We start from the raw sequence: 57,671 nt of genomic DNA, 5'->3' as shown, positions 1-57,671 counted from the left end.
GCATGCAAGAATTGCTGGGCATTCTTTGCGACACGCAGGGTGTGTGTGGCGACAATTCGTACCCGAGTTTGCTCTAGTTGGCTAAAGCGTTGGCTAAATTCTGTTAAGCAATTGATGCCACGGGTGATGGCCGCTTCATCCAATATGCCATCAGCATTCAGCCCCTTAGCCAATTGGACTTGGCGTTTCTCTTTGTGTAGCACTTGAATGCTACCATCTTGTTCTCGGGCAATGACTAAATGAAAGCTATTGGACCCCATATCTATCGCGACAAAATGTACCGAACTGTCTTGCTGTGACACTATGACTTAAGCCTTTTGTTGTAATGATTCAATATGCCAACCTTCGCTGTGGGTGACGTTATTGGCAAATCGTTGTGCTTGCTTAATTTCATATTGTGTTAAATATTGATGAATAGCAATTTGACTGCGTACTTTTTTCTTATTACCACGAGACTTATACGGGTTAGATTGTGCTTGATTGACGATACGAGACTTAGTGTTATCACTAAATTGGATTTGCATGAGATCCATAATCATCTTTTTCAGTGCCGCACTATAGATAGGGGTACAAACTTCAACTCGTTCGTCCAAATTGCGTGTCATCCAGTCTGAAGAGCCCATAAACAACTTGTTTTGTCCGGCAGCGCTGAACAGCATGATGCGTGAATGCTCTAAGAAGCGATCAACAATACTGTAGACTTCAATGTTGTCGCTGATACCGGCAATTTGCGGCACTAAGGTACACATTCCCCGGATCATCAGCTTTATCTTTACGCCCGCTTGTGAGGCCTGATAAAGCTTGTTGACCATAATGTCATCAACTAAGTTGTTTAGTTTTAAGGTGATGCCAGACTTCTCACCACGGCTGGCCGCGTCGATTTCATCATCTATGAGTTGCAACCATTGCTGCCTTGAGTTGAAAGGCGACACAATGAGGTGGTTAAACTGGTCACGTTGGTAGGGGCGTTTTAATAACTCAAATACATGTTGCACTTCTGCAGCGATGGCTTGATCGGCAGTAAACAGCGATAAGTCAGTATAAAAACGGGCGGTGCCCTCATTGAAGTTACCGGTACCAATGTGGGCATATAGCTGAGTTGAACCTTGTTCTTCACGAGCGATCAGGCACAGTTTAGAGTGAACTTTAAGGCTTGGGATACCATGATGCACTTTAACCCCCGCTTCGGCTAAACGCTTGGTCCAATCGATATTAGATTGTTCATCGAAACGAGCGCGCAGTTCAATTACTGCGGTCACTCGCTTGCCATTTTTCACCGCGTCAATCAGTGACTGCATAATGTGACTGTTTTTTGCCACTCGATACAGGTTGATCTTAATGCTGGTGACGGCTGGATCGTAGGCAGCCTGACGCACAAGCTCTGTAAAGTGAGAGAACTTATGATAGGGGTAGTTTAATACAATATCGCCGTGCTTTATGGCATCAAAGCTATTGTTAAAAGCGCTGAATTGCTCGCTGTTAAGTGCAGGCAGTTTTTCATTAACTAGTTTTTTTCGGCCAGCCGTTGGAAAATCCATGAAGTCGCGGAAGCTGTGGTAGCGCCCACCTGGTATTAAACACTCTGTTGAGCTGATATGCAGATTTTTCTTAAGCATTTTCAGCATATGATTAGGCATGTTTCGATCGAAAACCAACCTAACAGGCTGTGCTTGTAAACGCTTGCGGATAGCATTGGTCATCTGTTCTAGCTGCGTTTTTTCAAGCTCATCGGTAATGTCGAAGTCTGCGTCTCGGGTCATCTTCATCGAGTAGACTTCACTGCGGTCATAGTCGAAGAAGGGTTCAAACAGTTCATCGAGACAATGCCGAATGATATTGTCCACCAGAATAAAATGCCTCACTTTGCTGGCTTTTTCATGGGGGAGCTCAATGAACCTAGGGATGCCTGCATCGGGGATTTTGACAAACGCGTAGCGAATTTTTTCACCTGAGTACAATGCTGCACAAAGGTAAGTTGAGTCATCATTAATATGATTCACTAGCTCGCTTTGTTTAGTCAAAATCAGTGGTGCGATATGACGAACAAGACGGTCTTTAAAGTACTTTTTAAGCCAAGCGTGATGGAACTCGCTCAATTGGGTTTCATTAATGAGATAGATATTGGCGCGAACCAGATCTTTCATTAACGCATGGTAGGTTGCATCGAATCGCTCTTGTAGTGCCAGCACTTTGTCTTGGATACTATGCATTAAAGCCTGACTGCGACTTGGTGTATCGGCATAAGCGGTTAGTAGTATCTCCCGTCTGACAGCGGCTACGCGCACCTTGAAAAACTCATCCATATTACTGGAGAAAATCCCAAGAAACCTGACACGCTCAATCAGTGGCACATTGGTATCGCAAGCTTCTTGCAATACGCGTTCGTTAAATGAAAGCCATGACAACTCTTTATCGATGAGCAGATCGGAATTAATCGCAGACACAGGAAATCCTAGTTCTAATTACAAATACTGTTAGGTAGTCGGGGGTCAGCCTCATTGCGAGAAAACTGCTGACGGTGCCGAGGTCTACAACTAGTTTATTGAATTTATATGACAGTTTTATTTAACTTAGTGATGAACTGTCATTTACGAGACCGACATCAAATTTGTAGGTCAATCACCTCTACCTTGTAATTTAAGTGGGTTGCACATGCTGTGACACCGATATTTTTGATCAAGCCGCGCGCGTTAAGCGTAGCTTTTTACCGGCTTAAGCCCCTACACTATGCTGAGCGATTGATAAGGGACGAATTGCAATATGAATGTTGAACATTTAAAGCTTTTTATCAGAGTGGCTGCCACGCAAAACATTAGTATGGCGGGTAAGGAGTTAGGCTTATCGGCGGCGGTGGCCAGTGCGCATATTAATAAGCTTGAGCAAACATTAGGGATTCGGCTCATCCATCGTACTACCCGGCAAGTGTCTTTGACCGAAGAGGGGCAAGACTTCTTACCCCATGCAGAAGAGGTTATTGCCAGTGTTGAAGCTGCGCGTGCATCGGTTGGCGCTGGCAGCTTGGTACCGCAAGGGACATTAAGAGTTAGTGCGCCGGCTTCTTTCGGGCGGATGTACATTATGCCGCTATTGAGTCAGTTTTTAACGCAACATAGCAAGATTAAAGTGGACTTGCGGCTAAGTGATACGATTGTTGATTTGGTCGAGGGTGGATTTGACATTGCAATTAGAGATGCCTCGCTTAACGATTCCAGTTTGGTTGCACGAAAGCTTGCTAAAGATGAGCGAATTATTTGTGCTTCACCCAGTTATATCGAGCGTTTTGGGATACCGCTATCACCGCAACAACTTAGCTTGCACAATTGCATTACTTTAGCGGGGATGGACAATTGGCGTTTCAATCTTGGTAGCAGTGAAACAAGCGTGAAAGTGCAGAGCAATCTACGTACCGATAATGGCGAAGCCCTGCGCGATGCTTGTTTGCAAGGCGTTGGTATTGCCATGAATTCGAGATGGAGTGTCTATCGTCATCTTCAGCGCGGTGATTTGGTTGAAGTATTGCAAGATACGCCGTTTATTTCTAGCAGTGCGATTTGGGCGGTTTATCCTAGCTCAAGATTGCTTGCGCCTAAAGTACGCGCCTTCATTGATTTTTTAGCAACAGAGTTTGGTGATACACCTAGCTGGGAGCGGTAGTGAGCAAAACCATTGACCAGCAAGGTGGTTTCAGTGCTGGTCAATGTTATCTAATTTAGGCTGCTTGCAGTCGTTGGTAAAGCGAGTCTTTTAGCACCGCGCGATCGTGTTTGAGCTTGTGCATCGCTTCATCGTCAATGGGATTACTGTTTAACTCCAATTCGCGGATTTCTTTATCCAATGCGTTGTATTGTTTGGTATCTGCTGCAAATTGACTGTCAGTCTGCATTTGGCTAGCAATCTTGTCTGAAAATTCAGGAAATTCATGAAGTAATGAATGGTCTTCACCTAACATAGTGGCTCCTTTACTCAGTGTAGATGGAAACGGGCTACGCCGTGGTCTATTTAACCTAGAACATCGCGGGTAGGGCGTCAAATTGAGATAATTAAAAGCTATTGCTTATTTTTAGCCGTTAAGTGAATGATGACTAAACGGCTATCGATCTGTTTACCATGCAAAGGTTTGAATAACATTTTGTCCCATTGTGGGATGATGTTGTTCAGCCATTGCCAGCTTAGATAAAAAATGCTGGCGATTGTGAGGTAACATACCGCGCATCGGTGACAAGTTATTACCGTGGTCGCCCCAATAGTAGCAATCAAAGTCGGCCAAGTTCTCCAGCAAGTAACGCTCTTCGTTGACAATATCCTGTGGCGAGGGCATGACAAACTCACCCCGTTGGACTTGTTTTTCAAGTTCTGTGCCCGGTTGTATTGCCAGAGCCATTGGTGCGATTTCTTCAGGTTGCAGTATATTCACCAAGTCAGTGGTTGCCTTAATGTGTTCCATGGAGCGAAATTTCCCCCCTAGGCCAAAGATGAAAGATGCTAACACTTTGATGCCTGCAGCCTTAGCCATTGCCATTCCTTCAATGGCATGGGCGGCTGTCATTTGTTTATTGATCTGTTTTAGCACTTGGTCATCGCCCGATTCTAAGCCGGTATAAATCATAGTTAAGCCCGCAGCATGCATCGCTTTAAGTTGCTCAACACTCTTACGTCGTAAATCATTGAAACCTGCATACATGGCAATATTGCGGATTTCTGGAAATGTGCTGGCAATTTTATTGAGTACTTGCAATAACAATTCACTGCGCATGGCCATTACATTGCCATCGATGAGGAAAATAGATTCCACTTTAGGGTAGGTGGCTCTGGCCGTGTCTATATCAGCGAAGATCGCGTCGAGTGGGCGAACACTAAAGCGCTTGTCGCTAAACATATTACAAAAGGTGCATTGGTTATTGCTGCAGCCCAATGTGGTTTGAATCAGAACACTCTCGGCTTCAGGCCAAGGACGATAAACTTTACCTTGATAACGCATATGACACTCAGGTTGGTGGATAGTGGTAATGAGTTTATCAGTGTTGTTTTGTGTTGATAATTTAGGTTTGCATGGAATTAGAATATAGATTTTGTTGATAATCTAAGATGAAACTGCTCTCTAGTCGTACAGATACCAAACAGAACCGTGCCGTGAATTGATTGTCACGGCGTGGCCAAAAAATCAATTGATAGCGGCGAGATTTTGCAGTGCATTTTCGATGGTTTCGACCACATGTTTGGTTTTGTTAGTATCATTCACATCAGCGTGTGGTTGGCGAAACTGCCCAGCATCATTGTCAAAGTATTTGCCACTGGCATCGGCGAACTCTGCTGATAAGGCTGCTCTGACTAAAATATCTGCACCAATACTGAGATCGCCACCGCTTACGCCATAAGCCTGTTTGACCATTTTACTGCCAAGCATAGAAGCTGGATTTACAGCGATGATAGCAGGCGCATTAGTGCCTAATGTCTGTGCTAATTGCCGTGACCACATGGTGATAGCCAGTTTGCTTTGAGCGTAGACGGCGCTGTCTGATAGCGGACTTGGCGAGGTTAAGCTGTCGATGTCAAAATTGGCTTGGGCCGCGGAAGATAAGTTAACCACTCGGCCATCGCTTGGCATGATAGGGAGTAGTAACTTGGTGAGTAAATAGGGAGCAAGTGTATTGACCGCAAAGCGAATGTCGAAGCCGTCTATTGATACCGTGTTTTGCGTGACGTAAATACCAGCGTTATTGATCACCACATCTATATGTTCATGGGCTGAGCAAACCGATTCTGCCAAGGCTTTCACATCTGCCATCTGCGATAGATCAGCAACATATGTTTCTAACTGCAAGTCGCTATTAATGCTCGCGAGCTGGGCGGCCACTTTGGCTAGTTTGTCACTACTACGCCCATGTAAAAGTACGTTATGGCCCAGAGCTAATAAAGCTTTTGCCGTTTCTAAGCCAATGCCGTCGGTGGCGCCGGTAAGCAATATAGTTTTGTGCATAAAGCAGATTTCCTTGTTCACTGAGTGGGGCTATCAATAAGGCTAAACTGAGTTTTAGTTCATGTATTGAGTTTAGCACTGCAATCGCAACGGTATAACAAATCAATCACTACAATCAGTTTATTGATTATGTTGATAATCTTAAGATTCGTATTGGCATTATTAAGATCTCAGACTGCAATTGCCGACCCCACTAGTCAGTTATGTTTTGTTTGGCAATCGCGCCCGCCTGAGCGAGGGCGGTTAATTGCTCATGGGTTTTAGCGCGCAGTAAGTCGCGCAATAGGCGCATAGCCGGTGTGATAGATTGTTTACTAGGGCAAACTAGCCACAGTTCGGTAGGAGTTGCGGGGTAATCATTCATCAAGGTCATCACCTTGCCGCTAAGAATATCGTCCGCCATATCTAAACTGGATTTCAACGCTATGCCTTTACTGGCAAGACACCAGCGCCTGACCAGATCGCCATCATTTGAGGCCCGATCGGCAGGCATTTTTATCAAAAACTTCTGCTCGCCCTGGGTAAACTGCCACTCGTTATAGAGCACATCATACAATTGATAAAGTAGCCCATTGTGGTTAAGTAATTCATCTGGATGATGGGGCGTGCCGTAATCTGTTAAATACTGGGGCGTCGCGCATAAAACCCGCGGCACATTAGCTATCTTAAAACCATACAAGCTTGCATCGTTTGGCGAGCCATAGCGCAGCGCCATATCAACAGCATCACGGTAAAAATCAATATTACTGTCGCTTATGCTGCAGCGCAGATTCAAATCTGGGTATTGTGTCATAAACTCATCAAGCCAGAGCCTCGCGCTGTTTCGGCCCAAGTCTGAAGGCATGGCGATGCGTAGATCACCATCAATCACTGCCATATCAGCTTTCATATTTTGCTTTGCCTGGTCAAGCATGATGATGGCTTGTTGGCACTGAGGGAGATAGCGCTCACCTGCAGCTGAGAGCTTGAGTTGTCTGGTGGTGCGGATGAACAGCTCGGCACCAAGGCTTTTTTCTACGCGCTTGACAGCGGCACTGGCTGTGGCTGTGCGCATATCCAAATGGGTCGCTGCAGCGGTAATACTGCGAAACTCAGCAACTTTGACGATAATATACAGATCTTGCAGTAACATAATGAGCTCGGTGCAAAGTGATTAACTTGTGTTTATAGCTGTCACGAACAAGATTATCAATTAACATTGTCAAAAATTATTTGATAATGTTTCCTAGTTTATGCTGTTTATCACCACGTTCTGCTTGTCTACTATTAAGGGGTCACTCACCGATATGTTTAAGGAAACCCCATGAGCCAACTGACTATTGTTGCCAATATTATTGCTAAAGAAGCGCACATCGAACTGGTTAAAGCTGAACTGCTTAAATTGATAGATACCACGCGCAAAGAGCCCGGCTGCATTAATTATGACTTACACCAAGATAACCAGAATCCAGCACATTTTGTGTTTTACGAGAACTGGCAAAGTCGTGAGCTGTGGCAAACTCATATGGGCAACACGCACCTACAACAATATATGGCCGCGACCGAAGGCGCAGTAGCCAGTTTTGTATTGAATGAAATGACCGTTATCGGATAAGTCTGAGACTTAATACAGATAAAGAGCCCGCGGGGCTCTTTTTGCATGTCTGTATGGTTATACTATGGGTGTTGCTGGCAGTAGAGATAAATATGGACACAGCTATCCCGGATATTCGCTTTAATGATTCTATTTTACCTGAAGTGGGTTTTGAAGTTATTGAACTGCATAGCTTGTATCAGCGCGCTGCAACCAACAAGTCACTATGCGTCGATCGTCCGCACCGGGTACATTTTCATAACCTGATTTTATTTACCGGCAACGAGGGTGAACATTTTATCGACTTTAACCGTTTTCAAGTTGGCAAGGGCTGTGTCGTTCTAGTCAATAGAGGCCAAATTCACGCTTTTGATATGCAAAATCAGCCCGCGGGAAAGTTGATCATATTTACCGACGCGTACTTAGAAAGAGTCGCAACGGCAATCGATATTCGAATATTCAGCCCTATCGCGATGTTGACGAGTTACCTTTCCCAGTTCCAATTATCTAGTGCGCAGGCCAGTACTTTACTGGGAGTTATTGATCTTATTGCTAACGAATATCAGCTTAAAGTTGCCAATAACAATTATCTACAAGTTCTTTTTGCCGCGTTATTGACTAAAGTTGGTGAAGCTAAACCGACCATTTATCATCAACAGATTAACGGTAACCAGATAAAGCACTATGAGCAATTTATAAAGCTGTTGAGTGAAAAGTATAAGGAAACAAGGGATGCCAATGTATATGCCAAGTGGGTAGGAACAACCTACAAAACATTGAATCAGATTTGTAAGGCGATCACTCAGCAAACGGCTAAGCAGGTCATCGATAGTTTTATTATTTTAGAAGCTAAACGACGACTATCAATTGATAGTATTCAAATTCAACAGTTGGCAGAATTGCTTGGATTTGATGAAGCGACTAACTTCGTGAAATTCTTTAAGAAGCACACATCTCTAACACCGACTCAGTTCAAAAAAATCTACAAGGTTCGACATTAACCATTTCTATGCCTTGATTGACCTAGGCTGTTCATACTGTTTTCACTACTATTTCAGGGTAATCACCTACAGGGATAACCCATGAGAAAGTTTATTTTAACCAACAGTATTTGGTTGCTGGCACTAAGCATCTTAGTTGCATGCAGCCACACTCAACAGAATAAGGAACCCACTATGGAACTGACGAATAAAGCTAAAGCTATCGCTTTACTCAATGCTATCGAAACAGGTGACCAACAAGCGATTAACTACGTTAATCCAAACAAATATGTACAGCATAATCTAGCAGTAGCAGATGGCATTACTGGATTTGCTGAGGTATTACAATCTTTACCGAAAGATTCAGCTAAGGTTCGCGTAGTAAGGGCTTTTGCTGATGGTGATTTTGTATTTACCCACACTGAATACAATTTCTTTGGGCCCAAAATAGGGTTTGACCTGTTTCGATTTGAAAATGGTTTGATTGTCGAGCATTGGGATAACCTTATTGAAATTGCGGCGAGTCCAAATCCGAGTGGACATAGCCAAATAGATGGCCCAACCTCAGTAGTGGATGTTGAAAAAACGATAGAGAATAAAGCATTAGTCGCTGATTTTGTTGATGCTATTTTGGTTAAAGGCCAATATGACAAACTCGCGCAGTATTTCGATGGCGATAATTACATTCAGCACAACCCTATGATAGCAGATGGGTTATCAGGATTATCACAGGCGCTGGCGTCAATGGCTGAGCAAGGGATCACGATGCAATACACTACCAATCATAAAGTTCTAGGCGAAGGCAATTTTGTGTTGGCAATTAGTGAAGGCTCATTTGGCGGTGAGGCGACCAGTTACTATGATTTATTTCGTATACAAGACGGTAAGATCGCAGAGCATTGGGATGTGATGGAAACACTCGCTAAGCGGCCTGAATGGAGGAACAGTAACGGCAAATTCGGCGGTCTATAATCTTTAATGGCGCCTAAGATGTTAGGCGCCATTAAACTGCCTCTGTACTGTTTTGTTATTGTGGTTTCGGACAGGTCATACCGAGGAGGAAGCTGATTTTGAGACTGATATGGCGCACAACCTTGGGAGCTAAGTATCTGCCTGTGTTAGCCCTAGCCGGTAAGAGTATTTACCCCTCTACCTTTGTACGATTGGTTCATCACTTGATATAGTTTAGCTTTAAGGCATGCGCAACAAAAGCTGTGGTGGATGTGATGAGTAATTTACTGCTAAACCGCTGGCAAAGTATTGATTGGAGCTAGAGTGCGAGTCAGTGGCTTGGACTACTGCTGTTGGCTATTTGGCTTTGGCTGGCATGGCCAAAAGAAGAGTTGTTACAGCTCAAGCGTGATAAAGCACTGCAAAGCCGCCTGTTTCTCAGCACCTTGGCAATTAACGGTTTATGGCTACTTAATGCCAGTATCACAGCCGGTATTCATGTGCATTTTCTTGGCATTGTCACCTTTATGCTGATGTTCGGTTGGCGGTTGGCTACACTCGCGATTTTGCTGCCGGTACTGTTCTTTTGCCTGTTTGTCATGCAAACCCCGTTTGCTGTGGGTTGGTATGGGTTGCTGGGTTATGCACTACCGATTTTTGTCGCTTATCTTATTTACTGCAAAGTTTACCAGGCACTGCCGCATCATGTTTTTGTCTATATTTTTGGTGCGTTCATTAATGCGGGCTTGTCGATCGTGATACATATCTTGATGTGGTCTAGTTGGTTGTGGCTTAGCGGAGCTTATAGTTGGCAATACCTTATCGATAACTATCTGCTATTAATGCCCTTGCTGGGCTTTCCCGAAGCATTGCTTAGCGGCATGGCGATAACGTTTATGGTGGTCTATCGACCCCATTGGCTGTTCGATTATTCAGACAAACAGTATTTTTGATACCAAGCTATTGCCAACCGACACGCCAAACTTGCGGATTAGTTAAGTCACGCCAGTGAATGTCATATTGGTTTTGGTTGTATACCGCTTCAATCAGGCACCGGATCACATTGCCTTGCTCGTCAAATTCAACCTCTACAACGCAGAAATGCTTTTCTTTATTCACCGGCTTCACAGCGGTCCACTTGCTGTGTAGCAGTTTTTTAGGAGATATTTTGTTCATGGTAATGTTACGTATTGAAATGAATTTGCGATCAATGTGATCTGTAATGGATATTTTTACTGCCAAGGTGTGCGCAATGCCCATTTTACAGGATTTGAATGTGGCCGAGTTCAAGTTTTAGTGATAGCTTGAGGCGTCGGTAACGATTGTTGCCGAAACAAAACAATAGTGTTGTTACTCTATATTTAACGACCAATGATTGCAGCTGTGAACAGAAGCTAGCGTGGTCTGCTAGCGAACGGTTATTGTAAATGGTTGGTGGTTTATCTGGGAAGCTGACAAAGTATTAGTCATTTATAGCGGTTTAAGCAAAATAAATCGCGCCAAGTGATATAACATTTTGTTACTTGACCTGCATAGGTAACTCAAAGACACTCAATCGTTACCTCGTTCGCTAAAACGTATGGATGATCATAAAAATGCTTATTTTCTTTATCTGTCTTGGATTATTGATCCTAGCTTATAAGTTCTACAGCCCATTTGTAGAGCGTCAAGCTGGTATTGATCCCAACGCGAAAACCCCACAAAAACGATTTGATGATGGCGTCGATTATGTCGAAGTTCATCCTGTCAAAGCTTATCTAATTCAATTTCTTAACGTCGCTGGTGTTGGCCCTATCTTTGGTCCAATCCTTGGGGCGCTGTATGGTCCAATTGCGCTAGTTTGGATTGTACTGGGTAATATCATTGGTGGTGCAGTGCACGACTACTTCTCAGGTGTATTAAGCATCAAAGAAGACGGTAAGAGCCTGCCAGAAATTGCCGGTCACTACTTTAATATTTACTTTAAAGGTGTGATGCTGATTTTTACTGCCATGCTATTGTTCTTCGTTGGTGTGGTGTTCATTATGAGCCCGGCTGGACTGCTAAGTAACCTAGATTATTTTGAGAACACCATCTTTGCCAATAATGTTTTCTGGGTGTTGGTCATTTTAGGCTATTACTTCTTAGCGACTTTATTGCCAATTGATAAAATCATTACCAAGTTATACCCACTATTTGGCTTGTTGATGATTGTGATGACAACATCAATTGCAGTGGCATTATTGATTAGTGCGCCACAACTGCCGGAAATGGGCGACATTTTTGCCTATTTTGACCACAGTCATTATAACAGTGATCTATTAGCGCCTAACCCGGATGGATTACCTGTGTGGCCGCTGCTATTTATTACCATTACCTGTGGTGCGATTAGTGGTTTCCATTCAACGCAAGCGCCCATCATGGCGCGCTGTTTAACCAACGAGAAATATGTTCGTCCGGTTTACTATGGCGCGATGATGTCTGAAGGTATTGTGGCATGTGTATGGGCTACAGCGGGTATTGCTGCATTCCCTGGTGGTTATGCAGAGCTCAAGAGTATTCTTGATGCTGGTGGTCCGGGTCTGGTTGTTAATCAGGTTGCGACCACTTACTTAGGCGTTGCTGGTGGTATTATGGCGATTATTGCCGTGGCTATTTTCCCAATTACCTCAGGTGATACGGCTTTCCGTTCGCTGCGTCTCACCATTATTGATGCGTTCAAAATCCCACAAAGCGTTCGCAACCGTTTGTTAGTGGCTGCGCCAATTCTAGTGATTGCGTACTTCATGACTAAGATTGATTTCTCATTAATCTGGCGTTATTTCGCATTCTCAAACATGCTGCTGTCTACAAGCGTACTTTGGTTAGCGACTAAGTATTTGTTTGACAGAGGCACCTTCCACTGGATTGTGAGCTTACCTGCCATTGTCGGTACCTGTGTGACGGTCTCTTACATTATGACCGCGGGTATTGGTTTAGGCTTACCGCAATCTATGAGTCAGCCTGTCGGCATTGCAACCGGTGTTGTGTGTCTAGTCGGACTGATTATCGCCCATAACAAGCGTAAGGTTGCTCAGCAAGCATAGGTTTGTTGTATTTGATAAAAAGGACATCCATTGATGTCCTTTTTTTATGCCTCATCGCGGTGATTTTTAACCGCTTTTAACGGCATTTAAACTCCACGCTGGCAAGGGCTAAAGCTAACGGCTGATATAGCGTAGAAAGCTATACAATAGGGCTGCAGCCATTGCTGCTAATGCCAAATGGGCAATAACGGTTTGATAGGCCAGTGTGTACCAGCTGTTATTGAGTGGGCTGAAAAACCGGTAGATGAAACTGGTAAAATGGTGCAATAGCGAAAACACCAGAAGATTACTGGTAAAAAAAGCCGCTACGGCAATCAGTTTAAATGAATTCATATCCGCGCCCTCATGTTGAAATTGAGGCTATTATGCGGATAAATACCGAATACACTTAGTTAGTATCTATTCGATATTAATATGGTTAATTTAAGGTTTAGCAGTCGATATCGTGATTGAGCACAGCCTCGCGCCGCTCGCCTTAGCCGGTAAAGTTGTAGGCTTCTCCAGGTTTTCATCTTCTTTGTCGCTAAGGGCTGCGCTGGGCTGATAGTTACGGAAATCGAAAACGTAGCCAAAAAAAAATGAAGCCATAGGGCTTCATTTTTTCATCACATGGCAGAGGGTTACTCGCCTTGTTCTACACCTGCTCGATTAATCAAGAACTGTGTCAGTAGCGGCACAGGACGGCCGGTTGAACCTTTCTTCGCACCGCTGTTCCAAGCCGTACCAGCCACATCGAGATGTGCCCAGTTGTACTTTTTAGCGAAACGTGAAAGGAAACATGCAGCAGTAATTGATCCCGCTGGACGACCACCTAAGTTAGTCATGTCAGCAAATGGGCTTTCAAGATGCTCTTGATACTCATCCCACAAAGGCATACGCCATGCGCGGTCACCACTTTGCTCACCAGCGTTTAATAACTCGTGTGCTAATGGGTTGTGAGAAGAGAACAAGCCTGAAGCATGTTTACCCAGTGCAATCACACAAGCACCGGTAAGTGTTGCAGTATCAACCACAAGTTCTGGATCAAATCGCTCAACATAAGTTAGCGCATCACATAGTACTAAACGGCCTTCAGCATCAGTATTCAGTACTTCAACAGTTTGACCTGACATTGTGGTAAGAATATCACCTGGACGGTAAGCATTGCTTGAAGGCATGTTCTCACAGCCAGCTAGCACGCCCACAACATTGATAGGCAGCTTCATTTCGCACAAGGCTTTCATGGTACCAATCACACCAGCTGCACCACCCATGTCATACTTCATCTCATCCATGCCTTCGCCGGGTTTCAATGAAATACCACCTGAATCAAACGTCAGACCTTTACCAACTAAAACAATGGGTTTCTCAGTACTGTCAATTGCGCCTTTATATTCCATAATAGTCATAATAGATTCATTATCACTACCACGGCCTACGGCAAGGTATGAGTTCATACCAAGTTTAGCCATCTGCTCTTCACCCACCGTTGAAACGGTCAGTTCGTCACTGGTTTCTGCAATTTGACGCGCTTGAGAAGCAAGATAAGCTGGATTACAGATATTGGGTGGCATGTTGGCAACATCGCGGCATAAATGCATGCCCGCTGAAACAGCGTTACCATGCTCAATCGCGCGCTCGCCAACAGTAAGTTCGCGGCGTGTTGGTACGTTAAAGACCAACTTGCGCAGTGGTCGACGTGTTTCGCCTTTATGGGTTTTTAAGGCATCAAAGCTATACAAACTGCTTTGTGTTGTTTCTACTGCTTCACGTACTTTCCAGTATGTGTCACGACCTTTAACATGTAACTCAGTTAAGAAGCACACTGCTTCCATAGAACCGGTTTCATTTAAGGTGTTAATGGTCTTGGTAATAATCTGCTTGTATTGACGTTCATCGAGCTCGCGCTCTTTACCACAGCCAACAAGAAGAACGCGCTCACTGAGGACGTTAGGTACATGATGCAACAATAGCATCTGTCCAGGTTTACCCTCTAAATCCCCGCGGCGTAGTAAGTTGCTGATATAGCCTTCACTGATCTTATCCAGCTGCTCAGCAATACCAGAGAGGCGTCTAGGTTCATAGACACCAACGACAATACAGGCCGAACGTTGCTTTTCCGGGCTGCCGCTCTTTACGCTAAACTCCATGAGCTCTCCTAGATTCTTAAAGACAAATTTTATTATTTATTAGATAATGTCTGCTTGTGCCCAAAAAGGGGCCTAAATTTGGTACACCATAGTGTAATTTTTTCAGGTGTTTTTTTGCCATTTTTAGTTATAGGCTGGTTACAAAACTACCAAAAGTAGACAGTCTACATGAAAGTTGGGCTGATACCAGCATAAATGTAAGTTTTAGATACCGGATCCAACCTGTGATTGTATTTAGATACCTGATTCGAGAAGTTTTTAAGGCACAAATAGCCGTGCTTTTAGTCTTGTTAGCTATTTTTATTAGCCAACATTTTGTGCGAGTACTCGCAGACGCCTCTGACGGCGAGTTTCCAGCTTCATTGGTGATGACCCTGCTGGGGTTAAATTTGCCTTACCTTGCGGTACTCGTCGTACCTTTAAGCCTATTTCTAGGCATTTTGATGGCCCATGGTCGCATGTATGCCGAAAGTGAAATGGTGGTATTTCATGGTGTTGGGGTGAGCGAGTGGTACATCACCCGAGTGACATTACTGTTGGCCATCGTCAATATGCTGTTTACCGGCTACTTATCGCTGTTTGTGGCACCTTGGGCGGAAGAAAAGCAGAACCAAGTACTCGAACATGCCCAATCGGAAGCCGGTCTTGCGGCGCTGACTCAAGGGCGATTCCAGACCAGTCCTAATGGTCGAGCCGTATTATTTGTTGAACGTATTGGCCGTGATAATCACCTTGATAAAGTGTTTGTCGCGCAACTGCCAGATCCTGAAGATGAATCTGGCGAGGTGAATATTGTCATGTCAAAGGGCGGCAGTGTCGTTGAAGATGACACTGGCGGTCAGCGCTTAAAATTGACCGACGGCACCCAGTATCAAGGCAAGCCACAGCAGTTAGATTTTCAAATCGTCGAGTTTGGTGGCTACCAAATGCAGATTAAAGATCAGCAGGTCGATGAGCGCAGCCGTAAAATGTCAGCACTGCCCTTAAGCCAGCTGATGGCAACAGAAGGGCCTGAAGCGACGGCTGAGTTTCATTGGCGCCTAGCGATTCCGCTGGCGATTCCGTTTATGACCTTGATAGCCGTGCCAATGGCGCGGGTCAACGTGCGTCAGGGCAAGTTTGCCAAAATGTTCCCGGCTATACTGCTCTATCTTGGCTATTTTGGTTTAATGGTTGCCGGACGAAAGGCACTAGAAGATGAAGTGATTCCGGCCTATTTAGGTATGTGGTGGATCCATGCTTCGGCACTATTTCTTGGTGTTTTGTTGTTGGGTAAAGAACGCCCAACCGGGGCTAAGTTAACCGGGCTGTTTAAGCGTAAGAAGGCCTGCGCATGAGAATATTAGACTTCTATATTGCCCGAACCCTGATTAGCACCTCTGCGCTGTGTTTGCTGATCCTCACCGGCCTATCGGGCATTATTAAATGGGTTGATCAATTGCGGGTAGTGGGCCGCGGTACCTATTCATTGATGGATGCCGGCATTTACGTACTTTTCCTTATTCCGCGTGATATTGAAATGTTCTTCCCAATGGCGGTGCTATTAGGCGCGTTGATTGGCATGGGGATGTTGGCATCGAATTCAGAGTTGGTGGTAATGCAATCGGCTGGATTGTCTCGACTACAAATTACTATGTCGGCGATGAAAACGGCTATCCCATTAATGTTGATGGTGATGTTGCTGGGTGAGTATGGTGCTCCAGTGGCTGAAAGACACGCAAATGAACTGCGGGCGGTAAAAACTTCCGGTGGTAGCTTGTTTAAGTCTAACCGTGGTATTTGGGCACGCGATGGTGATCTGTTTGTGCATATTACCGAAGTGGAGAATATTAATACCCTGCACCAAGTTACCCTGTATGAATTTGATGACAACCTAAGCTTAGTCAGCACTGTCCATGCAGAGCGCGGGGTGTATGCCAACGATCATTGGCGTCTGCTGAATGTACGCCATACCCAGCTGGTCAACGACCGTATCTCGCTTACTGAGCAGACCATTTATCGTTGGGAGTCAACTTTAACACCGGATAAACTCAGTGTTGTGTCAGTGAAGCCCGAAGCTTTATCGATACAAGGTTTGTTAGGTTATTTGGACTATTTGGCCTTGAACAACCAAGATGCAGGGCGCTACGAATTGGCGCTTTGGCGCAAGATTATGCAGCCTGTGACAGTCGCTGTGATGATGTTAGTGGCATTGTCATTTGTATTCGGTCCGCTGCGAACGGTGACCATGGGGGCTAGGGTGCTACTGGGCGTGGTGGCCGGCTTTAGCTTTTATATCTGTAATGAAATCTTTGGGCCGATGACCTTAGTTTATGGTTTGCCACCAATGGTGGGGGCGATGATGCCGCCGATGATTTTCAGTGCTGCAGCCATCTATTATATTCGGCGCTGATGTTGCCATGGTTAAGGTACAATTGATAAAGTGATGGCGGGCATAAGCCCGCCATTTTTATTATTCCGTTATGCTAAAGTCACCTTGCATAATGGCCCAATGGCCAGGGAAGGAGCAGAAAAACTTATAGCTGCTACCAGCTGTCATACCTTGGGTACTAAAGCTGATGCTAGTGCTGCCACCACCACCGATAATTTCTGTATGTGCAATCACTCGGCTATCGTCAGGTTTGACGTAATGGTTAGCGGCGCCGGCAGCCATCCCATCGTTTGCCACTGCTTGCATATCAGCCGCTTGAGTCAGCACCCAATTATGGCCCATCGCGGTTTTGGGTAACTTACCGTCATGGATCAATGTTAGTGTGACATCGGTACAGCTGGCCGGCACACTGAGGGTTTTGGCGCTAAATTGCATAGCATCATTTGCTGTTAAGCTAATGTCGCATTCATTGGCGTAGGCGTGGCCACTGTAAAGTAGACTCACTAGGCTTAAGTTGATGATGCGTTTAATCCACTGCGATAGTTTGTTGTTGAGTTTTGATGACATTTTCTGCCCCTTATTGTTGTTGCTGGCGTGTAAGCCAAGATCACAGGCAGCATAGGGGAAACTTTATTAAATGAAAATCATTCTCAATTGTAAATGTTGGGAATTTACAATTGCAGAGGGAGCGTTAACGATGAATTCTGTCGTCGTTCCAGCTGATAATATTAGGGGGTAGGCAGTATAAGCTGGCTTAGTTGCGGCTATAGTGGCAGCGGCCGTGCGTTTCACTGTTTCTAGCATGGCCTCTATTATTAATTTAATGGCTCCTAGTGGCGGCTTTATCAAGCCGATGACTGGCCAAGCATTGCGCTAGGTTTATCAGGTTTAGGTGATCAAGCTAAACCCAATGAGTTAATCAATGCTCAGTGAACGGCGACTAATGACTAGTGACTTTGATTCGCTCCACATTGGCGGCAGGCTCATGCATAACAAAGTCGAGCTGTACTTTACTCGCTTTGGCACCATTAGCTGACTTTTCATAGACCCACTGCTCAAGTGCATCGATGGCTGATTGGTCAAACACGCCTTGAGGAGACGATTTAATCACGGCGACATTATCGACTTTACCTTGGGCACTAATATCGAACTGAAGTTGCACATAACCGTTGAGGTTGCTATTGACCGCTTCAACCGGGTACTTAGGCTCGATACGCACGACAGGGTAAATGACATCTTGTTTAGTGGCCTGCTTGTCGCCTAGATTGCCCGCTAGAGCTTGTTGATTAATAGCAATACTGCTAAGCCCCATCAGTACGGTTAGGCTAAGTATCGCAAGTGGGTTATTTCCATGTACTTTTTTCATCTGTAATATCCTCTCTTTTAAGATGTTTTTATCTCCATAGTGGGTGTGTAACATGCTAGATGGCGCATGTTGCGAGTAGGCCAATAACGCGCGGCTATAGGCAATCTTTTGGCTATGATCCATATCACCTGTTATGTAGGCATCACAGGCTAATTCTTGATCATGGCGAAAACGTTGGTGAGCTAACCACATCAAAGGATTGAACCAAAATATGGCACTAATGATAAAGGCAATCGGGTTAGCAATGTGGTCGCCACGACGATAGTGATAAATCTCGTGTGCCAGTATCGCTTGTTGCTGTTCATGGCTCAGGGTTAGGAAGTCGACTGGGACAAGAATACGTGGCTTGAAAATACCCACTAACATCGGCGAGTGAATACCGCTAACTTGTGCCACATCGATAGGCGAGCTGGGAATATCCAATCGTTGGGCATAAAGCGATAGTGATAGGGCTTGGTGGTGCTGGTAAACCATTTTCGCCAATAAATAGCCGACTCCCAATAGGTACAGATAGGGCAAGTAAAGGTGAGACCATAAACTGCTTGATAGCGCGAGGGTTTCACTGGCAAATACTCGGTAGTACTGCATGGTAAGTGGTTGCTCAGCTAGGCCTATATTGGGTAGGTAGCTTTGCAGCCCTGAACATAACAGCAGCATGGGAATGATAGCCCATAGAAAATAGGTGTAGTGCGCGCCCAATCGAGCGAGTAATGGTTTGTGACACAGTAAAAGTATCAGCGCCGCCAAGGTGGTAATAACAGTCTGTTCCATCAGCCAGTTAGCCATTACTTTTGCTCCTTTTCCCATTGCTCGATAACCGATTTTAACTCGGCGATATCTTTTTCATTGAGCTCATTATGTTTGGCAAAACCAGCAATTAACGGAGATAAATTGCCGCCAAACACGCGCTCAATAAAAGTTTTACTCTGCTTAATTTGGTATTCATTTTGATTAATGAGGGGCTGGTATAAGTAGGCACGCCCCTGCTTTTCGAAACCTATAGCCTGCTTTTTGACTAAACGATTGAGTAGCGTTTTAACCGTTTTTTCATGCATTTGTTGCGCAGCAAGTGCGTTGACAATTTCACTGGCATTGAGCGGAGAGTGGTGCCAAAGCACATTTAGCACAGCCAATTCACTATTACTTATTTCTTGCATTTTCAGCCTTCGATTACAGTTGTAATTTGAACATAAGATTACATTTGTAATTTTTAAATGCAACCGGTTTGTTGAAAATTATTTAACAACTTGTGCGCACGGCTTGGCGGATATGTAGTAAACTAGCCAGCAACCCCCTCGTAGTAACCGATTAATGGATCTAAACAACAGGGCGCTCGTTTTTAGTACAAATGGCGGAGCTATTTGTTAGTGAGTAAGTTTAAAAACTTGTGTACAAACAAGGAAGAAAGATATGAACTTGGGTGTTAAGTCCGTAGTTAACCTAGCCGTTTTATTTGCCCTTTCAAACGCGGCAGCAATCTCAATTGCGCAAGCGGAACCCGCCACAACAGCACAAGATAGCCCCCGTGTACATGAGCTTGCGGTCTTTGAGCATCCGCTGAGTTTTCATTTTCCACACAATTGGCGATTAGCTTATAGTGAGCATCGCGGTGACATGTTTTCCGCTGAATTTGTGCCTAACGATGAATTCTTAAATAAGTGGTCGTCGCTATATTGTGTGCAGAGTTTTAAAAATAAAGCCAATTCAATCAATGCTGAAGCTTTTCTCGATACTTTTGCCGACAATTATCGACACAGCTGCCAAGGAGAGGTGAACTACAACAAAATAGGCAGCCAAGTTATTAACGGCCAACCCGCATTTAGTGCCTTACTTTCCTGTAGCAAAATGCCGTTAAATCACAGTACAGATGGTAGCTTTGGTCAGCAGAGCCTCAGTGAAATAGGCCACTTTACTGTCGTTCAAGGACAACAACATCTCTATTTGATGCACCATAGTGCCAGAGGGGTCGGTAGCGTGTCGGTAGATATTGCTAAGGCGATTCAAGCGCCCGATAAAGCGATTACTGGCGGCACTGTGTTTAAGTAATTGTTATATGTAAGTTGAATGAGCAATAGACTTTTATACGTATAGACATCTATAATTGCGCCCGCAATTAGTGCCTAGCAACAAGCATGCAATCATTAGGCGAACTAATTGAGCAACAAGTTAATGATTTAAGTCAATCTTTCGTGGTGCTTTCGCTTCAGACATTTGCAGCAAAGATAATCGGGAAGCCAGTGAGAATCTGGCACTGCCCCCGCAACGGTAAAGTAACCCTTAGTTGTTTTTACTAAGGTGTCACCTAAGTCCGGAGACCGGCCCTAAAGATGATTTTGAGATTTCGGCGGGCAGATCTCAGAATGCGATGTTAAGTAGCAAGAGTAAGGCGATCTGTTAGCACTTGATTCGTGACAATTTTTGCCCCGTTTTCCTTTCAGGAGTTAAAGGTAAAATGGGTACTAAACCAACTAAAATAGCCGTGTTGTTAACCGGCATCTTGGCATCTTCTGCCAGTATTTCAATGTCTACGTTTGCGGCTGAGGCCGAGTCTGCCACTATTGATGAGACGATTACCGTCATTGGTCGTAGTGAAAATAGCCCGATGAATATCGCCGCCAACGTGAATGTTATTGACGCTGCAGCCATTGAAATGAGCGGTGCGACCTCCTTGACTGAAGTATTGCGTGGTCAAAGTGGCATTCAAATCTCAGATTCAAATTCAGGTGCAGTATTTTCTATGCGTGGCTTCAGTGCTAGCCAAGCTGCGAACAACACCTTGATTTTGGTTGATGGTCGTCGCTTGAATAATATTGATATTGCAGCGCCAAGCATTAATGCTATTCCGTTGCATCAGATAGAGCGCGTTGAGCTGCTATCAGGCAGTGCGGGCGTACTTTACGGTGACCAAGCTGTTGGTGGTGTGATTAACATTATCACCAAAACCCCAAATGCGACCGGGGGGCACACTGCAACTGTCTGGCGGTAGTTTTAATACTTATGAAGCCAAAGCTGACGTTGCAGGTGCGATTAATGACACTTGGCGATACTACGCCGCTGCCAGTTACAACCAAGGTGACAATTACCGCGAACATAATGCCAATGAGACTTCATCGATTTTAGGCCGTTTGCAGTATCAAGGCGATAACGATGATTTCTTTGTTGAAACCAGTTACTACGATAACGATCGTGAATTAGCGGGTTCATTGACATTAGATCAAATTGAAGATGATCCTCGTCAGGCTAATCCATTTAACAAAGACGATTATCAACATGAAATGACCACCGCCGTTCGCTCTGGTTACCATTACCAGATCAGCGATGCGTGGAAGCTTGGCTTGGACGCCAATTACACAGACACCAAAGTGACGTCAGTTAGCTGGGGTAGCCCAGGTAAAAACAATCGCTCTATGTTAGAAGTATTGCCCAAAGCCGTGGCGACTTACGAAACGGCAAAAGGCGATCTGAATATTGTGACTGGTATTGATTTAAGCCGTGGTGAATCAGAGTTCAGCTGGGGACGCAGCAATGTGCAGAAAGTTGCCAGCGCCTATGCGCAAGCGACTGTGCCGTTAACCACCAGTGTCAGTTATGTTGTCGGTGGTCGTTATGCGGAAGTGAGCGATGAGCTTGTTGATGGTGCGGTCTACCCTCAGGGAGTCGATTTAGACCAAGACGCTCATGCGTTTGAGCTTGGCTTAAACTATCGCCCGAGTAGCAATCACCGTCTGTATATTCGTGCCGATGACAACTTCCGTTTTGCCAAAGTGGATGAGCAAGCTTACACCTCACCAGGTGTGATTGGATTGAAACCGCAAACAGGTCGTTCGTACGAAGCGGGTTGGGACTGGACTCCTGAGCAACATACCGTGCGTATCAGCGCTTATCAGCTCGACTTAGAAGATGAAATTGTGTTCGACCCAAGTGCAGAAACCCCTGATGGTGGCAGCTTTCCTGGGGCTAACGTCAATGCTGACGCTTCATCTCGTTTAGGTGCTAGCATCGATTGGGATTGGCAGCTTACTAGCCAGATTTTGTTAGGCATTGAATACAACTATATTGATGCTGAATTCACAGAAGGTGTGAATAAAGGCAATAAATTGTCTTGGGTGGCTGAGCATTCTGGTCGTGGCTTCTTTAGCATAGATGCAAACGAAAATTGGCAGGTATTTACTGAACTTGTGTACACCGGTGAGCGCTTTATTGAAGGGGATAACGGCAATGTCGATCCTAAGCTAGATGCTTATTACCTGACCAATATTGCCATTAACTACACCAAGAATGATTGGTTAGCGAGCTTACGCGTAGATAACTTGTTTGATGAGCAATATGTCAGTGCAGGGTACTACAGCAGCTGGGGTAACGGCTATTATGCTGGAACAGGCCGTGCTTTGCGTCTAACGGCGAGCTACCGCTTCTAGGTTAAGTAAAAGCGAGTCAAACATATGAAGCCAGGCCTTGTGCCTGGCTTTTTTTTGCGTCATGGTGAGCGCAAGCGCAAATAAATGAGATAGGATCATGGGATTAGCTCTGCACCATTGGGTTAAATTGGCTGTAGCCAGTTTATTGATACTGCTGTTGTCTGCCTGCTCTGGGCCCAAGTTGACCCCATTGGCATCAGATAGCGTGATTTTAGCTTTTGGTGACAGCTTAACCTTTGGCAAAGGCGCAGCAGATGGGCAGGACTACCCAAGTCAGTTGGCCTTATTGACTGGCCGCAAGGTAGTCAATGCCGGCATTTCAGGGGAAACAACCGCGGAGGGCTTAGCCCGTTTTGAGTCAGTGTTAAATCAAAGTGCGCCTGAATTGATTATTTTGCTAGAAGGGGGCAACGATATCTTGCGTAATCAAGATTTAGCGGCCACGGAAAATAATCTACAATCTATGATTAGCATAGCGCAAAGTCGCGCAATTGATGTGGTGTTGGTGGCAGTGCCCAGTAAGCAATTATTTTTAAGCCCTGCTTCATTTTACCGCCAACTTGCCGATATTAATAACTTAGTACTGCTAGAAGATACCTTGTCTGATTTGCTAAAGAATCCAGCAATGAAGTCTGACACTGTCCATCTAAATGCCGCAGGTTATCGAGTGTTAGCTGAGCAAGTTTATCAGCAGCTACAGCAAGCGGGAGCATTGTAGTATATACGGTGAAGAACTGGACGCTATTTTTAAGCAAATCAACGGCTAAGAATAATTGAAACATCGTTGGCTAAAAGCGGTAAAGTGTGACCTAAATACATCACGCTTGTGTATTGAGGTAGATAATTCGTATTAATCTACCTATTTGACTGAATTCAGCTTGACCCTGATAGGGTTTTTGTGGGTAAATTCGCTGATAACAAATGGTTTCAACCATATAGAATAAAGCAGGTTTAGAACTTCTCATGACAGATCTTGAGCATCAGGTTTTCACTCAAGTACGTGCAATTATCAGTAATGAAGAGCAAGTTATTGGTCGTCGCGGCATTTTAGTGCCATTGAAAAAAGCCATTATTGCCGATGGCGATATTCGTAACGTAATTGATATTGTTTCGTCTGACCCCGCCTTAGCAGCGCATATGCTGTGGCGTAGTAACTCTGCGGCAAACGCCTCGAGTGTAAACCGAACCAAAAATCGATCTTTAAAAGATGCCTTGGTGCGTTTGGGCCAAGTGAACATCTATCGCTATGCATTCACTTTCTACCTTAAAGAGCGCCTGGATGAGCTACCACAGCCATACAAGAAGCTGATTCAAGGTTATTGGGCACTTACCGAAGCGATCGCTGTCGACGCTGTAGATAGCTTACACTCGATGGATGGAGTCGATATCAACCCAGATGAAGTGCAAACTTTGGCGTTGTTTAGTGTCTTTGGTGAAATCATTGCACTGACGGCTTTTGCTTACCTTAACGCGGAAGTGGAAGAGTCATTCCCATTGAGCATCATCAAGTCGATTATCGATAACCAAAAGCAAACGCTAACATTAGAAGCGTTTGAATCGCTAGGCTTAGATGATGAGCTGCGTGATGAGTTTATGGTGGCCCATAATCTTCGTCAGACACGCAACCCTAATTCACCCGGTTTAGTGTTGCGTCGTGTCTTATCGATGCGCAAGCAGCTGCTTAATCCGCTATAAAGTGTAAAACTCAAGCCCAGCAAAAAGCCTGCAGCAATGCAGGCTTTTTTGTGACTCGCTGGTTTCATTTTCTCAGCCCAGTGTGATGCGCTTGAGTTAAGCGCTCATGTACAGGGCTAAGCTCCACCTTGTTGGTCTAATCAAATTCGCATTGAATCTGAATCGTTTTAATGTCAGTGGATTGCAACTTGGCGGATAGGGCTTGGCCTTGCTGTTCACATTCGGCCATAGAAGCAAACTGCTTGTTAACTTCTGTTTCTGCGATAGTTTGGCTGCCGCCAAGCATTATACCAATCAGTATAAACATTTAGTCACTCAGCGAGAGTTTAGCGGTTCTGAGGTAAGGCAACGAGTGAAGAGCATAGTTGTTCTACGGTTAAGCTCGTTAACACAGCATCAGGACTGCTAAAACTCGCCATTCTGGCGCGTTTTTGGCTACCTACTTCTGCGTTGAATAACCTCACAAGGGAGCAACCATTGTTTCAGTTATTCGCCTTGAATTAGTTTGCCAAAAGCGCGCTGAGTAGATCAAATTCTTATACTGATTGGTATTAGCCCTAAAATGATGGTGAGTTCGTACATCGTGCTTCCTCATAATGATTTAGTGTTGCGCCTTTGCAAGCGGTCTTATTGACTAACCTGTCGGCCACATAGTGGGTGTTAGTGGTCGCTATTGTAGGGAGGAATAGCGGTGAGATTTACCATATTGCGCCAAGTTGCATTGCAGGGCCGCAGTGCTAAAACCTTCGCCACGTCTGCGCTACTATTGTTTCAATGCTTGGTGTTTCGATGCTTGGTGTTTCGATGCTTGGTGTTTCGATAATAGAGGTTTTGATATTAGAGGTTTCGATACTAGGAGTTTGATACCGGGTGTATTGATAACAGGCGCGCTTCTAGGCTTCGTTATCGATGTGATTAGCGTTAAATATCCAGCGTAGAAAGTAGCCTAAGCCTATTTCTGTGCGAATGTATTCGGCCCAAAACCCACCAAAGCCGAGACCGATGACTGCGCCAATGGTGGTGGCAAATAATGAGAACTGACTAATTTCAATACTAAGGAGGGCACCTGTGAGGGCGCAAACTATGGTGGGGGATAGGATCAGCAGTAACCAAAATGCGCTTTGGATACACCCTGTGATAAACGACATTTAGCCATCCTTGAGAAGCAAGCTGTTCGAAATTTATTCTATATTTAGCTTTGGTTTAAGTAAATAAAACAAAGTGATAACCACGTATATATCGTTTACCTGCCGACTTGTAGTGTAGTCAGCTAAATTGGCTTTCAATTAGAGTGAATTGGTCGGGCATAGTCATCAGCAAAAAGTAGATTGCCTGCTAATGACCTAAACCCTACCAAGGTATCAATTGAGTTTATGCTGCTTAGCGATGCCCTCTTTGGCGACTAAGCTGAGCCATTGCATAGCAAGCTTTGCGTGATGGCTATTACTGCGATAGGCACCAAATAGCGGACGTTTGAGCCCATCAGGGCCTAACTTAACTGCCTTAAGTGATAAGCCGTGTGCTTCGTTGCTGGACCAGCTTGGCAGAGCAGCTATGCCATCGTTGCAGGCAATACGCTGCAATAGCATTAAGGTTAACTCGCAGGTGATCTGCTTACCGAGCTGTTGACCGGCTGGCTCCATAAAGTGGCGCTGAATATCAAGTCGAGATAGAGGCATGGGGTAGCTTAATATTGTTTCACCTTGCAGTTGCTGCGGCGTGACATATTCCAAGCTAGCAAAGGGGTGATCGGCTGCGACAATTAACTTAACTTCAAAATCGAATAAGTGCTGATAGGCCAGCTCGCTGCCTGGTACCGGATCAGATGTCAGCACCACATCAAGGGTGCCTTGCTCTAGTGCATTGAGCGAGTCGAACAAATGTCGGCTAGACAAATCTAAATTGACATGGGGGTTCAGCTGCCTGAAAGACTCCATTACCGGCATCAACCAACGAAAACAGCTATGGCATTCTATGCCAATTGCCAGATTATTAAGCTCATCTTCCAGGCCATTGCGCAGATCGCTTTCAGTCTCAATGACTTTTGGCAGTATCTCTTCGGCCAAATTGAGTAGGCGTGCGCCCTCTTGGGTAAAAGACAGTGGTTTGCTTTTGCGCACAAAGATACTGGAATTAATACGGGTTTCCAGTTCTTTGATCTGGTGGGACAGGGCAGACTGAGTCACGAAGCGTTTTTTTGCAGCGCCAGCGAGACTGCCACTTTCTTTGAGGGCAACTAATGTTCTTAGGTGTCGAAGCTCAATCATAATTTATATTTCCATCTCTACATGAATATCATTCACGTTGGCGTTGAAATCCATTCCGATGCGAGGCTGTGGCCTTGCACAATCCACCTGTAGGCGCGAAAATGCCAATGGTAGTAGCAGAAAGGGCTAACGCTTGCTATGTCGTTTACACTGAATTCTGCTCATATTAAAACAAAGTTGTATACAATATGCAAATTGTTTGGTTGCTCACTGCTTTAATTGGCTGATATTGGTTGTCAGCACCAGCTGGGTTATCCCGAATCCGCTGATTAGGTTTGGGTCTATCTGGGCTAAGGTTTCTCTGGGCTCTGGTTTTTCTGAGCAGTGGTTTCTCTGAGCTATGGATTATTGCGATAGCTCACATTTTGATGGTTTGTTTAGTTTGGGGTGAACTAAATCGTCAATCTTCCGGTCTTATGGGGTAACGTGTAAATTACTTATGCTGCGCCACTTTGCAGCACTCGCTATTGAGAACACATAACGCCTTGATTAAACCCATGTCAGCTCATAAGCCCAACTCTGTTACGGCCAGTTTATTTGTGCTGCTCACGCTATTGTGTTTGATGCAAAATAGCGGCATTAATCTTTTGGTTAAAGCTGCGCAGCAAAGTGTCTTGCTGGCAGCCGTCTATGTACCGGTATCTGACACCTTATTGTCTGATCCTGCGCTTAGCAGCGATGTCAGCAGTTGTGAGTTGTCTGAGAAATCTGTGCGGGTGTGCAGTGAAAATGCCAGTGTGGTGGCGATCCTTTGGGTGCTGTTGCTATTGCCCTTATTGCGTTTAACTCGTAATAGCTATTCGCAAATCATATCAAATGTGGTGCGAGCCCCGCCCAGGCGCGTGCACCTGACCTTATGCCGTTTTCAAGAATAAATCATCACTGTGTTGTGATTCAAAAACCTAAGTTGTACCACAAATCGTAGGCAGTATTGGTTGTTAGCTGCCAGTTATCCTGAGTCGTACTCGGAGACAGTAATGAGATATTTTATTGCACTATGGATGATGGTTGTTGCCATTTTACCCCAAAGTGTTTTGGCCCAGTCTACAGGCTGGTTGACCAACCCTAATCACCCGCCAGTGACAGCGAGACTAATGTTAACTGGCGAGATTGATCGCCAGAATAACCGTGTTCCAGCCGTGCTTGAAGTCGAGCTAGCAGACGACTGGAAAACCTATTGGCGTAGCCCCGGTGAAGGTGGGATCGCGCCTAAAATTACCTGGTCAGATTCCACTAATATTACCGATACAGACTGGCAGTGGCCGGTACCAGAAGCATTTTCATTGTTAGGTTTAGAGACCTTTGGCTATCGCGGCCAAGTGGCTTTTCCACTGATGCTGAGTCTCGATGATATTAATGCCAATACTCACCTTGATGCCAAGCTCACCTTATCTTCGTGCACCACAGTATGTGTGCTGACCGACTATGACATCGACATGGACTTTGTTGCTGAGCAACTCAATGCCGATGCCGAGGCGATGTATAGCTTTAATAAGGCGCAAGTCAGCGTGCCGCAAGTTCAGGCTGACGGCAGCGATGCAACCAGCCTTATATGGGATGGTGCCCAGCAAATACTGCAGGTGCGCACTCAAGACAATGGCTGGCGTAATCCGACGGTGATTGTCGATGGTGAACCTGATACAACCTTTAAGTTACGCAATATCTCACAATTTGTAGATGAACAAGGGCAGGGCTGGCTGCAGGCACAGTTTGATGCTAGCAATTGGCTAGGGGAAGTTAACCTTAGCGACATCAAGCTTAATGTCACGGTATTTGATCAGCAGCAAGCGCTTGAATACCAAGTTAGTACGCAATCTGGTGTCGTGCAACAAAGCAGCGCAAGCCATGGGCTATTGACCATGTTGTTCTTTGCCCTAATCGGCGGGCTAATATTAAATGTGATGCCATGTGTGTTGCCGGTTCTGGGGATGAAACTCAGTAGTGTAATTAGCGCACCATCATTAGAGCAGGGGCAGATCAGACGTCAGTTTGTGGCTTCAGCGCTGGGGATATTAGTGTCATTTTGGCTGCTAGCAGGATTCATTATGATCCTCAAAGTCAGTGGTCAGGCGATTGGCTGGGGTGTGCAGTTCCAAAATCCCTATTTTATTGGCTTCATGATTGCCGTCACTGCCGTGTTTGCCTTTAACATGTTGGGGGTATTTGAGATTAATTTACCCTCCAGTGTGCAAACAAAATTAGCCAGCACCGGTGGCAACGATACCCAAGGTCATTTCCTGCAGGGCATGTTTGCCACCCTACTGGCAACCCCATGCAGCGCGCCGTTTTTAGGCACGGCTGTGGCGTTTGCTTTTGGCGCCGATATGCTGACGTTATGGCTGATTTTTACCGCTTTAGCCTTAGGGATGGCACTTCCTTGGTTGGTGATTGCGGCTTTGCCACAATTGGCAGGCTATTTTCCGAAACCAGGTGCATGGATGAACCGAGTTAAGTTGGCTTTTTCTGGCATGCTACTGCTAACCAGTTTGTGGCTTATCAGTCTGCTCGCCAGTTTTGTTCCAGCACTGTATTTGTGGATTGCAGCCCTGCTATTGGCCTTGATGTTTGTGGTCATGGTAGGCAGAAAACTGGGCTTGCCGGCTGCGGTTGCTAGCGTCAGCATCGCACTTGCTATGGTGAGTGTCGCCGCCTTTATGACCAGTGATCGCTGGGCACAAACCTTACCGACCGATCTTGATTGGGTCGCGCTCGATGAGCAAATGATTGCTGAGCAAGTCGCACAAGGGAATACCGTGTTTGTGGATGTGACGGCCGATTGGTGTATTACCTGTAAAGCCAATAAGGTGGGAGTGATTTTACAAGACCCAGTTTACAGTCAGCTCAAGCAAGAGGATATCATCACTATGGTGGGCGATTGGACTCGGCCGTCTGAGCATATTACCGGTTACTTACAGAGCCATAATCGGTTCGGGGTACCGTTTAATATTGTCTATGGTCCGGCTGCACCGCAAGGGATCCCACTGCCAGTCATCTTGTCTAGCGATCAAGTTTTGGCTGCGATAGCACAAGCTTCAGCAGCGCAATAAACCAGTACATTTCACACATGGCATGCTGCGCATGCCATGTTGTCAATTTTTTTGGCAACCTGAATGTCTGGTCAATTGTCATCAACTCAAAGACTTTGGGTTGCCCTGTCGCGCGTGTTTTACGCGCAGATAAGGTATTTTTATGAACAACAACTCAATCGTTAGCCAATACATCGCCAAAACCTATGCTTTTCTCGCCACCGCTTGGCGGTCAAAACGTTTGTTGGGCGGCGTATTGTTAGTGGGCGTCAGTGGCAGTGCTTTGCTGTTACAGGGCCTCACGGCGCCAACAGCAAAGGCTGAAGACCAAGCGCTAACCGAGGCGCAGCAGCAATCGGTGCAGACTATTGTCAAGCAGATGCTAATAGAAGACCCTGATTTACTAAAACAAGCGATAATCGCCTTGCAACAACGTGAAAGCCAAACGGCACAAGCCGCGCAGCAGCAGGCCTTAGCGGCGAAAACTCAGGCACTATTTGAGTCTGAATTAGACCCGTGGAAAGGCGCGCAAAACCCAAGCGTGACGATTGCTTACTTTACCGACTTTAATTGTCCTTACTGTAAAAAGTTGGAACCAGAGTTAGATCGGTTAATGGCGACTTACCCTGAACTAAAAGTGGTGGTCAAAATGGTGCCATTGCAAGGCGAGGGCTCAGAACAAGCAGTGGATTTAGCGCAGTCCGTTTGGCTAAATGAACCAAGCAAGTATTTGGCAGTGAAAGATACCTTGATGGCGAGCCCACGACGTCTTGATAGTGACTCTATTGCCAAGGTCGCAAACTTGACAAAAACCACGCCTTGGCTCAATCACACCGACCCTAAAGTGGATGATATTGTCGATGCAAACCTTAACTTGATGCGTGAACTTGGCATTGGCGGCACACCGGCAATCATTATGGGTAATAAAATCATTCCCGGACTGGTCAGTTATGATGTGCTAAAACAGCATTTAGATGATTATATTGAGGCCAGCAGTTAATGACATCGACAAGCAAAGCTAAACAAACATGGCTACAACGCATTGTCGCTTGGGTACGGCAGCTATTGGTGTTTTTGTTTTTGGCGCTTATCATCACGACGACGGTGGATTGGTGGCGCGCCAAAGATATTGCGCGCACCAATTTACCGCCAATAACAGCCACGAGTATTCAGGGGCAGCATATCGACGTTAATGCCCTTAGTTTCCAGCAGCCCGTTTTGGTGTATTTTTGGGGAACATGGTGCCCTGTCTGCAGCTTTGTCAGCCCCGCAGTCAATGTGATGGCAGATAATTATGCCGTGGTGTCTGTGGCGATGGCTTCGGGAGAAGATGCCAAACTCAATGCCTACTTGCAGCACCATGGGTATGAGTTTGCCACCATTAACGACAGTCAGAACCAGATTGCCCGCCAATGGTCAGTGCAACTGACCCCCACGGTGATGGTGATAAAGGAAGGTGAGATAAAGCATTTTACCAGTGGCTTTACCAGTTTACCGGGCATGTGGTGGCGTATGTTAGTCAGTAGTTAGGTTATCAATCAGTCGGTATAAGCTATTATGCCGACTGATTAGTTTGCTTGACTGTAACGTGATTGCCTTGCTTGGCGTAGACTCAATTTGCGGGTTAATGCTCTGCAATATTACTGGTAAGGGTAATGCGATATTCAGGGTCAATAGTCAGGGTTAACTTGCTGCCTAACTGGCCAAAGGCGTCATCAACATTGTGATACGTGAGTTGTCCTTGGGCGACTTTATCGCCATTTTCAGCCACCAATTCGTAGGTAATGGTGCCCGCACTTTGCTGGGGTTTAACGTAGATAGTCTGGCGACTATTGGCATGCACTGGCGAGAAGGTCAGGCTATTACTCGGCAGGGTAAAGTTTATCTGCTGATAGTTGCGATCGGATAAATTGTTCACTAACACTTGTGGCGCCATAAAGTGATAACCAACTCCGGCTATCATCAAGATGACACAAAACCATAAACCTAATTTCTTTTTCATAAATCCAAACAGTTAACTAACCTACAGGATTCGACTCGCCAATCAGCGTTTAGTTCCGCGAAGGTAAAAAGCAAACCGATACAGCGGTGCCTTGCTGACTCTGGACTGATAGCAGCCAGTTTTGGTGTTCACATAAGCGCTTAACGATAGATAATCCAAAACCGTAGCCAGTACTTTGGCTGCCCTTGACTGCCGGCTCGGTCACCTTTGCCGATATGTCATCGGCAATGCCCGGTCCCGTATCGGCAATGGTTAAGGTGTTGGCATTAAAGCTCACAGATACTTGGCCACGCTCGGTATATTGAAACGCATTGCTAAGTAAGTTATCTAGCAACACTTTTATCATCCCCGGCTGACTTATAATACTGACGTCACAGTGGTCATCCACCTCGATTTCAATGTGCTTATCTGTGAGTAAATATTGGTGGTCGATAATGGCTTGCTCGATTAGTGGCAGCAGTTTAACAGCTTGTTTTTCTGCGAGGGAATGTTCGTGACGCGCCAACACCAGTAGGGTGGTAACTGTCTGTTCCATTTGATTTGCCGCTTCACCAATGCGTTTAATAATCGCCTCACTGTTATCGGTATTGGGCGATTGCTGGTACAACTCAACGGCATTTTTTATTATCGCAACCGGTGTACGCAGCTCATGGCTAACATCTCGGGTAAAGCACTTCTCCCTTTCCATCGCCAGGTTTATTTGTGACATTGTTTGCTCTAAGGTCCGCGCCAGAATGCCAATCTCATTGCGGGGGTATTGATGGGCAAACTTTTGTGGTAACTGCTCTGGCGCCACGCCATCGACTAAATTTGCCAGTTGCTTTAACGGCTTGGCTGTCTTGCGCCCAAGCAACCATGCGATAAGGCAGGCGATAAGGGTCAGTAGTACGCCGCCCCAAGCAAGAAACTGGATTACCCCTTCGCGCACTGGCCTCACCAGTAAGCTATCACTCACTTCTGATAATAAGTACACATTGTCATAGTCGTTAAAGCGATATAGATGATAATGCCGTCCTTGCTGACCATAGAATTCGCGCCTATTGGGCTCATCGATAGATTGTTGGCGCATATCGGCTGGGAAACTGTGCCTGTCGAAATGCAGTGTCATATTCGCTGACCGAGGCGCTGGCCATTGCGCAGTTTGCAGATAACCTTGGCGCAAATAGTCTGCCTCTTGCTGTACCTCGCGTTCGATAAATCTATCTTCTAAGGTGTATAACAATGTGAAGCTCATCAAGCCGTATATCACCGCCATAAACAGACTGAACAAGCAAAATTGCGCCATAATGCGCCGGCTTAAACTGTGAAACTTAGGCTGCTTATTGCTCATGGTTGATATCCAAAGTGAAGCCAACACCGTGTACGGTTTTGAGCAGCGGCTGGTCGAAAGGTTTATCGAGCACACTGCGAAGTTGGTATATATGGGAGCGCATCGCATCAGATTCTGTCGGTTCATCGCCCCACAGTTTCTGTGACAGTGCCGAGCGGCTGACAACCTGCGGGTAAGCTTGAGCAAGCTCCAGTAAAATGCGAAAACCCATGGCATGCAGGGCTAAGGGTTTACCGTCTCGGCTGGCAACTTGTGCTTTTCTATCGACAGTCAGTGGCCCAATGGTTAAGCAATCTTGAGTTTGCAGCAGGTGACGACGGGACAGTGCTAAACAACGGACTTCGAGCTCTTGCAGCGAAAAGGGTTTAGTGAGGTAGTCGTCGGCACCGGCACTAAAACCGCTAACTTTATCGTCGATACTGTCGCGGGCGGTCAGCATCAATACCGGTATGTGGCGGCTCGATTGCTGCCGTAATTGGCTGCACACTGCCAGTCCATCCATTACCGGTAAATTCAAGTCGAGAATGATCAGGTCATAGTATTGCGATAGCGCCAGCTCAAGTCCATGTTGTCCTTGTGCAGCGTAATCAAATATATGGCCTTTTTGTTCCATATACTCGCCAATGTTGCGGGCAACACTGGACTGATCTTCTACTAACAGAATCTTAAGTGATGTGACGTGGCTTACCATAGCAGTATGTTTAATCCTTAATATATTCAGCCCTTAGCCAGTTTACTTTGGAGCAATACTGGCTAACAACCTAGCTCCACCAGTATGGCAGAGCTAAGGGCGCAACCTAGTAGTTAGTTTTTAACATATCTAACGCCGGTTGGTAATCGGGTTTGGCACTCAATAATTGAGTGAGTGTGGCTTTAGCTTCTTGCTCAAGACCGAGTTTATGTTGAGTCTTCGCTATTTGCATATCAAGCACTGGATTGTTTAGGGCTTGCTGCGCAGCGCGCATTAGCGTCAGTGCATGCTGCTGTTGCTGGGGTTGTTCAGCTACTTTGTTGTAGTAAAAGCCATACATGCCTACTAAAGGAAGTTGCTCAGGCATTGCAGCTACTTGGGCTAGTGCTTCATCGTTACCAGCAAGGTATTGAGCAATCAATGTCATAGTGACATCTTCATCGTATTGCTCAGATTCGACTGGCGTCAGACCTAATTGCTTCACCAGTTCAGTGGCGACAGCGACGGTCGATGTGGGGTTTTGTCCAGTGATTAACTGACCATCAACCGCGACATGACTTAGCATCAGCGGGCTAGACTGAAACTTTCCGCCCCGTTGTTGCAGCTTATCTTCTAGCATGAACTCAAAATCATTGACCCACTTTTTACCAAATAGGCGCTCTTCTTGGTTAGTAAAACCGTTAATGGCTTTGTCAGCCACTAAATAGCGACCATTATCGAGCTTAACATTCACTAATGCTGCAGGCCCATGGCATACCGCGGCTACGCCACCTTGCTGTTGATATATCTCTTTAATTAATTGCTGTAGTGCGGCATCTTTTGGCAAATCGAACATGGCGCCTTTGCCACCGACAATGAAAATCCCCTGATAGTCTTTAGCGTTAACATCGCCGGTCGCTATTGTATTGTCCAGTTTGGCCATCGCGCCTTTGTCGGCCAATACTGCGGCATTGTAGGGCTTTTGTGGGTCATACTCATCGGCAACCACCTTGCCGCCCTGTGGACTGGCGATATCGATACTGATGTAATTATCGCTAAAGATCTGGTACGCCTTTGAAAATTCGTCAAATTCATAGCCTGGGGTAAGTTTGCCCTGCTCTTGACCATAACCACTGAGCACCATCAGTACTCGTTTGGTATCGCTGCCGGCATCGACTTGAGGTGCGAAGAACATCATCGCCAGTAATATACTGACCAGTTTAATTATCTGCTGTAGTTGATTCATAACCTTCTCCTTGTAAGTTGTATCCAGTGTGCCGCTATCAATGTGAAACAGATGTGAAACGCGGCGTTGATGTGATGTCTTAATGAGCTTGTTGATACAAGCTGCGGACATCACGGCGCAAACTATGGCGACTGGCGATCAATCCTAAGGCTGTGACGCTAACGGCAATCACAGTTACCGTGGATAACAGCCAAACCCAATCGGGTTGATAGCTAAGAGAAAACTGCGACTGGTAGATGAGCTGCCCAGCGATGCTAGTGCCCGCAATCGCCCCAAAGGCGGCAATGGATGCGGTGACCAACCACTCAATCACGTTAAGTTGCTGGCAGGTGGCGCGACTGAAGCCGAAACTGATGATTAGACTGTTTTTAACCCCTTCTTTGCCCTGCAAAGCACTGATTGAGGCCAGAATGACGATGATTGCTAATAGGATAATCATCGCAGTAAAACCGCTAATGACTTTGGTTATCATCGCCAGTGTGGTGTCAAAACGCCGGGTCATCTCCTGCAGGGATACCATTCTTAAACTTGGGTGTTGTTGCCACAGTTGCGGCAGTTGTGACCAGTGTTGAGGCTGTAGCTCCAAGCTCGCCATGGCGTAGCGGCGAGCTTGCACTTGGTCTATCAGTTCAGACGGCGCTTGCAGCCAAAAAGTGATAGAGCCATGGCCTGGACGAAACACATGGCTGGCAGTAATAGTAAAATCAATGGATCGGTTATTGATGATTAAGCTCAGGCTATCGCCTATGGCCAATCCTAAGTCTGTCATCACCTCTTGTTCCACCGATAGCTGCTGCCATTGCTTAGTATCGGCTTGCCACCATTGGCCGGCGACAATTCGGTTATTGCTTGGCACTTTCTGCTGCCAATGTAAACGGATCGGCCGAGATAAAGTGGCTAGGCTGTCGCTAGGTTGAATATCGAGATTGGCCAAAGCGGTTTGATTGACCGCAACCACATTGGCATAAAGATAAGGCTTATGTTGGCGCACCGTGATTTGCTGCTCATCGGCCCATTGCTGCAGGGCTTGCATCTGTACTTGGGTGGCCTGTGACACCATTAAGTTGCCGTCATGCTGCCTTTGATATACCTGCATTGTCGCGCCAATATCACGCAGCAACATTAAGGTAAACAGCAGTAAAAACGCGCATAGGCCAACGCCAATAATCTGCGTGCTTTTGCTGACAATCCGCTGTTTCATCATGAACAAAGCAAAAGGAAGCAGGCCAGACAAACGCGCAGTTAACCGTTCTCCTATGCTAAGTAGGCTCCAACTCATGGCAATCATCAACACAATGGCGCTCAGTATCGCCGTGACCATCATGGTGGTTAATAAGGCGTTGTCAGAATAGATTAAGGCAATCAAGCTAAGCACGGCTACGGCGCTTAACTTACTTAGCCAGTGATTGGCACCACCCTCTTGGCGATTAAACAGCAGGGCTACCGAATTGCGATAGAGCATCAGCCAAACCGGTATCTGGAAAATGGCAAAAATCGCCCAAACGGCCAGCACCGATTGCAGTAGTGGTTGCCAGTGTATTTTCCAGTTTAGGCCAACAAATGTGTGGCTGAGTTGCCCCATTATCCAGTAATGCAGTAGCGCGCTAAGAATGAGCACCAAGGGCAGTATGCTAAGTAGGCCCAGTAGCCATTTACAACATGACACCGCGATTCCCATTTGCCTAGAGGCCCCTAAACTCATGCAGACCGCCGAGAAGTATTGCTCTTGTTTAACATGTACTTGGCTAAGTAAGTCTATTGCAATAGCGGCCATAAAAAACAAAATGATCGAGGCGAGACCCAGCACGTTTTCGGTGCGTTTCCAGAACAAGGCCAGTGGGTGGTTACCCCGCTTGTGATGCAATTGCGCTGCAGGCAGGTGTTGGCGTTGCCACTGGATTAATTGCTGTGTTTGTTGTGAATTGGCTTTAATGAGGTAGCGGTAGTGGATCAGATCGTCAGTTTGGCTTAGTAAAGGTAAGTCCGCAGAATTGATTAACGCGCGCATATCCACATTATGGCCTTCCATCAAGCGATCAGGCTCATGGGTAACAATACGACTGAGTAGCAGTTTGGCATCACCCATATCAATCGTTTGCCCAAGGCTAACGCCAAGGCTTGCTATAAGTCGTGGCTCAAGCCAAATCTCTCCTGAGCTAGGGCCGCTAGCTGTTGGCTTTGCCGGGCCGCCAACGCTATGGCTTGTGAGCAATTGCCCTTGTAATGGGTAGTTTGCGTTAACGGCTTTGAGTCTGACACGTTGCCAATGTTGCTGGTGGGTCAGTGTGGAATTGAGCTGTTGGGTTAGCAGTATCTCGTCGCTCATTGCAGTGACTTTGGCGAGCTGAGCAGCTGAGAGTGGCTGTGATTGGCTGATCACCACATCGGCACCGAGCAAGCTTTGCAGGTTGTTGCTCAAGTAGCTTTGAATGTTATTGGCGGTAAGACTTAAGGTGATAATGAAAACCATCAGTACCACTTGGGTGTAACGGTAAAGCCGCTGCGCAGGTTGTTGGCGCTGTTGCCAGTAAAATTGTGCCGCCAGCTGAATATATTGTCCGAACATGGCTGACCTCACTAAAGCGTTGGGCTAAGTTGCAATTGACCGTGGCAAAGGGAGTAACAATGCTGAGTTTGCGCAGCTAATGCCTCACTGTGGGTGACGATGACCAGTGCGGCATTATGGGCTTGGCAACAATGAAATAGCAGGTCGCTTATCCGTTGAGCATTGTCGTTATCTAGGTTGCCAGTGGGTTCATCAGCAAAAATAAACTTGGGCTCAAATACCAAAGCCCGAGCGATGGCGACCCGCTGTTGCTCGCCGCCACTGAGTGCGCTGGGTTTATGGTCTGCGCGGTGACCGAGGCCGACTTTGTCTAGCCAATGACGGGCTTTTTGCTGGGCGTGTTTATCGCCGCGCAGCTTGAGTGGTAGGGCAATATTGTTGAGAGCGGTGAGTTCAGGAAGTAGATGAAATTGCTGGAAAATAAATCCTACATCCATTTTTAGTTCACTGAGCGGCAGTGTGTGTTGCCCCTTGATGTAATGCCCTTGGCCAGTAGTCGGTTGCGCCAGCCCAGCAATAAGCATGAGTAGGCTGGTTTTACCGGCCCCCGATGGCCCGGTGATGGCATAAGTCTCGCCCTGATTAATGCTTAGGCTGAGTTGTTCAAACAAAGTGACACACGACCCTTTAGCGTTAAAGGTTTGGCTGACATGGTCCAAGTTTATACGGCAAGACATAGCAAAAGCTCAAGTCGATAAGTGATAGCTCAAATTAGCGATGTCGATGTGAAATGGATGTGAAATGGCTGTGGGGGGTTATGAAGTGGCTGTGTGGGGAGGATGAAGTGGCAATGCCAATTAGCAAACGTGGATAATATTAAGTCTGTTTTACCAAGTCATTATTAATATCTATTGCTATAAATCATCAATAGGGTGTATGTGATTATTTAAAACTTGTACTTAAATATAGATATCACAATATGATATTAATAAGGCTATAAATATGGATGCAGATGTAAAGGATTACCTCACTCGAATTAAACAGCAGTCTTTTTTTGGTTGCGCCAAAATTGATGGTAGTTTAAAAAATTGTATTGATTGGTATCGAAGCCGAGCTAAATTATCTCACTACTGTTTTCGAATAGTCGGTTTTACTACTGTGGTACTGAGTGTGTCGCTGCCGTTTTCCTCGCAACTAGAAGTAATGATGGGAGAGGCGAGCAATGCGAGTCAGGCGATGACAACAACAATGATAATGTCTTGGTTAATCGCGCTGGCTGGTGGTGCTAATGGCTTTTTTCAGTGGGGAAGGTCTTGGCAGTCTCGTACAGAGGCTTATATGCGATTGGAGCGGTTAACCATGGAGTGGGAAATTACTGTTCATACCCCAGCAGTGAAACTTCAAGATGTGATTTTAGCAACTAAAAAATATGTCAACGACTCACGAGAAACAATTAAAAGTGAAACCGGGACCTTTTTTGAGGAAGTGCAATTTCCTGAGGTCGAGTCGGATAAAAAAGAGATGGGTTAGCGGTTAAATATTATATAAAAATCACCTAGCGTTTAATTCGCTTAATGTAGGCGGTGTTACCTACATTAAGCGAAAGTCATTAATGACTATGGTGTCACCACATTAAACCAGAAGTTAAACTCATCGAGCATACTCATTAACTGAGTAAATTTACTTTTATCTCCACTGATTTTTATTTCACCTGATTTAAAGGCCTCATCAAAAGTTAATTCCTTTAATTGGATTTTGTTCATGGTCTCCATGGTCATCACTAAACTGGCATCGGCATCCTTAACTTGATGTTGGCTGTGGTGTAACACGGCGTTCTCAAGGGTTAAGGTGTATTGGCTGTTTAAGTCAGTAAAGTCGATATTGATATCAATTTGCTGACCGGCGGCTTTGGTGGCATCTAAACGCACCGCTAAGTAATCAAACAGCATATCGGGAGTCATAGCTCGAATCGTATCAGGGGTGGCAGTTTGGGTGCCGCCAGCACTGGGCACGCCGTTACGTAGCTCATAAGCGCCCTGTAAATAGACCGAGCGCCATGGGCCCGATTCCGCTTGATAACCCAGTTGCTCAAACGCATCGGCTAACAGCTCTTTGGCGGCCTGGCTATTGGGGTTAGCAAACACCGCGTGTTTCATCACCTCAGCAACCCAGCGATACTCACCTTTATCAAACGAGTCTTGGGCTTTTTTCAATACCTGCTTCTCGCCGCCCATAAACTGCATGTATTTCTTAGCCACTTGTTCAGGTGGTAGGTTATTGAGGTTTGCGGGATTGCCGTTATACCAGCCCATATAGCGCTGATATACTGCACGGCTATTGTGACGCAAAGTACCGTAGTAACCGCGGGTTGCCCAGTTTTGTTCGAGTTCCGGCGGTAAAGACAGCATCTCTGAAATCTCTTCACCGGTATAACCTTGGTTCATCAAACGCACCGATTGATCGTGGGTAAACTTGTATATGTCACGCTGTTTTTTAAAGTAAGGGATGATGTTTTCTTTGCCCCAAAGCGGCCAATGATGGCTTTGAAATTTAACTTCGGCTTTATCGCCCCATGTATCAATGGTTTCGTCGAGAAAGCTGGCCCATATTAACGCGTCACGTACTTGCGCGCCGCGCAGGGTTAAGATGTTGTGCATGGTGTTGGTGCTGTTTTCCGCCATCCACAGGGCGTTAAAGTCAGGAAACCAAGTGTTCATCTCTGCTGGTGCCTCACTGCCCGGGGTGAGCTGGAACTGCATGTTAACTCCGTCAATGGACAGGGTTTCACCGGTCTTAGTGATTTCATGGTTTGGCACAATTAAGCCGGCTAAACCGGTGGATACTGTCATACCTAAGCCACCATTCACGCCACCTTTGGCGTTACGGGGTAACAGTGCGCCATACATATAGACGGCGCGGCGGCCCATGGCGTTACCGGCGATAACATTTTCTGAGACCGCATGCTCAGTAAAGTGCTCTGGAGCGATAACTTGCACTTTTCCTTCAGCAACTGCTTTGGCGCTGGTGATCCCCGTGGCGCCGCCATAATGGTCGATATGGCTATGGCTATAGACAATCGCCACCACTGGGCGCTCGCCGAGTTGGGCGTTGATGAAATCAAGTGCGGTCTTGGCGGTTTCAGGTGAAATGAGTGGATCAAATACAATCCAGCCCGTTTTACCTTCAATGAAGGTGATATTGGTTAAGTCGAAACCTCGGATCTGATAAATATTATCAGTCACTTTGAATAAACCGTGCTGCATACCTAATTGCGCGTTACGCCATAAGCTGGGGTTAACGGTATCCGGAGCGGGGTTATCTAAGCTGATATAGGTTTTATATTGCTCTAAGTCCCACACCACATTGCCGTTAGCATCTTTTATGGTCACGGTATCGGGCTTGGCGATAAAGCCACGCTTTGCATCATCAAAATCCTGTTTGTTGTTGAAGGGCAGCGCTTGCAATACATCGGCATTACGCTGCTTAGTGAATGACGTTGCAGGTTTTGATTGTGTGGCGCTTGATGCGATTAAAGGCACAGTTAAACTGACCACTGCGAAAAGACTCAGTGCGATTTTTATCATGATTTATTCCCTTTACTGATTAGCGTTTCCAGCTGACTTGGCAGTAATAACTAGTTAAATATTCTGCCTGCATGTCCTTGAACTTAGGCCAATATGGTTAAATTTACAACAGCTGTGAGGCAACAAAGCCGAGTTGGTTAGTAGGATTTACATTGCCAGCGCAGGTGAAAAAGGGGGCGGGAAGTAATGCATCGCTTGGACGAGCAAGCGATGCAGCGTTGTATTGCCAAAGCTAGTGCCAGTTATTCAAAGCACATTTCTGGCACATGTTCAGGCACCACTAGCTCACCAGCGGTAAGTTTAATGATGGTTTCTATGCTAACGCCAGGTGCTCGCTCAAGCAGGTGAAACTGGCCATTTTTAATTTCAATGAAAGCCAGATCGGTCAATACCCGCTTAATGCAACCTTTGCCTGTGAGCGGCAGCTGACATTGGCTAAGTAGCTTAGACTCACCGGATTTTGATGCATGGGTCATGGTGACAATAATGTTGTCGGCGCCGGCGACCAAATCCATGGCGCCGCCCATGCCTTTGATGAGTTTTCCGGGGATCATATACGAGGCGATATTGCCTTGGCAGTCAACTTCAAACGCGCCAAGTACAGTTAAATCAACGTGACCACCACGGATCATCGCAAACGATTCTGCCGAGTCAAATATGGCCGCCCCCGTTGCCATAGTCACGGTTTGCTTACCGGCGTTAATTAAGTCGGCATCAATTTGCTCTTCGCTGGGAAACTGCCCCATACCCAATAAGCCATTTTCAGATTGCAGCAACACTTGCATACCCGCTGGAATGTAGTTGGCCACCAATGTTGGGATACCTATCCCCAGATTAACGTAGTAGCCATCTTGCAGTTCTTGGGCGACACGCTGTGCGATTTGTTGACGTGATAATGCCATGGCTAAGCTCCTTGTTTATCTGATTGGCTGCGTACCGTACGCTGCTCTATGTGTTTTTCAAACGTGCCTTGGATGACGCGATCGACATAGATACCTGGCGTATGAATATGGTCTGGATCTAGCTCGCCAGCGGCGACAATCTCCTCCACCTCCGCGACCGTGATCTTACCCGCAGTCGCCGCCAGTGGATTGAAATTACGCGCGGTCTTGCGGTAGATAAGATTGCCAAAGGTATCGGCTTTCCACGCTTTAACAATGGCAAAGTCTCCTTTAATGGCTTGCTCTAGAATATATTCTCTGCCGTCAAAGTGGCGTACCGGCTTACCTTTTGCCACGTCGGTGCCCACGCCAGTTGCGGTATAAAACGCGGGAATTCCCGCGCCAGCAGCCCGCATTTTTTCTGCCAGTGTCCCTTGTGGCGTGAGCTCCACTTCTAGCTCACCAGACAACATTTGCGCTTCAAAATGGGCATTTTCACCGACATAGGATGCGATCATCTTGCTGATCTGTTTACTGGGCAGTAATACTCCAAGGCCATGCTCGGTGGTGCCGCAATTGTTCGATACTACGGTTAAGTTACGGCTGCCTTTGTGTTTAATTTCGTTGATGAGGTTTTCAGGGATACCACACAAACCAAAGCCGCCTGCGATGATGGTCATGCCATCTTCGAGCCCTGCCATGGCATCTTGGTAATTGTTAACCACCTTGTTTAATCCGGACATCAGTTGCTCTCCTGTTGTATCGCATGCGCACAGCGTTCACTTAGTGCATGGTATTGACCAACGCCATTGTTGGCTCTTTTTCACTATTACCTAATTTGGCGTTGCCTCCTATGGTACTAAGGTGCCAAATAAATCTGCCTCAAGTTGCAGTAGTCTGAAACCATGATCAAAGGGCGGTTGCCGAGTGCTCGGCTTATCAAATAACGAGGGCAATGCCGCTTTGATCATTTCTTTAGTGGTCAGAGAGGAGCAGACATGTTGCAAGGAAAAGTGGCGTTAATTACCGGGTCAACCAGTGGTATAGGTTTAGCAACCGCCCATGTGCTCGCAGAGCAGGGCATTCATTTGGTTATTCATGGCTTATTGGGCCAAGAGCAAGGTGAAGCTTTGGCAAAAGAGTTTGCAGATAACTACCAAATCAACACCCTATTTAGCAATGCCGATCTGCGCGATAGTGACCAGATTAGTGCCTTTATGCAACAGGCCGTGGCGAGCTTAGGCGGCATCGATATCTTAGTCAATAATGCCGGCATTCAATACACAGATTCGGTGGCCAGCTTTCCGGTAAACAAATGGAATGACATTATTGCTATCAACCTCTCTGCGGCATTCCATACCTGCCAGCAGGCGCTGCCGCATATGCAAGACAAACAATGGGGGCGGATTATTAACATTGCCTCAGTGCATGGACTCGTGGCGTCGTTGAATAAATCCGCTTATGTGGCGGCAAAGCATGGCATTGTCGGCTTAACCAAGGTGATTGCCTTAGAGAACGCCGAGCTAGACATTACCGCCAATACCATCTGTCCTGGCTGGGTTGATACCCCATTGATTAATCAACAAATCACCGACATTGCTGAGCAGCAAACGCTGTCGTTTGAGCAAGCCAAATATCAGCTAGTCACCGCTAAACAGCCCTCGCCAGAGATGTTAGTGCCGCGGCAAATAGGCGAGTTTGTGTTGTTTCTATGCAGCGCCGCGGCCAGCGGGATCACGGGGGCATCCTTGCCTATGGATGGCGGCTGGACCGCGCAATAATCACAAATGGACAAAATAGCGACGCATTGGAGCTTTAGATGAACCAACAAGATGAGGTGGTGATTGTTGCCGCCAAACGCACACCATTGGGGAGCTTTTTAGGCACACTGAAAGCGGCCAGCGCCGTTGATTTGGGAGCGTGCGCCGTTCAAGCGCTGATGCAATCTCAGCCACTGCAGCCTGATGAAATTATTATGGGCTGTGTGCTCAGTGCCGGTTTAGGCCAAGCGCCAGCTCGCCAAGTTGCTTTGGCTGCTGGCTTAAACAGTCGCGTGGCGGCAACCACAGTCAACAAAGTGTGCGGCTCAGGCATTAAAGCCATGATGATGGCCCATGACAGTATTATGGCTGGCAGCATCGATACCGCAGTAGCAGGCGGCATGGAGAGCATGTCTAATGCGCCCTACATGTTAGACAATGCGCGCGGTGGCTGCAAAATGGGCCACCAGACCTTAGTGGATCACATGATGCGCGATGGCTTAGAAGATGCTTATCAACAGTTAGCCATGGGCACGTTGGCACAAGCCACGGCAGATAAATACCAGCTAACTCGTCAGCAGATGGACGAGTTTGCCGCCCAGTCTATTGTGCGAGCACAACAAGGACAGGCTCAAGGGCATTTTGTCGACGAAATTGCTGCGGTCAATATTAAGCAGCGGCGGCAATCGCTCACAATTAACAGCGATGAAGGACCGTCACAATGCAGTGCTGACAGCTTAGCGAAGCTGCGGCCAGTATTTAGTCAGCAAGGCACTATTACCGCCGCTAATGCCTCATCCATTGCCGATGGCGCCGCCGCGGTGTTGCTGACTCGGGCATCTGTGGCCAGGCAACTTGATGCCGACCCCCTGTGCCGCATCGTTGCGCAAGCCACCCATGCACAGGATCCTGCAGATTTTACCTTAGCGCCAGTGGGGGCCATGGAGGCCTTGCTGCATCGATGCCAGTGGCAAACCCAGGACGTCGATCTTTGGGAGATAAATGAAGCCTTTGCCATGGTGCCTATGTTGGCGATTAACCAACTGGGACTTGATAGCAGTAAGGTCAATGTCAATGGCGGCGCTTGCGTGCTCGGCCATCCGCTGGCTGCCAGTGGCACGCGGATTGTGGTGAGTTTAATCCACGCTTTGCGCCAACGTGGCCTTAAAAAAGGGGTGGCCAGCTTGTGTATTGGTGGTGGCGAAGCGGTGGCCATTGCGATTGAAATGGTGTGATGAATCGTTGCTGCGATAAGGAGAGCATATGCATAAAGGGGAGCGAATTCGCCGTCAGGTGATGGGGAATGAATTTGTCGACCGCGCCTTAGATGCTGAGTCAGACTTTGCCATGCCACTGCAAAGCTATATTATACCAATCAGTATAAACATTTAGTCACTCAGCGAGAGTTTAGCGGTTCTGAGGCAAGGCAACGAGTGAAGAGCGTAGTTATTCTACGGTTAAGCTCGTTAACACAGCATCAGAATCGCTAAAACTCGCCATTCTGGCGCGTTTTGGCTACCTACTTCTGCGTTGAATAACCTCACAAGGGAGCAACCATTGTTTCAGTACTCACTTTGAATTAGCCGGCCTTGAATTAGTTTGCCAAAAGCGCGCTGAGTAGATCAAATTCTTATACTGATTGGTATTAATCAGCATTGTTGGGGCGCAACCTGGCAGCGTCCAGAATTAGATTTAAAAACCCGCAGCTTAGTGACATTAGCCATGTTGGCGGCGTTGAAAGCCCCGCAAGAACTAAAAGGCCATGTGCGCGGGGCGATTAGAAACGGTGCGGCTGTGGTTGAGATTCAAGAAGTGTTGCTGCACAGCGCACTGTATTGTGGCGCACCCGCCAGTCGACAAGCTTTTGCTGCAGCTGTAGAGGTGTTAACTGAGATGGGAAAGTTAGATTAAACGTCAGATAAAAGGCCTTGATGCATGCGCAGCAAGGCCTGATTTGTGGGCTACTTATCGATGTGGTGGGTCATCAACCAATGGCTGAGTAAGCGCACACCGTGTCCGGTACCACCGGCGGGGGTAACGCCTTTATCTTTAGCGGCTAAAGCACTACCTGCAATATCTAAATGGGCCCATTTAGTCTCACCGGTAAATTGCTGTAAAAAGGTTGCTGCAGTGGTGGCACCAGGGCCGCCATAGCCAGCATTTTTTAAGTCGGCAATTGGGCTTTTTAGCAAGTCTTCATAAGCTAAAGGCAGTTGCCAAAGCTTCTCATCAACTTGTTCACCTGACGCGCTTAACTGACTAACCAAATCTTCATGGTCACTAAATATTGCGGTATAACGACGACCCAAGGCGCGAACCTTAGAGCCAGTTAACGTGGCAACGTCGACCATGACTTGCGGCTGATAAAATTCCCGCGCATACCATAGGCCGTCGGCTAAAATTAACCGACCTTCAGCATCGGTATTAAGCACTTCAACGCTGAGCCCTTCGGCGGTCATCACTACATCACCAGGTGCAAAAGCAGTATGAGAAACCATGTTGGCCGCCATAGGCATAATCGCCACAACGTTGACCTCGGCTTTTTGCATCGCCATAGCTTTAATGGTGCCCAGCACTGCTGCGCCGGCCATATCTGATTTCATCCGCGAAATTGAATCGCCCGTGGCCTTGATATTGTAGCCACCCGAGTCAAAGGTGATGCCTTTGCCAACCAATGCGATAGGGGCATCTTTACTGCCCTGCCAATGGGCGACGACTAAGCGTGCGCCTTCTTCTGAGCCGCGACCCACTGCATGCAGGGCGCCCATGCCTAGCTGATTAATCTTCTTTGGATTTAACACCGAGACTTTAACGCCAAGCTGTTTTAACTCCTGCGCCGCAGCGGCAAAGTCAACTGGCGTCATCTCAGTGGGCACTTCTGAGGTTAAATCACGGGCCAAGAATACCCCAGATTCAACCGCTGCTAGCTGCTGATAGTACTGCTCGGCTTGCTTAGCGCCGTTTGCTTGAATATTAAAGTGTTTTTCGGCGGGCTTTTTCTCGCTGAGGTATTTATCAAATTGATAAGCACGCAAGTTAATACCGTGGGCTAACTGAGCCGCAAAATCGGCATTGCTGCCTGCGGCATCGATACCGGCAGTGATGATATCAACTTGGCTTGCCTCAGCGGTTTTATCTTGGCGTAGGGTGGCTGTGAGCTCAGCCCCCAGTTTATTGATGCTGCCTGCATTTAAGCTGTCAGTATCACCAACGCCAATCACCAATAAGCGGCTGGCATCTAGGCCGTTGGGTAGCAAGATATCCACCACTTGGTCGCGCTCACCGGTAAATTGTTTAAGTTGTAGTGCGCGGCTTAACTGCTGATCCGTTTGTTTGTCTAACTGTTGTAAGGCGCTAGAGAGCGTTTCTCCAGCTTGATAGATCACTAAGGTATCGGTAGCTTGTTTATGTTGGCTGACAAATGAAAAAGTTTCGCCGAGGCTGGCGCCACTACATAGTAGGCTCAGGCCAATAGCCGTTTTAAGCAGGTTGTTTTTAGTTAGCATAATTTCCCCAAGAAAACGTGCCTATCACCGCGCGGTACCAAGCCGGTAGGCGAGTGATAGCATAAGACGTAAGGTGACATTTTATGTCAAAAGCGCGACATCATACTAAAGTATGCAAAGCTGATGCAAGTCACTAACAATTACTTAATGTTTGCTCGCGGCTTGTCACGCCATTAACGAGTTTATAAAGCCGGCATTAGTTGAAACTGAACTACTGCTAAAGAACCATATTAAATTTGCTTTTATTTCCCTAGGTTGGTCGAACTGTTGGTTTTTTATACTAAACGGAAAAGGGAATAAATTATGACATTGTTCACCCTGAGTCGCCGTATTCAGTGGCGAGATCTTCTGCTATTAATCAGTTTTATTGCGCCATTTAGCTATGCCGGTAGTTGGCAGCAAAATGTGTCGATTGGCGGTTTTAACCAAGTACATATCTATACCCCAGACTCACACTCTAGCATTGGCCAAGGTAAAGCCTTGATGTTGGTGCTGCATGGTTGTGTGCAGCCGATTAACAACTACCTGACGGCTAATTTAGAGCAGGCTGCAGAAGCGCACGGTATGGTGATTGCGGTACCTGATGCCATGAATAAAGCAGGCTACAGCTGTTGGTCATACTGGCAAGGCAGTATTAGTCGTACAGCGGGCGATTATAAAAACTTGATAAACTTAGCCAATACCTTGGTGGCAGACAGTAGTCGCAATATTGATGCTGACCAAGTTTATATTGCGGGTCTGTCATCCGGTGCGGCAATGGCCGCCCAAACTGCCTGTGTCGCCCCAGATGTTTTTGCTGGTGTAGCCCCCAGTGCAGGGCCAACCATTGGTACCAGCTCCAATGGTGCAATCAGCGTGTGTGAGTCTGTAGCGCCTAGCACCTTTAAGTCGCGCTGTGAGAGTTATGCCGGCAGTTTTCAAGCGCATTTAGCGACTCAAGTTGCGGTTGTGGGCCACGGCGATGCAGATACCACAGTGAATACCTGTTACAACCAGCAAAATGCCAATGGCTATGCGGCGGTGTATGGTGTCGCCGCGTTAAGTGGCACCACGACGATCAGTGATGGTGTGGGTCATACGGCCACAGAGTCATTGTGGTCTGATGGCAGAGTAGCAATGCTTTGGCTGCAAGACCTGGATCATTCTTGGTCGGGCGGCGCCGGTGCTAGCGGGGATTATGTGGCCGATGACAGCATCAATTTTGCAGACTATTTAGGCCAATTTTTTGCAGCCAATAATCAACGTGTCAATCGCAATGCCGGTCCTGAGTTATCGCAACTGAGCGCTACAGCGCAAAATCAGCAGATAAGTGTGAGTGGCATTGCACTCGATGCCGAAGGCAGTGTCAGTCATGTGAGTATATCCATTTACGCTATAGGTTCGGGGGCGCAGCAACCCGTTGAAACACTCAGTGTTAGTGTTGATAGTAGTAATCAATTTAGCGCATTATCATCAGCACTGACCGATGGGTTATATGAGGTGGAGCTGGTTGCCACAGACAACGAAGGTCAGTTGGGAGATAGCGTTAAAGTCAGCGTTCGTATTGGCCCAGAGCCTGCGCCAAGTGCGCCGCTATTAAGCCAGCTAGAGGCTACTGTGGCTGGGCAGTGCGTTACGCTAAGTGGGGTGGTCAGTGATATTAACCTTAATGTCAGCAACGTCACAGTGAGCATAGATAGTGGCAGTGCACTGGTTGCCAATATCAGTGGTACGGGGGCGACGCAGACATTTAGCCGTGAAGTGTGTCAATTGTCTGGTGGCGCCCATAATGCTGAGGTCCAAGCCTTAGATGATAGCGGCTTGAGCACCAGTGAAACTATCGGTTTTAACATCGACGCTGGGGTAAGTGGTGACTATAACTTGCACATTAGTGAGGGCCATATCACCTGGGGCGTAGGTTATTCTGGGTGTTACTTAGCTTTTGGTAGTAATAGTTTCACCATGCGTGAATATCCAAGTGGTAACGATCAATGCCAGTGGGTGGCTGATGGCGACAGTAGTTGTGCTGGCCCACTACAAGCTTGCTCTGCGGGCCAACCCGTGACTGATAGCGATGGTGACGGTATTAATGATGACATTGATAACTGTGTCGACATTGCTAATAGCGATCAGGCAGACAATGATGCAGATGGTATCGGCAACCTGTGTGACAGCACGCCGGACGGCGGTCTGGTTGATAGCGATAATGACGGCATTGCCGATGTTAACGACAACTGCCCAGCCATTGCTAATAGCGACCAAGCCGACAACGATGCCGATGGGATTGGCAATGTGTGTGACAGTACCCCAGACGGCGACAGTTTCAGTTGTACTGACACCACCGCTTCAAATTACGCCCACGTGCTTGCTGGCCGCGCGACCACCAATGGCATTTATGCTTTTGCACTAGGTTCGAACGCTAATATGGGGCTGTACAACATCTTTTATAGCACCACACTGGCGCAAACCGCCGATGGTTATTATCAAATAGGCACTTGCCCATAGGGACATTGCTACCCCGCTATTTTGATCTGTTGTTAATTTGCACAGATATCATGTGCGCCAATAGTGATATTAACCAGTATTTCATCCACAGCAGATAAAAAGCCTTGTGCAGTTAACGTGTACAGGGCTTTTTTTTGAATTTAAAACGGCTAGCATTTTTGATTTGAATCTCATTTAGTCTTTACGGCACAATGCGTTAGCTTAGTTTCTTGATGCTGTTTATTACTTGAACAATGTTAATGGCTAAGCAGAACCGAATTGATTAAATGGAGATGATGATGGACTCAATTGAGCAGTTTTTTAGCAGTAGCAATTTTGATGTACTGATCAAGCAAGCGTTAGAAAAGGATATCATTCATATCGGTAATAATACCGATACCGCAATTAGTGGTTTTGGTCTGTGTACTAACTGGACCATAGACTGCAGCCCGTCTGAATTTTGGAACACAGCAGTGTTAACCGAAGAGGGTGTAGAGGAGTTAGACTCAGACGAGCTATACGCCACCGGCTCTTGGGATGGTTTCGATCAAGGTGGCGATACTGACGCCGCCGAGATAACCAATAGCATCTATGAACAAATGTGGGCAGCGTGCGAAGACTTAGATGACGAAGAAGCGTTCTATGAGCATGTAAGATCACGTTGCGCGGAGATTTTAGTCAGTTGTATCCCGCTTATTAAGCAGCATTTCACCACAACAGAGCATTTCTTCGTATCCATTGCCGAGCATGATGAAGAGTGTGAAGCCAAAGAGAGAATGGCCAAGCTGTTAGCAGCTTAGATTGTTAGTTTTACCTTCGCTGGGGGGAGTTGGTCATCATCTTCCTGATGACAGGGAATAGGTTTCGCCTCCAGCGGGGGATGTGGTTGTCATCATGCTGATGGGTGCTGGAAAGGATTTCGCCTCCAGCGGGGGAAGTGGTTGTCATCTTGCTGATGAGTGCTGGAAAGGGTTTCGCCTCCAGCGGGGGAAGTGGTTGTCATCTTGCTGATGAGTGCTGGAAAGGTTTCGCTTCCAGCGGGGGGATATGGTTGTCATCTTGCTGATGGGAGTTGGAAAGGTTTCGCCTCCAGCGGGGAATGTGGTTGTCATTTTCCTGATGGCTGACGGGAAGTTTTCAGTAAGCTTTAAATTTGTTTGGTTAAAAAAGCTGTCCAAAAAACTATTCATCCAAGTGTTAAAGCTTTTAGTGTGAGTTTTTCTTTAGTAAGGAGTATTTTTAGCACTTTATTTCAATATGTTAGCATGGCATAGTTAGCGCAGGTAAAAAGAGCAGCTGTTATTCGAGTCACTGATGAAGAAGTTGTTTTATCGCTAATGGGTTTAGGTGTTACTTGCCAGTTTGAACTCTCAAGTATTGAGTTTACTTATTGTTCGGGGGCTCGTATTTCATATATCCATATTGCGATTAGTTAATCATGGTTAGGTATTGCTTTTTTAGTATTTTACTTAATGAGTATGATGGTTTTATCGTAATAAATTATGGGTTATAGTTTTACGCAAGTTTTCAATAGGCTAAGAACGTTTTCGTATTTCTATTGAGGAAGTTGTTAATTTTTATTTTTAATTATTTGCTTTAGGGAATTAGGGAATTAGGGACAATGGTTAGATTACATTCAATAGAAATTGAAGGCTTTCAAGCTAAAAACCGAAAGGCTAGGCTTGAGTTTTCACATGACTCATCAGTATCTGTTATTTATGGTGATAATGGTTGCGGAAAAACAACATTTTTAAAGTTGATTCATGGAATATTAAACAGGGATACAACAATATTAGCTAGTGAAAACGTCATAAAAGTAGAGGTGGACTTTTATGATAGTGAGTGGGCTTTGAAAAAAGTGATAATTGAGCAGGAACCAAATTTTGATGATGAAGGAAATTTAATCGGTATCGAATATAATTGGGAACAGTTAATAAGTTCTCCTTTATCGGAAAGTAAGTCCCTTTCGCTCGGTGTTGAGCGTGGTGTGACTACTCAGTCGCTAAAGATCGAGCCTCACGATATTTATAGGTTCACAAGTCACCCAGACTATAGGTCTCTTTTTGGTCGAATTGATATACACACTTTTTCTGAAAGGCTATCAGATTTTATACGCCATAACCAAGTAAGACGTGCTAGAAGCCGCCGTGATGAATTGTCCCTTGATAAGCAGCATACATATTTGCAAAGTATCAAAATGTCTAATATTGAGTCTTTGCTGGTCGAGCGCTATCGTCAAGCACGAGCTGTTGCAACAGAAAGAATACAAAATGCCCTTTTTGACACGCTATCAGTAGTTGTTGATCCGAGTGGTGGAGCTAGTAATGTTGAAAAATCAAAAATTCCTGAAAATTTTTCCGAATTGGTGACAAATAATAGAGAAAGGCTAATAGAAGCTCTAGACGATGGCTTTGAAAATAACTTTAAAAATCATATAACCCAGATTTTAATGGGCGCAGATGACTTAGGTGAAATTGAAGTAATTAAAGAAAATAATTTGTTGTCTCAGTTGATTATTAATATGATCTCAGAGTTAGAGTTTGAAAAACAACTTCTAAGTTCAATAAATACACTTGTAGATACATTTAATGAATATCTAGTTGGAAGTAAAAAGCTAGTTATAAACACCAGAGAAATCTATGTTGACATTAATGGTGATCATCACTCTGTTAATGTTCTTTCTAGTGGCGAAAGGCACATATTAACTTTTCTATCCTTAGCTGTTATTGCTGGGAGAGAAAGAGATATCCTCATAATTGACGAGCCTGAAATATCATTGAATATAAAATGGCAGCGAACATTGATGTCTTTAATGCAGGAATTAGTACCATTTACTCAAATAATAGTCGCATCTCACAGCTCGTTAATTGCGAAGAAAATGCCAGAATCTCTAGTTAAATTGAATCCGGAGAGTATGTAAAGTGCCTGGGTTACTACTTGAAGCTGATGAGTTATTAAATGAAGCTATTATGTCTGAAACCCCAGTTTTAATAGTTGAGGGTATTGATGATATTAGAGTCTATGAAGATGTAGCAAAGAGTATTGATAAAAATACTGAAGTATATGCAGTTGAAAATATTTCTGATGTTAGTGAAGGCTGTAGAGGAGTTATAAATTGCATCGAAAATATTAGAGAGGTATCAAACGATTTTAACATTGAGCCTTATGTACTGGGAATAGTTGATCGAGATTCAAGGCCTTATCGAGGAGAAGCTCCGACAGATAGCGCTATTTTACTCTTAAATTGGTACTCGATGGAGAGTCATTTTATTACGAGTAAAGCAACGGAGTTTGTAATAAGGACTTTAACTAGAACTTCAGGTAGACTATTAACAGATAGCCTTATATCTAAAGTTCATGAAACTATTTGTGAGCAACTTTTTGGTTTATTCTATATTTCTCTCGAGTCGCTCAAAGGTGCTTGTAAAACTGACTATGAATCTACTGTTGGATATTCGATGTCAATTGGTCAGATAAAGGGAAGAGATTTAGCCGGTAAATTAATAGAGAAGAAAGATGAGCTAAATTGTTTCGCTGAAGATTTTAATATTTCTCAATCATGGGATGACTTACTCAAAGTTTGTAAAGGAAAGTGGATATTTACTGAATATTGCTATCAATTGAAACTGCAGGTTAGTTTACTTAAAGATAAATGCGAGAGTTCAGAAATTGAACAGTGCCAGTTTTGTTTGTCTGAAGCTTTTGATAAATGCTTGTATAAAATAAAAAATACTTATAATGAGAACCAATTGCAAGACCTTATCATCGGTAATATATCAACTGGAGATTTTGATTATATAAAGACTAGATTAGTGGAAATGGTTTAGTCAAAATGGAAAACTGGGGTCAGGGCAAACTTTTTGGTCCCATTCATTTACAAGCTTATATCACACTTTACCTTGTTCCTTACCAATCATTTTCGATATCCAAAAGGTCAAATCGAAGAAATACATATCCCGGTGTGAACATGCGTTGACTCTCGGTGACAGGACGTCACCGTGAAGCCTACATGGATGTATTTACGGCGAGTCATAAGCGTGTTCGCACATACCCCGCTGGAGGCGAAGCTGTTTGGCTCAGCATTAGCGGAATGATGACCCACCACCACCGCCTGAGCGATAACTCCCCCTGCAATCATGGGGAATATGATTGCGACCCTCCACTCCCACAACGAAATCAAGCAAAAATCAGCAAGACGTCAGGTATTTTGAGTTCTACTCAAATACTTTGGCCTTGTGTCTCATTGAAGGCTGATCTTCAGTGAGCAATGTTTTGTCATCAAAGGTGCGGATTAGCAACGTCTAATTGCTGTATTTAGCGTCGCAGTCTCAAGAATCACAGTCTCAAGAGTCACAGGTTTAAAGTATTAGTTGTTTAACAAGGATAAATTATGAAACGGACGGTTATATTTATTGCATTTTTGCTTATCACTAGTACAGCTTGTGCTGGTAGTGATAGTGATAAAAAGGGCAAGGAAGATGTCGAGCTTACTTCTTATTTTGGTGAGCAGCCGCCAGGGTTAACACCGAAGATTTTTGAACCGGCAATGCTTTCTCCTGACGGATTGTTTGAGGGCGGAAGCTTCACACCAGATATGCAGCATTTTTACTTCACAAGGAAGAATGGCAAATATAAACAGCGCACGTTCTTTGTTATTCAACAGCAGAATGGGCGTTGGGGGCAAGAAACAGAGACCGATATAAAATGGCCACAGTTCTCGGCTGATGGCAAAGTGATGTACATTGGCAAAGGTTATCGCGAGCGGACTAAAACTGGCTGGTCGGCGCTTAAAAGCCCCGGCGATTTTATCAATAAAATGGCGCATGGAAGGTCAGTTTCTGCTAACGGGACTTACTATTACACTGTGTATGAAAATGCAGATATAGGCGAGATGTATTTTGCGCGTCTAAAGGGCGGAGAATATGCGTCTGCGGTGAAAATGAGCCATGACATTAATACCGGAGAGTTTATTGCCCACCCCTACATAGCGCCCGATGAATCTTATTTGATTTGGGATGTAAGACGCGAGGGGGGCTATGGACAAGCAGATCTGTATATCAGTTTTAGAAACCAGCAGGGGCAATGGTCACCCGCCATCAATATGGGTCCATCTATCAATACTGCCATGCAAGAAAGCGCGCCGCAGGTAACCCATGATGGTAAATACTTATTTTTCACCAGAGGCGAGTGGCTGACAAACCAAGACGGCAGCCAAAACTATGTCGGTAAACGATACTGGGTCGACGCACAAGTGATTGAAAAGCTTAAACCATAAACACAGGTTTTGAGTTTCATCCAGAAAGACTAAATCGAAGAGATACTTAATCTAGTGCAGATACGGCTGAGGGTATCGAAAACATGGATGTTTTCGCTAAGCGGTCATGGATGACGCAAAGCGTCCCGAAAAAGTAACTGCACATACCCCGCTGGAGGCGAAGCTGTTTGGCTCAGCATCAGCAGAATGATGACCCCCGCCCCGTTGGAGGCGATAACTCCCCACCAATCATGGGAATATGATTGCAAGCTCCCCGTTGGAAGCGATAACTCCCCATCAATCATGGGAATATGATTGCGAACTCCCCGCTGGAAGCGTAGTTTTCGGCTTATCATCAGCATGATGATTGTAAAATCTCGTTGGAAGCGATAACTCCCCATCAATCATGGGAATATGATTGCAAACTCCCCCGTTCCTTGGCGGTAACCGCCGCTGGATAACCAATGGCTGGCTATGGTTTTTTTGAGCTTAAATGTATTGAATTTTTCACATAGGAAGTGACGGCTCGAACCATGAATTTGTATTAGCTCACAGTAAACTCAATGCTGAAGCTTACCTCTAAAAAATGACAAGCTATTTTTATGAAATATATTGGTTATGAGTAAAATAACTATGTGATTTATATCTGCTTTATACTGTAATTACATACTGAGCATGTAGTAATTTGTATATTTATGGGAGGGGTATCGTTTTACTTTTCTACTTTAGCCTATCTTAATGGTGTCAATTCTCAGCAAGCAAGTTATGCCTTCTCAATGAGAGGCAAATGATGGCCTTGTTTAGAAACTCAAACATTGGTGAGGGGCTTATGGCAATACGACAATCTAAAACAGTGATCAATTTGGCAAGCCAAAGCCTAGATTGGGTGATGGGTCATAATATTAGGCAAGCGCTTAGTTTAAATGATGCCGTTGAGTTAACCGATGTCGCCACGCTGCGCGTATCTGATAAACCTATTGAAACGCTATACATTCATATTCCTTTTTGTCACACACTTTGCCGTTTTTGTTCGTTTCATAAAGTGAAGTTTGATGAGGCATTAGCGCGGCAGTACTTTAGTGCGTTAAGAAAAGAAATTCGTGAAGTCATAGCAAAGGGCTACCGTTTTAATCGGGTCTATATAGGCGGTGGTACCACTACCATCTTAGAAGATGAATTAATCGGCTTGATTGAGCTGATTAAGTCGCTAACGCAAATCCGCGAGGTCTCAACAGAGAGCGACCCGATATACTTTAAGGCGGGTAATCCACATTTGTTGAAAGGTTTAGTTGACCGTATTTCTGTGGGTGTACAAAGTTTTGATGACAAAATTCTGAAGGCCAGTGGGCGGTTTGAAAAGTTTGGTAGCAGTTTGCAGCAAGCGGAGTATGTCAGCCGAGCGATAGATGTGATTCCCACCGTAAACTTGGATTTAATGTATGGCTTTAATGTGCAAACACCGGAGTCGGTCACCCAGGATATTGAACAAGCAATAAGATTGGCGCCAGAGCAAATCACTACCTATCCATTAACGGCCGGAATTGGTAAAAACCGTAAAAAGGCTGGCAAATTATCGGGTAAGAATGAAGATTTATGGCCTCAGTTTTTAGCGGTTAAACAAGCAATGGGTGATAAGTATTTAATGGAGTTCCCATGGACTTATAGCCGAAACAGTGGCCAAGCGAACGACAATAAATATGTGTTAGATGGTGAGGACTGTTTTGGTGTGGGCTCAGGTGCATTTGGCCGATTTGGTAAACAGTTTAGGATCTCAAGTTTTGATATCCCGCATTATATTGAACGCATAAACAAGGGCTTATCCGGTACTTGTTACACAAAACCATTGAGTGAGCAATCATTATTACATCATTACTTATTGATGATGATGGGGCATGGTTTGCTAGATAATCAGCAGTTCAAAGCTCATACCGGCAAGTCCTTGTGGCAAGCTTTCCCGATTGAGTTGGCTTACTTACGAACCATAGGGGCTATTGAAAAACAAGGTGCGAACTATACCTGCACAACCGTAGGCCAGTTTATCGCATTGAAGATGTTTTCAGGGTTCCTAGCGGGAATGGATTATCTACGCGATCAAGCAAGAGAGTTACCCTATGCTCAGATGGCGAATGAACACTTAGCACAAGACGCTTATTTACAATCAAAGCCTATCTAGCCGTCATAAGAAAGCTGGTAGGTGGGGGCTGGGTAAATTTTTATCCCGTTACCTTTAAATATCTTGCTGCAGATTTTCTTGTTCGTTTTCAGTCCTTTTCGATACCGAAAAGGCTAAATCGAAGAGATACTTAACTCGGTGCAGATGCGATTGTGACCTTCGACCACAGGACGTGGTCGCAGAGCGTATAGGGACATATTCACTGCGTGTCACAGTAGCATCTGCACATATATGGACCCATCCGGTTTGCAAGACATTTGATTATTAATTATGAAAGAGTTCATTGCACCCATATATTCGGCCTGTTTATGAGGTAGTCCTCTGGCCCTGATGGATATTTGCTTCTACTTTCCTTAATCATCCCCGCGGTGTCTTGAGCACCTATGTGCAGAGCAGGTTTTAAGTAGAACAGTCTGACTGTTTCATCATCAAATCAATTGTCTTAGCAACTGGGTGGTTAGTTAAATTATTAAACCTC

53 protein-coding genes, 1 pseudogene and 1 riboswitch (1 of these 55 running past the window's edge) are annotated in these 57,671 nt (G+C 45.7%); of the genes and pseudogenes, 27 read left to right on the top strand and 27 right to left on the bottom strand.

Annotation, left to right across the window (positions count from 1 at the left end; translation table 11 throughout):
• Both L865_RS0100285 and ppk1 read right to left on the bottom strand, forming a co-directional pair.
• Window positions 1–302, bottom strand: the start of a protein-coding gene (locus L865_RS0100285) for a Ppx/GppA phosphatase family protein (RefSeq protein ID WP_028771393.1). It extends 1,171 nt beyond the left edge of the window; 302 of the gene's 1,473 nt are visible here — the first part of the coding sequence; its start codon is at window positions 300–302; the stop codon falls past the left edge of the window.
• Window positions 303–308: 6 nt separating this feature from the next.
• Window positions 309–2,444, bottom strand: coding sequence for a polyphosphate kinase 1 (gene ppk1 / locus L865_RS22735; protein WP_245608366.1), 2,136 nt, complete (start codon window positions 2,442–2,444; stop codon window positions 309–311).
• Window positions 2,445–2,760: 316 nt separating this feature from the next.
• On the opposite strand from ppk1, the gene L865_RS0100275 reads away from it, so the two are divergent.
• Window positions 2,761–3,654 (top strand): LysR family transcriptional regulator, encoded by an 894-nt coding sequence (locus tag L865_RS0100275; protein ID WP_028771392.1) that lies wholly within the window; start codon window positions 2,761–2,763, stop codon window positions 3,652–3,654.
• A 55-nt stretch (window positions 3,655–3,709) separates the two neighbouring features.
• Here the strand turns inward: L865_RS0100275 and L865_RS0100270 are convergent, their stop codons facing one another.
• The 4 genes from L865_RS0100270 to L865_RS0100255 form a co-directional block, all read right to left on the bottom strand.
• Window positions 3,710–3,949, bottom strand: coding sequence for an HP1242/YdcH family protein (locus L865_RS0100270; RefSeq protein ID WP_028771391.1), 240 nt, complete (start codon window positions 3,947–3,949; stop codon window positions 3,710–3,712).
• Between the two features lie 153 nt (window positions 3,950–4,102).
• The gene (locus L865_RS0100265) at window positions 4,103–4,978 is read right to left on the bottom strand and encodes a radical SAM protein (RefSeq protein WP_028771390.1); all 876 of its coding nucleotides are present in this window, start codon (window positions 4,976–4,978) and stop codon (window positions 4,103–4,105) included.
• A gap of 183 nt (window positions 4,979–5,161) precedes the next feature.
• Window positions 5,162–5,977 carry an SDR family NAD(P)-dependent oxidoreductase gene (locus L865_RS0100260; RefSeq protein ID WP_028771389.1) on the bottom strand — a complete coding sequence of 272 codons (816 nt, stop codon included), beginning with the start codon at window positions 5,975–5,977 and terminating at the stop codon, window positions 5,162–5,164.
• A gap of 193 nt (window positions 5,978–6,170) precedes the next feature.
• On the bottom strand, window positions 6,171–7,109 hold the full coding sequence (locus L865_RS0100255; protein ID WP_028771388.1) for a LysR family transcriptional regulator: 939 nt from the start codon (window positions 7,107–7,109) through the stop codon (window positions 6,171–6,173).
• A 171-nt stretch (window positions 7,110–7,280) separates the two neighbouring features.
• On the opposite strand from L865_RS0100255, the gene L865_RS0100250 reads away from it, so the two are divergent.
• The 4 genes from L865_RS0100250 to L865_RS22730 all read left to right on the top strand — a co-directional run bounded on the left by L865_RS0100250 (window position 7,281) and on the right by L865_RS22730 (window position 10,434).
• Entirely contained in the window at window positions 7,281–7,571 is a 291-nt protein-coding gene (locus tag L865_RS0100250; protein WP_028771387.1) for a putative quinol monooxygenase, read from the top strand.
• Between the two features lie 92 nt (window positions 7,572–7,663).
• Window positions 7,664–8,551, top strand: a complete 888-nt coding sequence (locus L865_RS0100245) for a helix-turn-helix domain-containing protein (protein ID WP_037470286.1) — start codon at window positions 7,664–7,666, stop codon at window positions 8,549–8,551.
• A gap of 174 nt (window positions 8,552–8,725) precedes the next feature.
• Window positions 8,726–9,502 (top strand): nuclear transport factor 2 family protein, encoded by a 777-nt coding sequence (locus L865_RS0100240; protein ID WP_425423588.1) that lies wholly within the window; start codon window positions 8,726–8,728, stop codon window positions 9,500–9,502.
• A gap of 326 nt (window positions 9,503–9,828) precedes the next feature.
• Entirely contained in the window at window positions 9,829–10,434 is a 606-nt protein-coding gene (locus L865_RS22730) for an energy-coupling factor ABC transporter permease (protein WP_245608370.1), read from the top strand.
• Between the two features lie 7 nt (window positions 10,435–10,441).
• Here L865_RS22730 and L865_RS0100230 read toward each other — a convergent pair whose 3' ends face one another.
• Window positions 10,442–10,657, bottom strand: coding sequence for a TIGR02450 family Trp-rich protein (locus tag L865_RS0100230; protein ID WP_028771384.1), 216 nt, complete (start codon window positions 10,655–10,657; stop codon window positions 10,442–10,444).
• 419 nt (window positions 10,658–11,076) lie between these two features.
• On the opposite strand from L865_RS0100230, the gene L865_RS0100225 reads away from it, so the two are divergent.
• Window positions 11,077–12,546, top strand: coding sequence for a carbon starvation CstA family protein (locus tag L865_RS0100225; protein ID WP_028771383.1), 1,470 nt, complete (start codon window positions 11,077–11,079; stop codon window positions 12,544–12,546).
• Window positions 12,547–12,660: 114 nt separating this feature from the next.
• Here the strand turns inward: L865_RS0100225 and L865_RS0100220 are convergent, their stop codons facing one another.
• The 3 genes from L865_RS0100220 to pepA form a co-directional block, all read right to left on the bottom strand.
• Window positions 12,661–12,879, bottom strand: a complete 219-nt coding sequence (locus tag L865_RS0100220) for a hypothetical protein (RefSeq protein WP_028771382.1) — start codon at window positions 12,877–12,879, stop codon at window positions 12,661–12,663.
• 90 nt (window positions 12,880–12,969) lie between these two features.
• A complete protein-coding gene (locus L865_RS25365) occupies window positions 12,970–13,134 on the bottom strand; it encodes a hypothetical protein (protein WP_157577366.1) in 165 nt (54 codons plus the stop codon).
• Window positions 13,135–13,166: 32 nt separating this feature from the next.
• On the bottom strand, window positions 13,167–14,675 hold the full coding sequence (gene pepA / locus L865_RS0100210) for a leucyl aminopeptidase (RefSeq protein ID WP_028771381.1): 1,509 nt from the start codon (window positions 14,673–14,675) through the stop codon (window positions 13,167–13,169).
• 224 nt (window positions 14,676–14,899) lie between these two features.
• On the opposite strand from pepA, the gene lptF reads away from it, so the two are divergent.
• Both lptF and lptG read left to right on the top strand, forming a co-directional pair.
• Window positions 14,900–16,012: an LPS export ABC transporter permease LptF gene (gene lptF, locus L865_RS0100205; protein WP_028771380.1), complete on the top strand. Its 1,113-nt coding sequence runs from the start codon at window positions 14,900–14,902 to the stop codon at window positions 16,010–16,012.
• Window positions 16,009–17,067, top strand: a complete 1,059-nt coding sequence (gene lptG / locus L865_RS0100200; RefSeq protein WP_028771379.1) for an LPS export ABC transporter permease LptG — start codon at window positions 16,009–16,011, stop codon at window positions 17,065–17,067. The genes lptF and lptG overlap by 4 nt, the downstream gene beginning before the upstream one ends.
• 60 nt (window positions 17,068–17,127) lie before the next feature.
• On the opposite strand, the gene azu is transcribed toward lptG, so the two are convergent.
• The 3 genes from azu to L865_RS0100180 all read right to left on the bottom strand — a co-directional run bounded on the left by azu (window position 17,128) and on the right by L865_RS0100180 (window position 19,569).
• Complete coding sequence (gene azu, locus L865_RS0100195; protein WP_028771378.1) at window positions 17,128–17,613, bottom strand: azurin; 486 nt, start codon at window positions 17,611–17,613, stop codon at window positions 17,128–17,130.
• Window positions 17,614–17,986: 373 nt separating this feature from the next.
• Entirely contained in the window at window positions 17,987–19,198 is a 1,212-nt protein-coding gene (locus tag L865_RS0100185) for a M56 family metallopeptidase (protein WP_028771377.1), read from the bottom strand.
• The gene (locus L865_RS0100180; protein WP_028771376.1) at window positions 19,198–19,569 is read right to left on the bottom strand and encodes a BlaI/MecI/CopY family transcriptional regulator; all 372 of its coding nucleotides are present in this window, start codon (window positions 19,567–19,569) and stop codon (window positions 19,198–19,200) included. The genes L865_RS0100185 and L865_RS0100180 overlap by 1 nt, the downstream gene beginning before the upstream one ends.
• 253 nt (window positions 19,570–19,822) lie before the next feature.
• Between L865_RS0100180 and L865_RS22725 the strand changes: the two genes are divergently transcribed.
• The 4 genes and pseudogenes from L865_RS22725 (at window position 19,823) to L865_RS0100160 (ending at window position 24,525) form a co-directional block, all read left to right on the top strand.
• On the top strand, window positions 19,823–20,458 hold the full coding sequence (locus L865_RS22725) for a hypothetical protein (RefSeq protein WP_051484338.1): 636 nt from the start codon (window positions 19,823–19,825) through the stop codon (window positions 20,456–20,458).
• A gap of 127 nt (window positions 20,459–20,585) precedes the next feature.
• A riboswitch (cobalamin riboswitch) is annotated at window positions 20,586–20,749 on the top strand.
• A gap of 115 nt (window positions 20,750–20,864) precedes the next feature.
• A pseudogene (locus tag L865_RS22720) lies at window positions 20,865–22,830 on the top strand (TonB-dependent receptor).
• Window positions 22,831–22,927: 97 nt separating this feature from the next.
• Window positions 22,928–23,548 (top strand): GDSL-type esterase/lipase family protein, encoded by a 621-nt coding sequence (locus L865_RS0100165; RefSeq protein ID WP_028771375.1) that lies wholly within the window; start codon window positions 22,928–22,930, stop codon window positions 23,546–23,548.
• Window positions 23,549–23,793: 245 nt separating this feature from the next.
• The gene (locus tag L865_RS0100160) at window positions 23,794–24,525 is read left to right on the top strand and encodes an HDOD domain-containing protein (protein WP_028771374.1); all 732 of its coding nucleotides are present in this window, start codon (window positions 23,794–23,796) and stop codon (window positions 24,523–24,525) included.
• Between the two features lie 136 nt (window positions 24,526–24,661).
• Here the strand turns inward: L865_RS0100160 and L865_RS25360 are convergent, their stop codons facing one another.
• From L865_RS25360 to L865_RS0100145, 4 genes are all read right to left on the bottom strand, one after another.
• Window positions 24,662–24,832: a hypothetical protein gene (locus L865_RS25360; RefSeq protein WP_157577364.1), complete on the bottom strand. Its 171-nt coding sequence runs from the start codon at window positions 24,830–24,832 to the stop codon at window positions 24,662–24,664.
• A gap of 19 nt (window positions 24,833–24,851) precedes the next feature.
• Entirely contained in the window at window positions 24,852–24,989 is a 138-nt protein-coding gene (locus L865_RS25355; RefSeq protein ID WP_157577362.1) for a hypothetical protein, read from the bottom strand.
• 429 nt (window positions 24,990–25,418) lie between these two features.
• Complete coding sequence (locus tag L865_RS0100150; protein WP_028771373.1) at window positions 25,419–25,673, bottom strand: hypothetical protein; 255 nt, start codon at window positions 25,671–25,673, stop codon at window positions 25,419–25,421.
• Between the two features lie 213 nt (window positions 25,674–25,886).
• Window positions 25,887–26,792: a LysR substrate-binding domain-containing protein gene (locus L865_RS0100145; protein WP_028771372.1), complete on the bottom strand. Its 906-nt coding sequence runs from the start codon at window positions 26,790–26,792 to the stop codon at window positions 25,887–25,889.
• A gap of 497 nt (window positions 26,793–27,289) precedes the next feature.
• Here L865_RS0100145 and L865_RS0100140 point away from each other — a divergent pair, with 497 nt between their 5' ends.
• The 4 genes from L865_RS0100140 (at window position 27,290) to L865_RS0100125 (ending at window position 31,348) form a co-directional block, all read left to right on the top strand.
• Window positions 27,290–27,667, top strand: a complete 378-nt coding sequence (locus L865_RS0100140) for a hypothetical protein (RefSeq protein ID WP_028771371.1) — start codon at window positions 27,290–27,292, stop codon at window positions 27,665–27,667.
• Window positions 27,668–27,769: 102 nt separating this feature from the next.
• Entirely contained in the window at window positions 27,770–29,839 is a 2,070-nt protein-coding gene (locus L865_RS0100135; protein WP_028771370.1) for a protein-disulfide reductase DsbD family protein, read from the top strand.
• A 142-nt stretch (window positions 29,840–29,981) separates the two neighbouring features.
• Window positions 29,982–30,818 (top strand): DsbA family protein, encoded by an 837-nt coding sequence (locus L865_RS0100130; protein ID WP_157577360.1) that lies wholly within the window; start codon window positions 29,982–29,984, stop codon window positions 30,816–30,818.
• Complete coding sequence (locus tag L865_RS0100125; protein ID WP_028771368.1) at window positions 30,818–31,348, top strand: protein disulfide oxidoreductase; 531 nt, start codon at window positions 30,818–30,820, stop codon at window positions 31,346–31,348. The genes L865_RS0100130 and L865_RS0100125 overlap by 1 nt, the downstream gene beginning before the upstream one ends.
• A 94-nt stretch (window positions 31,349–31,442) precedes the next feature.
• Here L865_RS0100125 and L865_RS0100120 read toward each other — a convergent pair whose 3' ends face one another.
• From L865_RS0100120 to L865_RS0100095, 6 genes are all read right to left on the bottom strand, one after another.
• Window positions 31,443–31,820, bottom strand: coding sequence for a hypothetical protein (locus tag L865_RS0100120; RefSeq protein ID WP_037470247.1), 378 nt, complete (start codon window positions 31,818–31,820; stop codon window positions 31,443–31,445).
• Window positions 31,821–31,869: 49 nt separating this feature from the next.
• A complete protein-coding gene (locus tag L865_RS0100115; protein ID WP_028771366.1) occupies window positions 31,870–33,150 on the bottom strand; it encodes a sensor histidine kinase in 1,281 nt (426 codons plus the stop codon).
• The gene (locus L865_RS0100110; RefSeq protein WP_028771365.1) at window positions 33,140–33,841 is read right to left on the bottom strand and encodes a response regulator transcription factor; all 702 of its coding nucleotides are present in this window, start codon (window positions 33,839–33,841) and stop codon (window positions 33,140–33,142) included. Before L865_RS0100110 ends, L865_RS0100115 begins: the two co-directional genes overlap by 11 nt.
• A 106-nt stretch (window positions 33,842–33,947) precedes the next feature.
• Entirely contained in the window at window positions 33,948–35,066 is a 1,119-nt protein-coding gene (locus tag L865_RS0100105; protein WP_028771364.1) for a type 1 glutamine amidotransferase domain-containing protein, read from the bottom strand.
• 79 nt (window positions 35,067–35,145) lie between these two features.
• Window positions 35,146–37,632, bottom strand: a complete 2,487-nt coding sequence (locus tag L865_RS0100100) for an ABC transporter permease (RefSeq protein ID WP_028771363.1) — start codon at window positions 37,630–37,632, stop codon at window positions 35,146–35,148.
• 11 nt (window positions 37,633–37,643) lie between these two features.
• A complete protein-coding gene (locus tag L865_RS0100095) occupies window positions 37,644–38,309 on the bottom strand; it encodes an ABC transporter ATP-binding protein (protein WP_028771362.1) in 666 nt (221 codons plus the stop codon).
• Between the two features lie 265 nt (window positions 38,310–38,574).
• On the opposite strand from L865_RS0100095, the gene L865_RS0100090 reads away from it, so the two are divergent.
• Window positions 38,575–39,102: a DUF4231 domain-containing protein gene (locus L865_RS0100090; RefSeq protein ID WP_028771361.1), complete on the top strand. Its 528-nt coding sequence runs from the start codon at window positions 38,575–38,577 to the stop codon at window positions 39,100–39,102.
• A gap of 86 nt (window positions 39,103–39,188) precedes the next feature.
• On the opposite strand, the gene L865_RS0100085 is transcribed toward L865_RS0100090, so the two are convergent.
• From L865_RS0100085 to L865_RS0100075, 3 genes are all read right to left on the bottom strand, one after another.
• A complete protein-coding gene (locus tag L865_RS0100085) occupies window positions 39,189–41,156 on the bottom strand; it encodes an alkyl/aryl-sulfatase (RefSeq protein WP_037470245.1) in 1,968 nt (655 codons plus the stop codon).
• A gap of 242 nt (window positions 41,157–41,398) precedes the next feature.
• A complete protein-coding gene (locus L865_RS0100080; protein WP_028771359.1) occupies window positions 41,399–42,058 on the bottom strand; it encodes a 3-oxoacid CoA-transferase subunit B in 660 nt (219 codons plus the stop codon).
• Between the two features lie 2 nt (window positions 42,059–42,060).
• Complete coding sequence (locus L865_RS0100075) at window positions 42,061–42,780, bottom strand: CoA transferase subunit A (RefSeq protein WP_028771358.1); 720 nt, start codon at window positions 42,778–42,780, stop codon at window positions 42,061–42,063.
• Window positions 42,781–43,035: 255 nt separating this feature from the next.
• Here L865_RS0100075 and L865_RS0100065 point away from each other — a divergent pair, with 255 nt between their 5' ends.
• From L865_RS0100065 to L865_RS22715, 4 genes are all read left to right on the top strand, one after another.
• Window positions 43,036–43,818, top strand: a complete 783-nt coding sequence (locus L865_RS0100065; RefSeq protein ID WP_028771357.1) for a 3-hydroxybutyrate dehydrogenase — start codon at window positions 43,036–43,038, stop codon at window positions 43,816–43,818.
• 38 nt (window positions 43,819–43,856) lie between these two features.
• Complete coding sequence (locus L865_RS0100060; RefSeq protein WP_028771356.1) at window positions 43,857–45,032, top strand: thiolase family protein; 1,176 nt, start codon at window positions 43,857–43,859, stop codon at window positions 45,030–45,032.
• Window positions 45,033–45,060: 28 nt separating this feature from the next.
• On the top strand, window positions 45,061–45,189 hold the full coding sequence (locus L865_RS25965; protein ID WP_281171091.1) for a hypothetical protein: 129 nt from the start codon (window positions 45,061–45,063) through the stop codon (window positions 45,187–45,189).
• 234 nt (window positions 45,190–45,423) lie between these two features.
• The gene (locus L865_RS22715) at window positions 45,424–45,708 is read left to right on the top strand and encodes a carboxymuconolactone decarboxylase family protein (protein WP_211237681.1); all 285 of its coding nucleotides are present in this window, start codon (window positions 45,424–45,426) and stop codon (window positions 45,706–45,708) included.
• Between the two features lie 50 nt (window positions 45,709–45,758).
• On the opposite strand, the gene L865_RS0100045 is transcribed toward L865_RS22715, so the two are convergent.
• Window positions 45,759–47,303 (bottom strand): leucyl aminopeptidase, encoded by a 1,545-nt coding sequence (locus L865_RS0100045; protein WP_028771355.1) that lies wholly within the window; start codon window positions 47,301–47,303, stop codon window positions 45,759–45,761.
• Window positions 47,304–47,606: 303 nt separating this feature from the next.
• On the opposite strand from L865_RS0100045, the gene L865_RS0100040 reads away from it, so the two are divergent.
• The 6 genes from L865_RS0100040 (at window position 47,607) to L865_RS0100005 (ending at window position 57,193) form a co-directional block, all read left to right on the top strand.
• Entirely contained in the window at window positions 47,607–49,787 is a 2,181-nt protein-coding gene (locus L865_RS0100040) for an extracellular catalytic domain type 1 short-chain-length polyhydroxyalkanoate depolymerase (protein ID WP_037470243.1), read from the top strand.
• Between the two features lie 278 nt (window positions 49,788–50,065).
• Window positions 50,066–50,566 (top strand): hypothetical protein, encoded by a 501-nt coding sequence (locus L865_RS0100035; RefSeq protein WP_028771353.1) that lies wholly within the window; start codon window positions 50,066–50,068, stop codon window positions 50,564–50,566.
• Window positions 50,567–51,387: 821 nt separating this feature from the next.
• Window positions 51,388–52,686, top strand: coding sequence for an AAA family ATPase (locus L865_RS0100025; RefSeq protein ID WP_028771352.1), 1,299 nt, complete (start codon window positions 51,388–51,390; stop codon window positions 52,684–52,686).
• A gap of 1 nt (window position 52,687) precedes the next feature.
• The gene (locus L865_RS0100020; RefSeq protein WP_037470241.1) at window positions 52,688–53,593 is read left to right on the top strand and encodes a DUF4435 domain-containing protein; all 906 of its coding nucleotides are present in this window, start codon (window positions 52,688–52,690) and stop codon (window positions 53,591–53,593) included.
• Window positions 53,594–54,156: 563 nt separating this feature from the next.
• Window positions 54,157–55,041, top strand: coding sequence for a hypothetical protein (locus tag L865_RS0100015; RefSeq protein ID WP_028771350.1), 885 nt, complete (start codon window positions 54,157–54,159; stop codon window positions 55,039–55,041).
• Window positions 55,042–55,849: 808 nt separating this feature from the next.
• Window positions 55,850–57,193, top strand: coding sequence for a coproporphyrinogen III oxidase family protein (locus L865_RS0100005; RefSeq protein ID WP_028771348.1), 1,344 nt, complete (start codon window positions 55,850–55,852; stop codon window positions 57,191–57,193).
• Window positions 57,194–57,671 lie beyond the last annotated feature (478 nt).

Origin of the sequence: Shewanella waksmanii ATCC BAA-643 (assembly GCF_000518805.1) — a bacterium.
GTDB lineage: Bacteria > Pseudomonadota > Gammaproteobacteria > Enterobacterales > Shewanellaceae > Shewanella > Shewanella waksmanii.
Note: the sequence above shows the minus strand (reverse complement) of the source record. Positions and strands in the feature narration are given on the sequence as shown.

What these genes read in the sequence shown, in the direction of transcription:
- L865_RS0100265 (WP_028771390.1), bottom strand. Translation starts at nt 4,978, where the DNA reads ATGCGTTATCAAGGTAAAGTTTATCGTCCTTGGCCTGAAGCCGAGAGT.
- L865_RS0100270 (WP_028771391.1), bottom strand. Translation starts at nt 3,949, where the DNA reads ATGTTAGGTGAAGACCATTCATTACTTCATGAATTTCCTGAATTTTCA.
- L865_RS0100080 (WP_028771359.1), bottom strand. Translation starts at nt 42,058, where the DNA reads ATGGCATTATCACGTCAACAAATCGCACAGCGTGTCGCCCAAGAACTG.
- L865_RS0100245 (WP_037470286.1), top strand. Translation starts at nt 7,664, where the DNA reads ATGGACACAGCTATCCCGGATATTCGCTTTAATGATTCTATTTTACCT.
- L865_RS0100160 (WP_028771374.1), top strand. Translation starts at nt 23,794, where the DNA reads ATGACAGATCTTGAGCATCAGGTTTTCACTCAAGTACGTGCAATTATC.
- L865_RS25365 (WP_157577366.1), bottom strand. Translation starts at nt 13,134, where the DNA reads ATGGCTTCATTTTTTTTTGGCTACGTTTTCGATTTCCGTAACTATCAG.
- L865_RS0100095 (WP_028771362.1), bottom strand. Translation starts at nt 38,309, where the DNA reads ATGTCTTGCCGTATAAACTTGGACCATGTCAGCCAAACCTTTAACGCT.
- L865_RS0100225 (WP_028771383.1), top strand. Translation starts at nt 11,077, where the DNA reads ATGCTTATTTTCTTTATCTGTCTTGGATTATTGATCCTAGCTTATAAG.
- L865_RS25965 (WP_281171091.1), top strand. Translation starts at nt 45,061, where the DNA reads ATGCATAAAGGGGAGCGAATTCGCCGTCAGGTGATGGGGAATGAATTT.
- L865_RS0100115 (WP_028771366.1), bottom strand. Translation starts at nt 33,150, where the DNA reads ATGAGCAATAAGCAGCCTAAGTTTCACAGTTTAAGCCGGCGCATTATG.
- L865_RS0100180 (WP_028771376.1), bottom strand. Translation starts at nt 19,569, where the DNA reads ATGCAAGAAATAAGTAATAGTGAATTGGCTGTGCTAAATGTGCTTTGG.
- azu (WP_028771378.1), bottom strand. Translation starts at nt 17,613, where the DNA reads ATGTCATCAAAACTCAACAACAAACTATCGCAGTGGATTAAACGCATC.
- L865_RS0100125 (WP_028771368.1), top strand. Translation starts at nt 30,818, where the DNA reads ATGACATCGACAAGCAAAGCTAAACAAACATGGCTACAACGCATTGTC.
- L865_RS0100220 (WP_028771382.1), bottom strand. Translation starts at nt 12,879, where the DNA reads ATGAATTCATTTAAACTGATTGCCGTAGCGGCTTTTTTTACCAGTAAT.
- L865_RS0100135 (WP_028771370.1), top strand. Translation starts at nt 27,770, where the DNA reads ATGAGATATTTTATTGCACTATGGATGATGGTTGTTGCCATTTTACCC.
- L865_RS0100140 (WP_028771371.1), top strand. Translation starts at nt 27,290, where the DNA reads ATGTCAGCTCATAAGCCCAACTCTGTTACGGCCAGTTTATTTGTGCTG.
- L865_RS25360 (WP_157577364.1), bottom strand. Translation starts at nt 24,832, where the DNA reads ATGTTTATACTGATTGGTATAATGCTTGGCGGCAGCCAAACTATCGCA.
- L865_RS0100110 (WP_028771365.1), bottom strand. Translation starts at nt 33,841, where the DNA reads ATGGTAAGCCACGTCACATCACTTAAGATTCTGTTAGTAGAAGATCAG.
- L865_RS0100035 (WP_028771353.1), top strand. Translation starts at nt 50,066, where the DNA reads ATGGACTCAATTGAGCAGTTTTTTAGCAGTAGCAATTTTGATGTACTG.
- L865_RS0100040 (WP_037470243.1), top strand. Translation starts at nt 47,607, where the DNA reads ATGACATTGTTCACCCTGAGTCGCCGTATTCAGTGGCGAGATCTTCTG.
- L865_RS0100090 (WP_028771361.1), top strand. Translation starts at nt 38,575, where the DNA reads ATGGATGCAGATGTAAAGGATTACCTCACTCGAATTAAACAGCAGTCT.
- L865_RS0100075 (WP_028771358.1), bottom strand. Translation starts at nt 42,780, where the DNA reads ATGTCCGGATTAAACAAGGTGGTTAACAATTACCAAGATGCCATGGCA.
- L865_RS0100165 (WP_028771375.1), top strand. Translation starts at nt 22,928, where the DNA reads ATGGGATTAGCTCTGCACCATTGGGTTAAATTGGCTGTAGCCAGTTTA.
- L865_RS0100025 (WP_028771352.1), top strand. Translation starts at nt 51,388, where the DNA reads ATGGTTAGATTACATTCAATAGAAATTGAAGGCTTTCAAGCTAAAAAC.
- L865_RS0100145 (WP_028771372.1), bottom strand. Translation starts at nt 26,792, where the DNA reads ATGATTGAGCTTCGACACCTAAGAACATTAGTTGCCCTCAAAGAAAGT.
- L865_RS0100230 (WP_028771384.1), bottom strand. Translation starts at nt 10,657, where the DNA reads ATGAACAAAATATCTCCTAAAAAACTGCTACACAGCAAGTGGACCGCT.
- L865_RS0100250 (WP_028771387.1), top strand. Translation starts at nt 7,281, where the DNA reads ATGAGCCAACTGACTATTGTTGCCAATATTATTGCTAAAGAAGCGCAC.
- L865_RS0100275 (WP_028771392.1), top strand. Translation starts at nt 2,761, where the DNA reads ATGAATGTTGAACATTTAAAGCTTTTTATCAGAGTGGCTGCCACGCAA.
- pepA (WP_028771381.1), bottom strand. Translation starts at nt 14,675, where the DNA reads ATGGAGTTTAGCGTAAAGAGCGGCAGCCCGGAAAAGCAACGTTCGGCC.
- L865_RS0100065 (WP_028771357.1), top strand. Translation starts at nt 43,036, where the DNA reads ATGTTGCAAGGAAAAGTGGCGTTAATTACCGGGTCAACCAGTGGTATA.
- L865_RS0100120 (WP_037470247.1), bottom strand. Translation starts at nt 31,820, where the DNA reads ATGAAAAAGAAATTAGGTTTATGGTTTTGTGTCATCTTGATGATAGCC.
- L865_RS0100105 (WP_028771364.1), bottom strand. Translation starts at nt 35,066, where the DNA reads ATGAATCAACTACAGCAGATAATTAAACTGGTCAGTATATTACTGGCG.
- L865_RS0100185 (WP_028771377.1), bottom strand. Translation starts at nt 19,198, where the DNA reads ATGGCTAACTGGCTGATGGAACAGACTGTTATTACCACCTTGGCGGCG.
- L865_RS0100060 (WP_028771356.1), top strand. Translation starts at nt 43,857, where the DNA reads ATGAACCAACAAGATGAGGTGGTGATTGTTGCCGCCAAACGCACACCA.
- L865_RS0100260 (WP_028771389.1), bottom strand. Translation starts at nt 5,977, where the DNA reads ATGCACAAAACTATATTGCTTACCGGCGCCACCGACGGCATTGGCTTA.
- L865_RS0100005 (WP_028771348.1), top strand. Translation starts at nt 55,850, where the DNA reads ATGGCAATACGACAATCTAAAACAGTGATCAATTTGGCAAGCCAAAGC.
- L865_RS0100150 (WP_028771373.1), bottom strand. Translation starts at nt 25,673, where the DNA reads ATGTCGTTTATCACAGGGTGTATCCAAAGCGCATTTTGGTTACTGCTG.
- L865_RS22725 (WP_051484338.1), top strand. Translation starts at nt 19,823, where the DNA reads ATGAACTTGGGTGTTAAGTCCGTAGTTAACCTAGCCGTTTTATTTGCC.
- L865_RS0100015 (WP_028771350.1), top strand. Translation starts at nt 54,157, where the DNA reads ATGAAACGGACGGTTATATTTATTGCATTTTTGCTTATCACTAGTACA.
- lptG (WP_028771379.1), top strand. Translation starts at nt 16,009, where the DNA reads ATGAGAATATTAGACTTCTATATTGCCCGAACCCTGATTAGCACCTCT.
- L865_RS0100100 (WP_028771363.1), bottom strand. Translation starts at nt 37,632, where the DNA reads ATGTTCGGACAATATATTCAGCTGGCGGCACAATTTTACTGGCAACAG.
- L865_RS0100240 (WP_425423588.1), top strand. Translation starts at nt 8,726, where the DNA reads ATGGAACTGACGAATAAAGCTAAAGCTATCGCTTTACTCAATGCTATC.
- L865_RS0100085 (WP_037470245.1), bottom strand. Translation starts at nt 41,156, where the DNA reads ATGATAAAAATCGCACTGAGTCTTTTCGCAGTGGTCAGTTTAACTGTG.
- L865_RS0100045 (WP_028771355.1), bottom strand. Translation starts at nt 47,303, where the DNA reads ATGCTAACTAAAAACAACCTGCTTAAAACGGCTATTGGCCTGAGCCTA.
- L865_RS0100255 (WP_028771388.1), bottom strand. Translation starts at nt 7,109, where the DNA reads ATGTTACTGCAAGATCTGTATATTATCGTCAAAGTTGCTGAGTTTCGC.
- L865_RS0100130 (WP_157577360.1), top strand. Translation starts at nt 29,982, where the DNA reads ATGAACAACAACTCAATCGTTAGCCAATACATCGCCAAAACCTATGCT.